The sequence below is a fragment of the Mucilaginibacter sp. P1_D10 genome (assembly GCF_056406215.1).
This window is the reverse complement of sequence record NZ_JBFUAP010000012.1, coordinates 173,015-228,429: the sequence shown is the minus strand read 5'-3', so window position 1 is coordinate 228,429 and position 55,415 is coordinate 173,015. Positions and strand designations below refer to the sequence as shown.

Sequence of the window (55,415 nt, the reverse complement as noted above, 5' to 3'; positions counted from 1 at the left end):
CTGTTATGCCGCCAGGTGTATTGCAGAGTAGCTACGTTGGGAATAGATAAGCGCTGAAAGCATCTAAGTGCGAAACTAGCCACAAGATGAGWCTTCCATTGAGGATCGTAGCAGACTACTACGTTGATAGGTTACAGGTATAAAGGTGGCGACATCAAAGCCGAGTAATACTAATCATCCGAAGCTTTCTCATAGCAGGTAATTAAGGGTGTTAGAGACACAAGACCGTAAGATACAAGAAGCAAGAGCAATTCTGCAACCCAATATCCGAGCCCTTGCCTCTAACACCTCAACACAAAGCTGTTGTTTTCTCTCGAAATTACTTCTTTCAATCATGTTTAAGATATGAGATGTTAGATATGAGATATGAGACCGAAAGGTTGCATACTCAAATACTAAGCTCCTATCTAAATTAAAATATTGATTTGTTCTATTGCAGCCATGAGTCTCAAATCTCATATCTCAATACTCAAATCTAAAAGCCTTCAGGTGCCTATATCGGCGGTGTCCACCTCTTCCCATTCCGAACAGAGAAGTTAAGCCCGCCAGAGCCGATGGTACTGCAGTAAAATGTGGGAGAGTAGGTCGGTGCCAAATCTTAATGCCAACCATGGCCTTAACAAGAACCCTTCGTAGAAATACGAGGGGTTTCTTCGTTTATAAGGCTTTTTTGCCCATGAACCATGGCCGATAGACCATCGCAATCGGCGCTCCTCCTTCCATCAACTATGGACTAATTCCATCTAAAATTTGCACATCTATAATCCCCATCTGAAATCTGCACATCTGAAATCTGCATATCTAACCTTTTCCGTCAACGCAGGGTCTCTCCATAGAGGACCCTGCGCACGTAGGACATTAACGCATGCAAATCAGTAATTACTACCCGTATATAGGCAGACAACGTTTACCATGCAAGCTGCAGCAGGGTCCTCTATCGAGAGACCGAAGACAGCAAAACGCTTCCCTTGCTTTAGCCGTTCGTCGTCCATCACAAAGCCTTTTATGATATACTCCCTAAGCGTCTTAGTTGCCCAGATACGGAACTGCGTAGCCTGAAAGCTGTTTACCCGGTAGCCAACAGCTATGATGGCATCCAGATTATAAAAATCAAGGTACCGGCTTACATCCCGCGTGCCTTCTTTTTGAACTACTCGAATTTTTCGAGTAGTTGCCGCTTCTTCTAGTTCGCCTGTTTTAAAAATCTCTTTTAGGTGATAAGTTATCGTGTTACTTTCAACGCCAAAAAGTTCTGCCAGGCGTTTTTGGGTTAGCCAAAAAGTTTCCTAATTAAAAAGCACTTCAATTTTAACATCGCCCCGTGGAGTGTTGTAAAATATAATATCATTGGATTGTGGCAGATCGCTCATTTTTAAAAATTTAAGGCGTAATCAAATTTACAGCTTCCGGCGCATTTTTTCTGCTAAAGCTCCTTTAATACTTACCACAGCAACTCTGCCATCCTCCCCCATGAACTATTTGCACATCTATAATCCCCATCTGAAATCTGCACACCTGAAATCTGCATATCTAATCTTCCCCGCTTGTGGTTGGGTGATGCTTTTAGATGGCGGGAAGGGTGGAAATTTAGCTGGATAGGTTTGGCGGCTACCTTACATACAGGCAGTATGGTGAAAACATCTACCACAGGCTAAAAGAAATATTATGGCAGTCACCGCTGATAGAAGCGGTGCCGGGCTTTGCCGGGCTACACTGCGTTTCGGCCGCCTTCTCCCACCACTCAATCCCTCGCGCAGGCGGCTTCCCCACTCAATCCCTATTGCGGAGGAAGGGGATAGGTAAAGCATTCGTTATGGAGTAAACCACCGAAAAGTAATTACAAAACCATACCTTTTTGATTTGGACTAATTTTCCCCGCTACCGCATAGCGTCCCCGCTTGTGGTTGGGTGATGCCTTTAGATGGCGGGAAGGATGGAAATTTAGCAGAATATGATTGGCGGCTACCTTACACATACAGGCAGTATGGTGAAAACATCTACCGCAGGCTAAAAGAAATATTATGGCAGTCCGCTGGTAGAAGCGGCCGGGCTTTGCCGGGCTACACTGCGTTTCGGCCGCCTTCTCCCCCCACTCAATCCCTCGCGCAGGCGGCTTCCCCTTTCAATCCCTACTGCGGATACAGAGCTAGCTAAAACATCCGTTATTTAACCAAACCGCTCACAGCAGCCCCGAAACCACACAATCTTCTATGGACTATCGACTAATCGCATCTTAAATCTGCACATCTGTAATCTGCATATCTACTCCCTTCCCCGCTACCGCATAGCGTCCTCGCTTGTGGCTGGGTGATGCTTTTAAATGGCGGGAAGGATGGAAATCTCACCGCATGTGAATGGCGGCTACCTTGCATGCGGGCCACGGGGACACTTGCGACAGGGGGGGGCAAACTGAGTTATAATGATTCAATGACCCCATGACTAATCTGAAGAAATTCATGTGCCTATATCGGCGGTGTCAACCTCTTCCCATTCCGAACAGAAAAGTTAAGCCCGCCAGAGCCGATGGTACTGCAGTAAAATGTGAGAGAGTAGGTCGGGGCCCAATCTTAATGCCTCGATGGCTTTAACAAGGACCCTTTCATCTAACGATAAAGGGGTTTCTTCGTTTATAGGGTTTTATCACCGCGTCTTTGCGAGATACGAAGCAGCCCTCGGTAGGCAGGTATACTTTACTTTCACTTTTCCCGTGTTAAATTGCTTACGGTGGCAGTGCGGTGATAATATCGACCGCAGGCTGAGCGATATTTGTAAAATTTGCATACAATACGTATCATTGCATGTGCTGTCAACCACCAAGTTAATCCAAGAATTAGAGCAAATTAGTCCAAATGGATTTCAAGTATCAGTTCGCACCGGGGTGTTAAATTCAACCAAGGCTATTTACTTCCATCAATCATTGATTTATTTATTCAATATGGAAGATGATTTTAAGTTTAAGTCTCAGTACGGTTACAAGATAGACGAGTTTTTAGAAGCGTATGTTAATCAGTACTGGGAAGTGGAGTGCATTATAAGTTAATCTGAAATTGTATCCTTTTATTTCTGATTATATCTTCCAGCTCCTGAATCGTCATTAGGGCAAAAGACGGTGATTTTTTATGAAGTGAAACAAAGCAAAAGCGAAATTTACCGCCTAATGCTTCTCCGAACTTAAACTCGTTTGCAGTAGCACCGAAAAAAAAGCCCTTTGGGTTGTCTGGCAAATATTTCTTAGTTGTTTTTAGTTCGATAAGAATAATGTTTTCCAGGTTAGCCACTATAAAATCGTCAGTAATCACTTTTCCAACGTATTCCGGGATATAAACCATATCAAAAGCCTGAAGAAATGTGTGGCTCATTTCTAAAGCATCAAGTAACTGCTTTTTAAGTGAGAGGTCTATTTTAAAAAATCCGGTATGATTTTCTACTAAAAAATTAATGCCCTCCTTTTCGGTGCGATTATTTGAAACGGTAATTACGAAAGAGTGAGCTCTGGACATCAGGCTTCTGATTTGGTTTCGTAATCAGAAAAAACATGAGCACCAGTCACAGAGGTTAAATCCAGTAGTTCTGAAATGGGCATTTGAAATACCTTTGCGAAAACTGCAATGTTAACGAGCGAGATATTTCTTTCCCCTCTTTCAACCATGCCTATATAGGTGCGGTGGAAACCAGTTAAATTTGCGAGAAGCTCTTGGCTAATATTTTTATTGGTACGTAAACCTTTAATGCGTTCCCCAAATTCTTTTAATAGAAATTCATTTACCACATAACAATACTATACATATTGTATGCGGCGATCAACATACAATGTGTATCATTTCGTGGTGCATTGTGATTTTGTTTTAGGAGTACCAGAAAATTTGTAGTATGGCCGATAACTGACAAGTAGGCGGGCGCCAATTACAACACACACTCAAAAACCCCAACAACTTTCAAATAAGCAACCTCATCCTCCGTTATAACAATATCCTGGTATTCTGAATTAAACGACAGTGGTTTTAAAGTTATCAATTGATGGCTCCATTGGTCATCAGTAACATTCTTTTTGCTGCTGTATTCTTTTACAGTGTAACTTGAACCAAAATCCGGGTCTTGAATATTGGAGTATTCTACCAGTACTATTTTGCCATTCCGGGAACCACCATTATCCTTTCTGAATAAACAAAGTGAACCGTTAGGTATTACTTTATTCATTGACTCACCAACTACGGTACATGCAAACAAATCTTTTGATGGTTTATATCGTGCCGGTATTTCAACCCAATCAAAATCTTCTGTGTTTTCTTCTATTATTTGCAATTCGCTAAAAGTGCCAGCCGCAGCTTTTAAATTTGCTACGGGAACGGAGTTCACATATGGTATTACATTTTCGTAGTCCAGATAACCAACACCTTTTATAATTTGATTTTTCTCAATGTGTTTGGCAAAGTATTCCCGTAAATTTTTATCGCAAACATAAACGTAAGTACCTTTAATAGCTCGAAGCATTACAGTCCTGTAGATATTTAAAATGTAGTCTTTTAGCTCGGCTGGGTCACTAATAGACTGCTTGCCGTTTACATCGAAATAGTTTTCTTTTAAAATTATAATTTCGTCGGTCGCTTTGTTATAGCTAATCTCGTTGCCGAAGATGATGCCAGCATAATTAAGATCATAACCTTGTGTAGTATGGATACATCCGACCTGGTCTATCGCATTCGCAGAGTTGATAAAATTCTTCGCTACATAATTCCATTGTAGTTTGAACCCATCTATTTCGATATCATAAATCGTCTTGTCGTTTTTGGAAGCCCATGGCCAGGAAAAGCCAGCTATCATTCGCGATAATCCACTTTCTTCATCTCGTAACTTTATTTCATTTACCATTGTCTCAACGGAGTCAAAGAGAATGAATTCGTACTCTTTAGACTGATACACTTTTTGGGTAGGTGGAATATTGACGTTTAAAAGATTGCTGATATAGTTTACATAACCATTTCCACCTTTTACTCTAAACTGTGATTTTAAAGACTCAATTTTAGTTGATGGCGAAAGTTTTAACTTATCAAAATCATCCTTTCTTGCATCCGACGGTTTAATAGATTGTCCTTCATCATAAAATAATATTGCTTTATCGGATTGTTTCGTTACCCAGTCTAATTCACTGCAATTTTTTTTATCGAAGTTCAATTTTTCGCACGCAACATCAAAAGCGCGAAAATAAGCACCTAAGTTTACTCTTCTTCTTAATCTGTGCGATTCATCGACAACTACAATATCGAACCGAGTATCCTTTAAATCTGCAGGACCAATCACCATGTTAGCGCTTAAGCCCTTTATGTTTTTGAATACGTTTTGTAAAGTTTCTCTAAAAGACGCCATCGGCACAACAAGCGCCATTTTGGGGTTTGGAAACTTATTCTTTAATTTAATAACAGCGTTAATGAACTGAGTTTCATCATCCCCAAACTCTTTGTAGTTAAAATCCTCATACTTCGAGTGGAGAAGTTTGAATAAAAAGATGGCGAGGATTGTTTTACCGGTTCCAGCGCCACCTTCAACAATAACATTTTTGAAGTTATCATTTAATAGGGCCATTATGATTGTCATTAAGCCCTCTTTTTGTTCACGGTTTAAGGTCTTATATGGTGAGTATTTAAATAAATCTGAGTTATTAATATGCTCAATCGAATGTTTGGTTATGCCTTCGGCCCTTAATTTATTCCAAACCGACTTGAAGATATCCCAGTAAACTTCTTTTTTTTGGTAATAATTGTGATTGGCTAAACCGATATTACCATTAAGTAGTTTGTATTGCCCGTCACCGGAAATATATTTGATAAGGTTTGATTCTATATCAAGCGTGGCAGACTTATTAAACTTTTCGCTACTAATTAAATGGACGGTAGAAAGCACACTCTTTGCATTGCTTTTTAAATGCGCGGCCATCCTTGCGTAGGTATCCGTAGTTTCACCAACATATGCCTCTTTAACAACACCATCACTAAGTATATATACGATTGGCCACAAATCTTTGGCGAAATGCGTGTGTTGGAAATCGTTAAATAAATTCGGACTGAAATCATACCTTTTTATTTCAAAGGAATTATTTAACATCATAGTTCGGTATATTTTTTTGCAGTACCCTTTGCTTTATCCACCGGGTACTTCTCGCCATTTTTGCGAATCTTATCGGTCATTATTTCTTTGAGATCAAGGCCATGTTTTTCTGCCAATAGCAGTACGTAACCAAAGACATCAGCCAATTCATCCTTCACTTTTTCGATGTTGGCATCTTCCGGCTTTTTCCAAAGGAACAACTCGTTTAGTTCCGCTGCTTCAATAGACAAAGCTAAAGCAAGGTCCTTTGCATTATGAAATTGCGCCCAATCGCGTTCATCTCTAAACTGAAGTAATAATTTTTGCAGATCTTGTATATCGCTCATAACCGTCGCTTAAGTTATTCGGAAAATTAAGAAAATAAACGGAGTTATTCTTTGTGAGTTTAACGGCGGTTCCGCTCAGGCACGAGAATAAGATATTGTTCTCGTGCCTTCTCCGTGGCTACTTTGCACATGAGATTGCCGCGCCGCTACCGCAAGCGTCTCCGGCTTGTGGTGCCGTATCTTTTTAAACGGCGGAATTAACGAATGTTCATTTGCAATACATAGTGGTCACCCAGCAACCGGGCCACAAGCCGGGAGGCTTGCGGCAGCGATGAACTTGGCATTGACTGCCTTGGCTGCCGTTCGGCCCTAAACCCGATTGGCCCCGACGCGTCGGGGCTTCTACCGGCGGCTTGTATCCCGATTGCATTGGGACACGCAGCAGCGGGGCAGAACCCTGCCGAAGAACCACAACAGAACCTTTTCTAAAAAAGAGTCAAGAATCAAGAGACAAGAATCAAGAGACAAGAAAGAAATGCATTGTGTTTGCCTGTGCTGTGGGGTACTGAAACAAGCCTTCGACAGGCTCAGGTTGCCATGGCGGCATAAAATCTGAAACCGGCATAACCCTCTTAAGCACCAATCAAAACCATAAAATCCGAAAAATCAAAACTCCGAAATCGAACATCCGAACTCCGAAATCGAACTACCTCACCACCCGGTACACTACCCAGTTATCGGTTTCGTACACCTTTTTGAAGATGATTTGCGGCAGGGTGCGCTTGATGCTTACCAGGTAACGGTTGTTGAGCTGGGTGTAGCCGGTTACCAGGTTCCTGGCGGTGGCTATCACAATGTAGTCGGCCGCTTTATCCGGCGATTCTACGCCGCTCAGGAAGTTGTCCTGGTAGGGCATGGTGAGGGTGCGTATCTTCTGGCGTTCTACAAAGGCCACAACGCCGTAGGCGGTGGCATCGTCCATCAGTATGTGCGCATCGTCGGGCAGGGAGTTGATGTAGCTGGCCACGTCCATATTGTCAGCCTGGGTTTTATCGTCGGTACGGTTGGTGAGTACGGCTAAAAAGTTGCGGTCCTCGGCAATGGGCGATGTTTTGAGGAAGTACCAGCCGGTGTACAGTTGCACGGCCACGGTAATGACCAGCAATATCCGGAAGGCCCGTTGGTTTTTCACCGTTTGCGATTTAAACATTACGCACAAAAAGGCCAGCACCACAAATATCATATAATACTCGTAGGCCAGGTAAACCTTATCGTACTTCAGGTGCAAAAACTCTATGAACGCAAAGGGGGTAAGCAGCGTAAGTACCTGGTAGGTGCTTTCCCTAAATAAGTAGAGCGCAATGAGTATCATGGGGCAAAACATCAGCACGCGGGCCGATAGTAGCAGGCTCACCTCGGGTATCTGGTAGTTGGTGTTGGTAGTTTGCTGGTCGAAGCTTAGCTTATCAATCAGTACGTTCCAGGTGGCGTAGGGGCTCTCGTTGAAGTAGTTAAGGTCGCTGGCGTGGGTAAGGTTAAGCAGCTTGTAGCAAAGCACGGCTACCAGCGGCAGGGCAAACAAAATGATGTACAGCGCAAAGGTTTTGTTTACCAGCTTGCGCCGCAATGATGGGCTGTTGAAGCTGAGGAACAGGCGGAAGATGCTCTCCTGCTCGCCCAGGTTAAGGCTGTGGATGGTAATAGCCAGCACCAGCGGCAAAAAGAACAGCGTAAGCCACACGAACTTATAATCGCAAAAGATGAGCGTAACCAGGCATATGCTGGCAATAGATACGTGGAAGGTGGTATTGCTGCGGTAAAACTTAAGCAGGTTAAGGAAGAACAAAAAGAAGAATATCAGCATCAGGTACCCCCCCTTGCCCGAACATGCCGTGTACAATATACCGGGGTGGAAAAGGAAAAGAGCCAGCAGTATGTACAGGTAAAAATCTTGCGTGTTGCGTTTGATAAGCGTGGCTGCTATTACGTAAAAAAGCAATGCCGTGCCAATGGCTGATGCCAGGGCGGGCGCCAGTGTATAGCTTATGGTAGTGAACGCAAAGGTTGCCATAAAGGGCAGCATGGGCGATGTAAGGCCCATTACCTTAAGGCGCACGCCCACGCCATCGAAAACGATGAGGGCTTTTTCGATATAGAACAACGACTCGTGGTTGTAGTACCCTAAATTATTGAGGTACACCGCCGCCACCAGGTAATAAATTACCAGTATGCAAGTAATGAACAGTAAGTAAACAGACCTGCTGATTCTCATTTAACAATATTTGTAGGGTTGCTGACTTTGCTTAGCCCGTGGTTGGTTTTTTCCCAGTAAAACGGGTTGGTAACCAGCTGGAACAAGCCCTTATATGCCGATATGCTGTGCATGAGCCAATAAATAGGGTTGGCTATGGCAAACAATATCAGTTCGTAATACCGCCTTTTAAATACCGCCATCATGTTGATGTATATCATGAGGATATTACCCACCATGAGGTTGAATATCGACATGAAGAGCACCCAATCCGGGAACAGGGTGCGGATGCTCGATAAATCGAATACAATGTAGCAGATAAAGAACGTGAGCAGCAGCGGGTACACCAAAAATATCACGGGCGTAGCACCGATGAAGAAGTTGAAGCCGAGGAAACCTTTCCAGCCTATTTTGCGCACCAGGGCGGCAGGGTTGCGCATGTGTACCAGGTAGGTTTGCATGTAGCCCTTTATCCAGCGGCTGCGCTGGCGTATCCAGTTGAAGGGTTCGTTGTTGGCTTCTTCGTAGGTGGTGGAGTTGATGATGGCTATCTTGTGGCCCTTTGCATAAGCGCGCACGCCCAAATCGGCATCCTCGGTTACATTGAAAGGGTCCCAGGCGCCAAGGTCTATCAGTTCCTGCAGTTTAAAGTGATTGCTGGTACCGCCGAGGGGGATGGGGATATCCAGGGTATCTAAACCGGGCAGCATGTAATCGAACCAGTAGGAATACTCCAGCGTAAACATACGGGTAAGGAAGTTCTCGTTACGGTTGAAGTAGTTGAGTGCGCTTTGTACGCAAATAAACTCCGAAGGCAACTTGCCAAACAGCGATACCACTTTCTTCAGCTGGTCGGTGTCGGGGATGTCCTCTGCATCGTAAATGGTAAGGTATTTGCCACGGGCAAAGTGCAGGCCGTAGTTGCAAGCCTTAGGCTTGGTTTTGGGCATGTGGAAAGGCACCACGATAACCTCGAAGATGGCGGGGAAATCGAGATTACGTACCGCGTTGAGGGTTTTATCGTCGTCTTCCTCTATCAGCAGCTTTACATCAAGCTTGTGGCGGGGATAATCTATCGCCTGCAGGTTCCAGATGAGTTTTTTTATCAGCTTATCTTCTTTATAAACGGGCAGCAGTATGGTGTAAATGGGGAGTTCGTCATCAATCACCAGCTTAAGCTCTTCTTTGGTAACCGCCTGGTGTAGCTCGAAACGTGAACCCACCAGGGCCAGGAACAGCTTGAATATGATTGCCACCAAAAAGAACGAACTGATGATAACGTTGAGGATGATGGACGTGTTTTTGAAACTGAGCACCAGGCCCACTGCAACAATACCTATGACAACGAAGGTAGACACCAGCTGTGCCGATGAAAAGGTTACCACGGCAGAGCTATCCGGGTCGCGCTTCATCAGTTCGAATACGGATGATTTAACGTATTTATCGCCGATGAGCTTATTGCTTAGCCAGGTGATATCAAGGTCTGATGCCACGATGATTTCGGGCTCCATATCGTAGGTAAACCTGATGAAATCTGCAAACAGCTCGTCATCGGGGTTGGCCATCAGGGTTATCACCTTCCCGTTTTCTACACGCAGGGGAAGGGCAAGGTGGTCGTTGGCGAAGCTAAGGTCTATTTTATCTAAAACAGCCTGGTCATACTCCATCTCTCTTATCTCGGCAAATTCATACCCATCCTCAAGCATCGAACGCTCGTAGTTTTTGCGCGATATGTAGCCGAAGGTTAGGGCTATCTTGATGAAGGATAGCCCCGTCTCCAAAGAATGCCTTTCGATTTTTTCACGATTATCGGCGGTTAAAAAGCCATGCTTAACCAATAATTCAGGAATCGACATAGTCATGAAAAAATTAATTCGTTAGGATATGAACATGCACCGGGTACATTAATCATTAAACAGCTCCTGTGATTTCTGAACTTTCGAACGGATGTACAGGAACGAAAGCAATATCAGCACTAATATACCCAGCAATATGTACAGGTTGTAGGTATCCCAGAAACGGGTAAGCGCACTCTTGGTATCAATATACTCCAGGTTATCACTGCTTTTGTTGATGTTGAACAGGTATTTGTTGTTGTTTACATCAGATATACAAACGTTACTGCTTAAGGTAGATAGCTGCTCTGTGATGGATTTGGAGGCCGATAAGAAAGCTTCTGCCAAATGCTTGCCTGTGGCAGTAAGCACCAGTGTAGCGTTGTTGTTGCGGCCATAGAATATCTGCGCCAAACCATTTGAGGTGGTATCAGATAGCTGGTACACAATGGTGTTGTTATCTGTATTATACAGGCGGAAATTCTTCTCAAAATTGATAGGCGCATCCGGGAACTCTTTGTACAAAGGGTCATCTTTGCTTAAAAGAGCGATAATGTTGTTCTTCCTAAGCTCTGATGGTTGTATGCCACCCGGGCCATTTGAGTAAACAAAATCGGGGAAGTTGTTTGCGTTGATGTTGTTGTTCAACTCGTAGATAATCTCGCCCATGGCACCGGCAGCATATTTAGCGTAATCTTTGCTTACCACAATTTTGGTAGTACCGCTGTTGAAGGCTTCGGGATATTGGTAGAAGCTGAGGTCGCTGGTGATGAAGGGGTTCTTCGACTCCAGGTACGATTTATCTACATCAACCTCGGCAAAGAAATTGGTAAAGCTGTTTTTGCAATTTCCGTTGTTAGGATAAAAACGGAACTCGGCCTCCAGCGTGTTGTATTTATGGTGCTGGTAACGGTTTATGGTTATGGTGGTATTCAACTTGCCCGATGCATCCAGCTTCTCGCTGCTCAGTAATAAACCGTTGAGGTATATGTTGAAGAAACCACGGTCGCCTGGGTTAAGGCTGCTGTAGTTACCTATTATACGTATCTCCACCTCTTTAGGAGTGAAACTAAAATCGGAGTTTTTGAAGTTGAACGCGCTTTTCAGCGAGCCAATGCCCGAAAGGAAGTCGCTAACGCCGCCTATTTGTTTAAGCGAAAGTTTAGAGCGGTTTTCATCTACGGTTTTGAAGAACTGGTTCTGGGCCTTGTTTATCAACAAGTAATCGCCGAAGGTAGAGTTGAGGATATTCATGTTACCCAAAGCGGTGATAGCTTTTTCATAACCTTGATCGTCGCCACCGGTAACGTATAATATTTCGGTAGGAACTACTTCCTGCGCAACCGATTTTACTGCGGTAAGCTGGCCCTTGTTCTCAACCATGCGCGTAATGGTATCTGTAACCGTGCTGATAGCTTTATGCAGGTAAAATAAGCCCTGGTTGTTTTGGGGCGTAACTTTTACCAGCGACCTATCGGTGCCGCTTAATGACGATAGCATACCCACTTTTATATAGTTGCGTATGGTATCGGGCAGTTTGCCTTCCTCATACACGCCAATGGTTTTCTGCTGCGTTTTCTTCATGCGCGAATACGCCCAGGCAACAGCCTTTAAATCGTGCAGCGTAGGGTTTGCCGGATAAACGATAGCTCTTTTGCCATCGAAGCAATTGCTGATATTGATGTTGTTGAAGAAGTTTTTATTGCTCTTTACTAACGACAAGTAGGAGTAGTTCTTAATTTTTAACCACATAGCGGGGTTATCCAAATCGCGGCACGGGTCGTCGGTAATTGTCAATAGCGTTTTAACCTGAATTTTGATGTAGTTATCCGGCGTTACATCGGCCTTGGTAAGGTTGATGGATATCTTCTGTATAGAATCCTTAGTTAACCGGGCGCTGTAAACCGGTTTTGGGCCGATGAATAAGTTTACGTATGATTTTTCCCTAATTAAAGCCTGCGAGGGCTCGAAATACACCACCAACTTGCTGCCATTTATCTCATACTCGGGCGTGATTTTGAAGTAGAAGGAAGTGGCTCCGCTCATACCGTAAACCGGCTCGTCGTCATCGTGGCCCATCGCCTTAAATGAAATAATGTGTTGCGCAAAGCAAGTTGTGCTCAACATTATAAAAGCCAAAAGGGTAAATAGTCTCTTCATTGTGGTTATATGTATTAGTTTATTACGTAAAATTCTACTCTGAAATAATTGCCGTTATCGTCACTGCGGTACATCATTTCGCCGCCAAGCTCCTTGGTCATCAGTTTGGCTATAGACAAGCCCAGGCCCAGGCGGCTCTCTATACTGGCCGATGCATCATTAAGCGTTTTAAGCTTGTTGAACATCATATCCAGCTCTTGCTGCCCAATGGCCACGCCCTCGTCTATGATCTCGAAAACGAATTTCTGGCGTTGCAGGCTGGTAACAATGCGTATGTTATTGTTTGTTTGCGAAAACTTTATAGCATTTGAGAGTAGGTTTTGGAACACCTGCCCTGCAAACACCCTATCCAGCTTCACATTAAGCGGCAATTTCAGTATGTTATCTACCAGGTGTATGTTCTTCATTTGGGCGGTTTCCTGCAAGCCTTTAAACACATGCATCACCTCGGCGTTGATGTCGAAAATCTCCATATTGAACTTAATCTCAGGCGATTCGATCTCCTTTACATCCATCAGTTTGTTTAGCATGTACTGCATCTTTTCGGCCGATTCGGAGATGTAATTGCTCATTTCCTTTTGGTCGGCACTTAGGCGGTAATCCTCGTCTTTGAGCAGGTTATTGCTCATCGTAATTTGGCTGATGAGGTTTTTTAGATCGTGCCCGGCAATGTTAATGAAGCTGTTCTTCTGGTCGTCCAGCTTACGCAGTTGTTCGTACTGGCGATCGATGATGTTGTTTTTCTCGTTAATGTCGCGGTTCTGGTCTTTTAGCTGATCGTTAGATTTCTCGATGAGTATCTGCGATCGCACCTCGCGCGCTAAAACCTTGTAGCGGGCGTTAGGTATAAGGCATGATATGAACGCGATGATGAAAAAGAAGATGCCGTTGTTGATTACAAGATCCAGCGCAAATTCGTTGAGCAGGTTATAGAATATAGCCAGCAGCAATAAGGCGATCAACGTTTGGATAATGGAGTTTACCGGCTCCCAAAAAACTTGCAGGTTAAAAAACAGCACGATAACCGAGTAGATAAGGAAGTAGATAAGCTCAACCTCCAGCCTTACCAGGTTACATAATATGGCCGATGTTACCGAGAGGAAAAAGAAACAGAGGTGCAGCAGCAGCCTGTAATTATACTTTTTGGTTTGGAAAAAATTGTACAGGCCCAGTATAATAAGTACGGTAATGATACGCACTATCAAAAATTGTAGCCAGATATTATTGGCATAGATAAAGTCTGCAATGCTAAAGATGGGATACAGGAAAATAATGGTCCAAATGATATTATTGGTTTGGTACCACGCTTTTTTTAAGATTTCCTTTTTATATTCTTCTTTCGATATTTGAACAAACATTATTTGTTAAATTATAATAAGTTTTTCTGACCAGTTAACGGTTGCAACATTAAACATAGGTGAAAAATACCACTCTTAGCTTAAATCTTTTAAAATTATCGCAAAGGGTGCTATTTATACCTTTAATTATAATTATGCAGTGCTTTAATGCAAAAAGCAAACCAGTTCCGTTAAACGAAAGGCAGATAGCATTCAAGCGTGCTAAAAGCCTTGATAACGGTGTGAGCATTTCATGGCTCGAACAATGGTGGAACAAGGATGTGTTAAGCGCAAATCCTCTAAAAAAGGCCGATTACGAACTGCTTAAAAAACTTAAAGTTTCCACCATACGCTTACCCGTAGCATTTGAACATTTCGAGACCGTGAAAATCCCTGTTGGGAAAGTATTTGCCCACATTGATGAAGTTTTGAAACAATGTAAGTTATACGATATGAAATTGATCATAGATTACCATTACGGTAAAATAAATGATAATAATTATATAACCGAAACCCAAAAGGTAATTAACCAGTGGTTATTATTAGCTAAAAGGTACAAAAAAGAGAGCCCCAATTTACTTTTTTTCGAGATTTACAACGAACCCGGCCCCATAAACCCCAAAGTGTGGAAAGATGCTGCCTACAACATCGTTACCGCCATACGCAAAGAGGATGCCAAACGTACGTTGATAGTAGGCGCCTCCAATTATAACAGCATTTACGAACTGAGCCGTATGGAAAGATTGGCCGATGAGAACATCATTTACACCTTCCACTTTTACGAGCCGTTTATGTTTACCCATCAGGGTGCCGATTGGGTGGGCGACCAGGTATCTACCACGGGTATCCCCTTCCCCTACGACCCCAAAACCTACCCACCCATGAACCCCGGCGTAATAGGTACCTGGGGCGAGAACAATTATTATCAGTACAGGATTGATGGCAACCAGCAATCGGTGCGGGATAAGTTGCAAATCGTAAAAAATTGGGGTAATAAGTATTACGTGCCCATCATTTGCGGCGAGTATGGCGTGTATCGCAAATACAGCGATGAAGGCAGCCGTTACCGGTACATCAAAACGGTGCGGCAATCTTTAAAAAAGTTAGATATTCCGGGTATCCATTGGGATTATAACAGTAATTTTTCGATATTTAACGGCCAGCCCTCTGTTACGAACCTATCAACCGGCATGATGGATGCCATTGATTATAAACAGGCAAAACAATAATGTAATTAATTGATTAACTTTGTAGGCTAATACTGTACTATGCACTTTTTTGAAGAAAAACGTAAGGAGGTTATGTCGCACATCGAGCCCCACATGCTGGAGAAGATGTTCGAGTTCCTTAAACCTGTAGATACCATCTGGCAACCATCAGACTTTTTGCCTGATGCATCGCGATCTACTTTTTTCAGCGAAATAAAAGAATTGCAGGAGAGTGCGAAAGGTTTATCTTATGATTTGATTGCTGTATTGGTTGGCGATACCATTACCGAGGAGGCGCTGCCTACCTACGAATCGTGGCTCACCATGGTTGAAGGTGTATCGCACAACGAAGAAGGCGGCTGGATGAAATGGACCCGTTATTGGACGGCCGAAGAAAACCGCCACGGCGATTTGCTAAATAAATACCTTTACCTAAGCGGGCGCGTAAATATGCGCATGATGGAGGTAAGCACCCAATGGCTTATTGCCGATGGTTTTGACATTGGTACCGGCCGCGATCCATACCGTAACTTTATTTATACCTCCTTTCAGGAGCTGGCTACCAATGTATCTCACCGCAGGGTGGCATCGGCAGCAAAAAAAGATGGCGATACACTACTCTCAAAAATGTGTGGTGTTATTGCAGGCGACGAAGCCCGCCATGCAAAAGCATACAAATATTTTATAGAAAAGATTTTTGAAGTAGACGCCAATGAGGCCATGCTGGCTTTTGAGGATATGATGCGCAAAAAAATTGTTATGCCTGCGCATTTCCTGCGCGAAGTTGGCTTAAAGGTTGGCCAAACCTTCGGCCACTTTACCGATGCTGCCGAGCGCCTGGGCATTTACACCGCTTTGGATTATGTAGATATTTTGAAAGAGCTGATAGAAGACTGGCACATAGAAAGTGTAACCGGGCTGGAAGCAAACGGCGAAAAAGCACGCGACTATATCATGAACCTGCCCGCCCGCTTATTACGCGTAGCCGAGCGCATGAAAAACCCCATGCTGGAGTACAAATTCAGCTGGATACACGGACAGTAGTTTTTAGGAATATATAAGAAGAAGCCTGCTGCAAAGCGGGCTTTTTTTGGTTTGCGGCAGGCTTAAAGAATTCGTGTAATTCGCGCTATTCGTGAAATTCGTGTTTATTACCCTTCTTGTACCAAATCTGTCCCCAAGCCCTCCGACAAATCATCGAATAGACTATTCAGGATTGACTCAAGTGTTATTGAGTTTACATCGTCCACGTAATGCTCATTACGGGTTATCCACAGTTCCTGTCCGTTCACTTCTATATTAAATAATACGCCTTCATATAAATCGGGCTGCGATATGGTGATGCCGCCTGGTGTTTTTTGGATGTTGAAGCTGATATCGCTTTGCCTTTGTTTTTGAAAAATAGGGTTCAGCCGTTCTTGCAGGTGATTGAAGAGCTCGCCGGAGTTTATGGCTTTATGCAGGGTGATGATTTTCATGGGCTTTGTATTTATATATTTACAATCGCCTGTTGTTATTGTTTACCCGGTGCTTTTATTTAAGCATGTAAAACAGCAGCTTTGCTATATCTGTTTCATCTAAAAACACCGAAAATGAAATACAAACTATTGGGCCGTTCGGGCCTTAAGGTATCTGAACTTTGCCTGGGCACTATGGGCTTCGGCACCGAAGCCGGCTGGGGGGCTGATGCCGCTACCAGTTTCGATATTATGGATGCTTACGCCAAAGAGGGCGGCAACTTTTTAGATACCGCCAATATTTACAAACTGGGCACCAGCGAAAAAATCATCGGCGATTACATTAGCCATCACGACCGCGATTACTTTGTGCTGGCTACCAAATACACCCTAAAGGATAACCTTAGCAACCCTAACGCTAGCGGCAACAACCGCAAGAACATGATGCGCAGCGTAGAGGACAGCCTTAAACGCTTGAAGACTGATTTTATAGATGTACTGTATCTGCATATTTGGGACGATATAACCCCCATTGATGAAGTGCTGCGCGGCATGGACGACCTGATAAAACAAGGTAAAATAACATACGCAGCAATCAGCGATACGCCCGCCTGGGTAGTAGCCAAAGGAAACACCCTTGCCGAACTGATGGGCTGGAGCCAATTCATCGCGCTACAGGTAGAGTATAGCCTGCTGGCCCGTACCGCCGAGCGCGAACTGATACCGATGGCCAAACACTTCGGCATGACGGTTACGCCATGGGCACCGCTTGCAGGCGGCGCACTAACCGGTAAATACTTAAAAGGCGATAAAGGCCGCATAAAACCCGAAAGCAATCGCCTTAACCAGCGCGCCGAAAAGATAACCCGCGTAGTGATGGAGATTGCCGAAGAACTCGGCGTATCTGAAAGCCACGTGGCCCTGCAATGGACCATGAGCAAAGGATTCCAATGTATCCCAATAGTAGGCGCAACCAAGGTAGACCAGCTAAAAGATAATCTAAAAACAGTAGATGTAAAGCTGAGCGTAGAGCAAATCAAAAAACTGGATGATGCCAGCAAGATAGAACTAGGCTTCCCCGGCGATTTCTTCAACGAAGATGCGGTGAAGATGAACACCTTCGGTGGATTTTATGATAGGGTGGAGAAGCGTTGATAGTATTGATCAACCAGTGGCGGTGTTTTTAATGCTCTATTGCGCGAGAATACAACTGCAAGGTGTTATTGTATTCCTCTGCAATGTGACCATCTATGTTTGTAAATTTCTCCTTGAAGTTCAACAGGAGCTGGGCTGCTTTTTTACTGCCCGATACAGCACTTATTAACAATTTATCTGCTAAATCCGAAAGTGTTTCGCTGTTCTCGTTTTTTGTGTTGGAGTATAATTTTATCACGCTTTTTATTTGTGATGCTGTGTAATGTGGTATGTTAGTGTTAAAAGCAATAGCACCAAGGGTTCCTCCGTTATAAAAATCTTCCCGATAAAAAACAACCTGTTTGTAACTCATATTCTTGCCGACCGGCAAATTAACAACATGCTGAACAGAAATAAAGTTGCCTTTAACTATCACACTACAAACTTCAGTTGCGCTCCAAAACTTAATGATTTTGTCGGTGCCACATTTAGATAACACAAATTCCGAGTAAAGTCGTGTGTTGTAAATAATGTCTTTTTCTCGGTATCCACATAATGCAATTTTAATTCCGTTGGCTAATTTAAAAACCGTGTCTGCTTGGCCAGTTGTGTATTGACTACGCGGACACCCGCATTGCGGTACCTTGTTTTGACCAAGTGCCTGAGCAATAACCAACATTGCGATTGATAATAAAAATGGGACTTTCATAAGGATAGATTTTACCTAAAGATAGTAAATCAAAGTAAACGATAACGCGTTGATATCGTCAATCAAAATAAGTAAATTTGTTTAAAGCAGTTAGGTTATGACAACAACAGCAATTAGGGAACGCTTATACGATTATATCAGAGATGCCGACGATAAAAAAGTGGAAGCGCTGTATGTGATATTAGAGGGGGAGATAGTGCAAGGGTATGATTGGTCGGAGGATGAAAGTTTTGTGGCCGAACTGGATGAGGAATATAAAAGATACGAGGACGGGATTGATAAGGGTGTAACCCTCGAAGAATTGGAAGTGTCGCTGGAGTTAAACAGAAAACAACGTGCCGGGAAGTGAGTTATAATTTTCGGGTACTCCAGAGAGCCCAACGAGAAATAAGAGAAAGCAGCGATTGGTACGAGGAGCAACGGCTTGGGTTGGGGTTGAGGTTCGAAAATGCTGTTTTGGCTAAAATTCGGACGATTAGTAGCCACCCGTTACACTATCCTTTAAAAGGGAAGCTTCGCGAGACAATTGTACGCGATTTCCCATTCCTGATTTTATATCGGATAGATGATTCCAATCGAACAATTGTCATAATGTCCGTTTTTCACATGAGCAGGCATCCTAACAAGAAATAATGAATCGGCATAAATCTATATTGTGTTTGCTAATCTGCTTTCTCAGCATCACAACCACCCAAGCCCAAACCCGCAACCTCAACATAGTGTTCATCGGCAATAGCATTACCTACGGTGCAGGCCTTGATAGTCCTGCTACGCAGGCACCGCCGGTTGTGGCATCGGCATGGTTGCAAAAGCAGAAGGGGATTGGCGCAATAGCCTTTAGTAATCAGGGACATAGCGGCTACACCACACTCGATTTTTTGCCGGGCACGCCTGCTTTTATTGCCGTAGTCCAAGCTGCAAAAGCATTTGCCGGCCAGGATGCCCAACTCATTTTTTCCATAAAAATAGGCACCAACGACAGTGCCGTAAAAGGCACCCACGGTGCTCCGGTTTCCGTTGGCGATTACGGCATTAACTTAAAAACCATCACCGATACGCTGTTGAAGGAATTCCCGGCGGCAATTGTTATTTACCAGCACCCGGTTTGGTACAGCCCCAATACCCAAAATGGTGCCACTTACCTGCAGGAGGGTCTTACCCGCCTGCAGACTTATATGCCTGTAATAGATGCACTTGCCGCGAGATATCAATTAACCAACCCCGGCCATGTGTTTGTTGGCGATACCAAAGCTTTCGCCTATTTTAAGAAGAATTACCTAACGGACTTCCAGGCGGAGCCGGGCAGGCAGGGTACATTTTACCTGCATCCCAATAAAAAAGGGGCCATTGCTTTGGGCGAATTTTGGGGCAAAGCCATATACAAAGTGCTGAAAACCCTGCCAAAACACTGACGTTTTTTCCGTGTTTTTGCTCAAATGGCGAAAAAAAAGGGATGTTTTTCTTTTTTTTCCAACTATCCCAGGTAGGTTTTTACGCCGTTTGCGCAGTTTACCCCATCTATGGCTGCCGAGATAATTCCACCTGCATAACCGGCTCCTTCTCCGCAAGGGAATAGACCCGCAACCTGCGGGTGCTGGTAAGTTTCGCGGTCGCGGGGGACTTTTATGGGCGAGGAGGTGCGCGACTCTACGCCAACCAATATAGCCTCATTGGTATAGTAACCTTTCATCTTTCGCCCGAAGGCCGGAAGTGCTTTGCGCAGGCGGGCATGTATCCAATCGGGGAGTACTTCAAGTAGGTCTGTGCTTTTGCAGCCGGGCAGGTAAGAGTTTTCGGGCAGGTTGGCAGATACCCTTCGTTCCACAAAATCAACCATGCGCTGGGCAGGGGCAACCAGGTTACCGCCGCCGGCTTTAAAAGCCAGGTGCTCGGCCCGCTGCTGAAAATCCAGCATCCGGAATGGATCTGCCATGTTGCCTTTTACATCTTCCATGTTTATCTGTACCACCGTACCCGAATTAGCGAAGGGGTTGTTGCGCTTGCTGGGGCTCCAGCCGTTTACCACTATCTCATCGGCTGCGGTGGCGCAAGGGGCGATGATGCCGCCGGGGCACATACAGAACGAAAATACCCCCCGGTCGTCTACCTGTTCTACCAAATTGTAGTAAGAGGGGGGCAGGTAGGGGCCACGAACATCGCAGTGGTACTGGGCGCGGTCTATAATTTCCTGAGGATGCTCAATGCGAACGCCCAGTGCGAAGGGCTTGGCTTCTATCAGTATCCCCTGCGCATGCAGCATCCGGAATACATCATGTGCCGAGTGGCCGGTAGCCAGTATCACTGCATCGGAAAGCAGTTTCTCGCCATCGGGCAGTTGCACGCCCAGTATCTTGCCGAATTGCACCAGCAGGCCGGTAACTTTTGTATCGAACAGCACCTCGCCGCCGGCATTCAGGATGCTCTCGCGCATGGCGGTGATGATCTGCGGTAGTTTATTGGTGCCTATGTGGGGGCGGGCATCAACCAGGATATCCTCGGTAGCGCCATGGGCCACAAAGGTTTTCAACACGCCGGTAACATCGCCGCGCTTGGTGCTGCGCGTGTATAGTTTCCCGTCGGAATACGTACCCGCGCCGCCCTCGCCAAAGCAATAGTTCGATTCAGGGTTCACCAGGCCCTGTTTGTTAATATTGGCCAAATCGCGGCGGCGTTGCTTTACGTCCTTGCCGCGCTCCACTATAATGGGTTTTAAGCCTTGTTCTATACACTGCAGGGCCGCAAACAAACCAGCCGGACCAGCACCTACGATGATAACCTGCCGGGCATCCTTTACGTTTTTATACTGATGGTCGTAATGTTCGGGTAATTGGGGTTCGTCTATATAAACGGCAACCTGCATGCGGTACAATACCTTGCGGCCGCGGGCGTCTATAGAGCGTTTCAGGATTTTTACACCCTGTATCCTTTGCTGGGGTATGTTGATAGCCGCCGAAGCAAGCGCCGTCAATACAGCCTCATCTTCGTGCTGCCCGGGAGGGCAAACAATTTCTGTTTCTTTTATCATGATGCAATGCCGGGTTTTTATCCCGGATGCGACAAAGGTACATATTTGCTTATTTGCCCGGCGATTATTTAACCGCAAAGGGCGCAAAGATTTGCTTGTTGGCGAGCGCAAAGGACGCAAAGATTTTAATTGGAGGGCTGCATTTATCGTTAAAATTTACAACTCATCACCAAAAAAAACTTTGTGATCTTTGCGTTTTTTTCTTCGCGTTTAAATAGCCACATAGCTGCGTTTTTTCACCCCTCCCCACCCCGTTAAAACACCCTAAATAACCAAATTAAGCAGCTTATTGTAGCGCAATTACGTCGGGTATCGTATGGCTTCATACTTAGTGTATAGCGCACACAAATCAATACGTACGCTAAAGAACGCTAACTGTACGGAAGCGGACGGTAAAAAATCGCTTTAAAAATTAATCAGCTGAAAATCAATCAATTAAAAAAATGGTTGAATTTTGGCATATACCAAATCACTACAATATCACCATGACACCGAACACCGACACAAAGTTGAGCGCCCTATGGGAAGGATGCCTACAGAACGACAGGAAACAACAAGAACAGTTGTACAAGATGCTGGCCCCAAAAATGCTTGCCGTGTGCATGCGCTACGCCAAAGATAAAGACGAAGCGCAGGATATACTGCAGGAAGGCTTTATCAAAATGTTCAAGAACATGCGCAACTACCGTGGCGACGGCAGCCTGGAAGGATGGATACGCCGTATAATGGTACACAGCGCTATCTCTCGCTACCGCAAGGCAAAAACCATGGTTTTGGTTGATGATTTTGCCGAGCAGAACATACCGGTAAGCAGCAGCTACAACGCCAACGGACTGGAAGCACAGGAACTGATGAAGATGGTACAGGCCTTGCCAAAAACCTACCGCTCGGTTTTTAACATGTATGCCATTGAGGGTTATTCGCACCAGGAAATAGGCAGCAGCCTTGGCATGAGCGAACTGTTATCGCGCACTACCCTGCACCGCGCACGTGCTATCCTGAAAGAGAAGCTAAACAGCCTGGCCTCCCGCGAACGCCACTGCCTGGCAGGATAAGCCACGCCGCCGACCCTCGATATGATAGAGGGAAACGGATACTTGATGTACTGATTTATTGATTACCTGGCATGCCCGCCGGCTTAATCAATAAATCGATGATCAGCGGCAAATCCCCCAACGCCCTGATAGGGTAATACTCCCCCATATTATCGCAACAGCTTAATTATCGCCCGGCTATATTACGGCGCATATTGCTTTATTGCCCGCTTTGTGCCTACATTTATACTAATGTTTTAAATCATCGGGATAAAAGCAATGAAATTCATCCGCAGCGGTGTGCACCTGCCTGTAAAAAGCCTTGCCGAAACCATCGCATGGTACCGTGATATATTGGGCTTTCACGACGACTGGCAATTTGGCGATACAGATGGCGGCATCCGGCGCGACGATATGCGCCTGCTCTTTGCGCAGGACCCTGCTTTTGTGGCCGACATCAACAACGATAATCATCGCCTACCACTGATGTGGTTCGTAAAGGATATCGACGGAATTTATACGGAGTTCAGGCAGAAAGGTATACCGTTGGCCGATGAGCTGCGAACACATCCTTACGGCCTGCGCGAGTTTGCCTTTATAGATATAAACGGCTACTATATACGCGTTGCCGAGGCTGTGGCTTGAGTGGGGAAATAACCACAGACGTCATCCCGAACTTGTTTCGGGACCCCACACGGCAGGTGGTCGGCGCGCATGGCGGATAAGCAAATGGCTGCTTTTATGATGGGGTGTTGAAATAAATTCAACATGACGATTTTATAAAATAACATCAACGCATGTTTTTAAGCTAAACAGTATGATGAAACGGAACCTGATTTTTGTTTGCTTTATAGGGCTGTTATCCTGCTCGAATAAGTCGGCCAAAAATAACGCGGCACCGGGCAACCTCACTTTGCCCGGTAAAGGCTCCGCCTACGTATGGACGAAACTGTTGGATAGTGCCGGCTGGAAAAAGAGCTATAATTTCCAGATGTTCTGCATCCGCGATACTTTGTGGGTAATCCATCCCGATGGCAATTGGTACAGTGCCGATGGTACCAGGTGGCGCAAGTCGGCCCTACCCAACGCCATTGGTAATCACGCTTTTTTGGATTATGTGCCGTTTAAGGGCGCAATTTATGGCTTGGGCCATTTTGTGGGGAATATCGAGCATTTTACGCTGAAGACAGCCATATACCGAAGTGCCGATTTTAAGCATTGGGAAACACTGGCAACAGCAAGCAATCTGCCGCCCCGATTTTTTTACCGGCCCTTTGTGTTTGCCGGCAAAATATGGATAAGCGGCGGGCAAGATGCACAGCATACCTATGCCGATATGTGGAACTCGGCAGATGGCGTACATTGGGTAAAGGTTAAGGATAACCTGCCTTATGGTAAGCGCATCAACAGCCTGGTGCTGCAATTTAATGGCAGACTGTACTTGCTGGACAACGATGTATGGAGTTCTGCCGATGGGTTAAACTGGCAGCAGGTAACGCCATATATTTTGAAAGGCCAGGAGATATTTGGCTATGCACCGGTAGTTTTTGATGATAAGATATGGCTATTGGGTTGTAACCGCAACGGGCGCTTTTCAAGCCAGGTGCTTTATAGCGCCGACGGCAAAAGCTGGCATACGCAGGCTGCCCCTTGGTCGCCGCGCGGTGCAATGGCTGCTGCGGTTTATAAGCAGAAGATATATATTACCGGCGGTAAATATGGCGGCACACCCGATGCGCCGGACTTTAGATACAGCAATGATGTTTGGGCGATGAGCAAGCAATGAATAGGTAGATTTATCGGGCAATAAAGCGCCGAATTATATGAATATAAAAAACCTCCGCAATGCAGTCCTTCGGCAATTATTTGCTTTAACGCGACCATCGAAGGCTGCTAATACCAGGCTGTTGCGCGAGCGCGGGGAAAGGGTTGAGCAGTTCGTGCTTCGTGATGCGGTGCCCGAAGATATCCCTGCTTTAGCGGAATTACACGCCATTGCCTGGGCGCAAACTTATCCAATGGTGAAAAATCCGCCCACTGCCGCCCTCCGCGCCTGGCAATGGGCAGAACAATTTAAACAGATGGATGGCACTTGGTTTTGCCTGGTGCTGCAAGGCCCCACAGGCGGCTTGGTAGGTTTTTTAAAAGGCATGAGATACGCCCACGCCAACATGCCTGCTTATGATGGCGAGTTGAATAAGACATACCTTTTGAAAGAATACCAGCGGCTGGGCTTCGGCAAGAAGATGCTTTGCGTTTGTGCCGATAGGTTCATGGCTATCGGCATCAATAATATGCTGCTGTTTGCCGCCCCCGAAAACCCCACCTGCTGGTTTTACGAAGCCATGGGTGGGCAAAGGCTGTATGCAGCCAACGGCGATTTCGACGGCGGATACGGCTGGCCCGATTTGCGGGCGCTGGCTACGATATGTAAAGATTAATAACAGCTGCCTATGGGGTTCGAAAATGTTGCGGCGATGCCCGCGTGGCGAGTTGCGATTTCTAAGAAGCTGTTAAAAATGGTTTAGTTTTTCGTAGAGACGCAATATTTTGCGTCTCCCGCCACACAAAACGGATTGGCAGGATGGGATTTGCATAACGGAGACGCAAAATATTGCGTCTCTACGGTAGATTCCGCCCCGGGGATCATCCTCGGTTAAAACGAATTATATTTTAGACAGCTTCTAAGATTAAAACATTCAACCTATGAACAAATTTATCACCGCCATCAAAAACCTCGATTTATCCGCAGTTGAAAAACTACTGGACTACGAACCTAAATGGCTTACCTGGGCCGAGGACGATGGCAAGAACGCCTTGCATTACCTGTGCGCCGCAGTGATAGCAAAACATCCGGATAAGGAAGCGGACAGTCTGCGCATATTGCAGTTATTGTTAAACAGCGGAATGGATATCGATGCGGTGCACCGCATTAAGGATGGGGATTGCGGCTTTTTCCCGGCCCGGCCGCTTTGGTATGCCTATACGCGCGGCCGTAACAAAACCCTTTATACCTGGCTGTTGATGAATGGTGCCAACCCGCATAATTGCATGTTTGCCATAGTGTGGTATGATGATGCCGAAGCCTCCGCCCTGTTTAAAAGCCATGGAGCCGATATAGACGATAGCAGCATAGGCGAAACGCCATTGCTGGCGGCGTTCAACTGGAAAAGGTTTGCCCTGGCCGAATGGCTGCTGGCCAATGGCGCCAACCCCAACGCTGCCGACAAGCAGGGCAACACCGCCCTGCACCATGCCGTAAAAAAGAAATATCCTTTGCCCCAAATAGAGTTGCTGCTGCGCTACGGCGCAAACCCCAACCTACCAAATCAAGTCGGAGTCACCCCAATGATGCTTGCCGAACGCCAACGGCCCCAGGCTTTATTGTCTGTTTTGATGAATAATAGCCCATCATAGGGCAGATTTCATAAAACATTACGATGGAAAGTGAAAATTGCCGCATTTCTTTTCTACCCATGAGACATTCCCCCGGAACGGCTTCTTTTCTTCATCCCTTCGGGTAATGTCATTATTAAAGCAACCTTGTCACCCTGTAAGGGTGAAAGCTTTGTAGCAAACCAGCCATCCAAACATAGAGTGCCGTAGGTACTCAACAAAATGGAGTTCAACACCTAACGGCGTTGCCTTGTTTTTGCTATGTTTTTCTACAAAGCTTTAACCTCTACGAGGTTACTAATATTTAAATAATGACATTGCCTTTCGGGATGTTTCATGGGTAGAAAGTACCGAAAAACCTTCTTACGTTCCAGCGGAACGTCTTATGAATTGTACGTCTGTCAAGTCATAGACGATCGCTTTTTGATGAAGGCGTATCATAATATAAACTTAACACCACGGTTAAACTAAGCCCGTAGCTTTATTATCATAAAATTAAGGCTATTATGGAAGCGGGATACACTACAATCGACCTGGTGATGCTGGCGATAGCAGCATTCGTAATTTGGGTGGCCATGCGCACGCCCAAAGATAAAAGCGCTTTAAACGAAGTAAGGCAACGCGCTAAAATGAGGCGTAAAGGCCGCCGTAGCGCGCCGGTGCCATTCTGAACAGGAGGGGATTATATGATGAACGAGTGGGGCATTGTTGCACCTGCCTATACCGGGCCGAGGGTACGCGTAGCCTTTTTTGCCGAGATATTGACCGAAGGGCTGGATGGTGCCATACGCACCATGTACCAGCTGATTGACCGTATAGACGATAAGCGGTTCGAGTTCCTGTTTATATACGGCGAAGGGCCGGAGAGCATTAAGGGCCATCAGAGCATGAGCGTGCCGCATGTATCCTTGTTCGTAAACCAGGGCTACTCATTAGCCTTGCCGGTATTAGCTGAAAGCCGCATGAAGCACGCGCTGCGCAAATTTGCGCCCGATGTGGTGCACATTGCCACGCCATCGTTACTGGGCAACTTCGGGTTAAACTACGCACGGCAATACGGCTTGCCGGTAATGACGATCTACCACACGCATTTCATCTCCTATATAGATTACTATTTCAAACACCTGCCGTTTTTAATAAACAGCACCCGGCAGCTGGTAGTTGCCCGGCACAAGCTGTTTTATAACCAATGCGATAAGATATATGTGCCATCGGAAAGCATGAAGGCGGAACTTGCCGAAATGGGCGTACATGCCAACCGGATGGAGATATGGAAACGCGGCATGGATGCGGGCCTTTTCTCTCCCCAAAAGAGGAATAAAAGCGCACTGCGCGAACTTACCGGTAACGACAACCCGACTATATTATTTGCCAGCCGCCTGGTATGGGAAAAGAACCTCGAAACGCTTTTTGAGGTGTACGATGGTATGCAAAGCCAGAACCCCGCAGTAAATTTCGTAATTGCCGGCGATGGCAGCGCATTAAAAGCATGCAAAACCCGTATGCCCAACGCCGTTTTTACCGGTAAGGTGGGCCATAGCCAACTCTCCGTTTTATATGCCTCGGCAGATATCTTCCTGTTCCCTTCTGTATCAGAAACGTATGGTAATGTGGTGCTCGAGGCCATGGCATCGGGCTTGCCCTGCGTAATAGCGGATGGGGGAGGATCTGCCGATTTTATAGACCAAGGTATCAATGGCTTTAAATGTAAGCCTTACGATGCTGCCGATTACATAGAAAAGATTACCCTAACCCTTGCCAATCCCGCACTTGCCGAGCAGTTTGTGGCGAAAGGCCTGGAATATAGCGGCCGCCTTAACTGGGGCGACCTTGCGGCCGATTACTTTGACTGCCTGCGGGAGTTGGCATTGAACCCGTTAGCTGAAGCGGAACTGGAAGTTGCCGGGTAACACACGGCGCCAGCTTACCAATGTTTAATTAACATTAAGCTTTGGTTAACAAATTTAGTTTTGTTGATTGCGGGCTGTAAGATGCTGAACTTTGATTGTTACCCGTGTATCAACAATCCGAATGTTAAAAGCGTTTTCGAAGTTCCTGTTCCTGGCAATAACGTTGTTCATAAACGTGCTGCCTGCTGCTGTTGCGCTTTATGGCTACCGGGCAAGCCACCCCAGGCATTTAATTGCCAAACAAACAGTGTCATCTCAATCCGTTGTGGATCATGGCATACATGATGCAAGTTGGGAATTCATCAAAAAGAAGCACCTTTCCTCGCCGCCGGTTCATTTAAAACTGCGGCCCATATTTGCGATTTTCCTGGTGTTCGGCTTGTTTTTTTGTGCCCGCCAGTATCCGCTTAAAGATTTTTATTCGCGCTTCCTCTCCCGGAAAGCGCCCTTGCCCGTTTCGCAGAAATACCTTCGGCTGCAAACCCTGCTTATTTGATTTCCTTGCCGGCTGTTAAGCCCATCCATTAATAATTAACGCAATCGGCAATTTGCCCGTCGGCCTGTTTTTCGCAGGCGCCCGGGCCTCAACTTTTTATTATGAATTTCGGAGAAGACTTAAGCCTGCAGTTGATGCTGGCCAATAAATCCTATCATCAATATTTATTTACCGTTTTAAAAGAGATAGACGTTTATCAGCATTATCAAATAATACTGCTGCTGAGCCGCCAGGGCGGCCGTAGCACACAAAAGTTTATTTGTGATACGCTGTTGATAGAAAAATCGAACATGGTGGCCATTATTGCGGCCCTGGAAGAGAAAGGCTACGTAACCAAAACCGTAAACCATAAAGACCGCCGGGGCAAACTGCTATCGCTTACCGCAAAGGCGCAGGATACTGTAGGGGTAATGAACAACCTGTTCAGCGTATTTGAAGAGCAAATGGCCGAGGACCTCACCTGGCAGGAAATGTACAATTGCATAAGGGTGCTAAATAAGGTAAACGGCAAGCTTAACGATATGATGGTAGCGGGTAATTAAGCAGCAAGGTGTGTTCGGTTTAGTGCCCGTTTGTGCATATGCGGGCGCTAATTTAACATTGGCGCGGCGGCCTTAAGTATAAATGGTTATAATATTGAACCATTGGTAACCATAAGCATGATAACATATAATGGTTTGATAATGGCCAAAAATCGCCGGGGAAAGATGTGTGGGATAGCTTTGCATCAAAATATTAATGGTGAAAAAAGTTATACATTTCCTTGGTTTAATACTTGTATTTGCATGTGCAGGTTTAACCGCCAATGCCCAGAATACAGGTAAAATAGTTGGTAAGATAATAGATCAGAAAAACAGTGAAACCCTCATAGGCGCAACGGTGAGCATAGAGGGTACTACCAAAGGTGTTGCTACAGATGTAGAGGGCCGGTACTCGCTAAACGGCATAGCGCCGGGCCGGTACACTATATTGGTGCGGTATATAGGCTACCAAACAAAATCGATATCTGATATAGAGGTTAAAGCCAATGCTGCAACCCCGCTTGATGTTGCCCTGGCGCCATCGGTAAGCACGGCGCTAAACGAGGTTGTTATTAAAGCAACCTACCGCCAGGAGTCGGTAACGGCGCTGTATGCTTTGCAAAAGAACAGCGTTTCTATCTCAGACGGTATATCGTCAGAAGTTATACGCCGCTCGCCAGACAGGAACACCGCCGACGTTTTAAAACGCGTAAGCGGTGCCACCGTACAGGATAATAAATTTGTGGTTATCCGTGGTTTGAGCGATAGGTACAACTCTGCTTTGCTTGATGGTGCCGCCTTACCAAGCACCGAGCCTAACAGGAAGGCATTCTCGTTCGATATCGTACCATCAAACCTGGTAGAGAACCTTACCATTACTAAAACAGCCACGCCAGATCAGCCAAGCGATTTTGCAGGTGGCCTTATCCATATCTCCACCAAAGATTTGCCAGACCAGAATTTCGTTTCGTTCGGCATAGGCGGTGGTTATAACACCGCTTCTACCTTTAAAGATTTCCTGAGCGGCCCGCGTAACGCAACCGATTATTTCGGTTTCGATAACGGCGACAGGCAATTGGCTAATGGTTTTTCCTCGTATAACAGCATTGTTAACGGTTTAACTACAGATCGTAACATCCGTTTGTTAAGAAGCCTGCCATCCGACTATAATATTTACAAAAACACCGCCCTGCCAACTCAAAATTACCAGTTTACTATTGGTAAGGTGAAAGACCTGAAAAGCGGCAACCGCTTTGGTGCTATATTGGCCTTAACGTACCGTAACACGCAAACTATCGGCAACGATATAAAACGCGATTACTACGATAATCATTATAACGATGATATCTACAAATTCTCTACCAACATTGGGGCATTGCTAAACGTTGGTTACACCTACGGTAAGAATAAAATAACCTTTAAAAACGTTTACAACAGGATTTTCGACGACCAGTTCCTGTACCGTACAGGTAGCAATACCGGCTCGGGTGTCGACCTGAAATACTACGCTTTCGATCTTTTGCAGAAAGCCTTGCTGAAATCAACTATAGAAGGTAACCACCCCTTAGGCGACAAGGGCGCAAAAATTAACTGGGAGGCAAGCTACGCAAATGTACTTAACGACCAGCCCGGCCAGCGTAAAACCAGTTACTCGCGCAATATTGGCAGCGGCAACCCTTTTCAGGCAAACGTTTCTGGCTTAGGCAAAGAAAATGCTACCCTGTTTGCTAAACTGAACGAAGACTCTTACAACGGTGCGTTAAACTACTCGCTCCCGGTTAAAATGTTTAAGCAAAAAGGCACTTTTAAAGCCGGCTTTAGTTCTTTGTACCGTGACAGGGAATATGACGCACGCTTTTTGGGTGCCGTGATACGGGATAACGACCCCACTACAGCCGATGCCATCAAACAAAGACCGTTGAGCACTTTGTTTGGAAGAGATTTGATAAATGCCAACGTCTACCGCCTGGATGAAATTGATGGCCGCCCGGATTCGTACCTGGCCAACTCCATGACCAACGCCGGTTACGCTATGCTGGATAATAAGCTGAGCAGCAAGTTAAGGTTGGTATGGGGAGCCCGTGTAGAACAATTTAATGTTGAAGTTACACCGAAGTTTTTAGCTAACGCATCAGATGCAGTTAAGCAGGATTATGTTGACGTGTTGCCATCAGCTAACTTAACTTATAGCCTTACGGAAAAAATAAACCTTCGTGCATCTTACTCGCGTACCCTGGCCCGCCCCGAGTTTAGGGAGCTTGCCACATCAAGTTATTACGATTATGAGTTGCTTGCTTTCCAACAAGGTAACCCGCTGCTGAAAAAATCAAGTATCAATAACTTTGATCTACGTTTTGAGCTTTACCCTTCTGCAGGGCAAATTATCTCGGTATCGGGTTTCTATAAAAAGTTCACCCATGCTATTGAGGCCTATAACGATGATGCAGCCTCAACCCGTAAGATTACTTACTTCAACTCTGATAAAGCCAATGTTTATGGTGCCGAGTTGGAGATCCGTAAGACACTCGATTTTATAAACACAAGCAATTTCTTTAAAAACACATCGGCCTACGCAAACGTATCGGTTATCAAATCTACAGCGATTAACCCTACCGATGGCCGACTGAACTTTTTAGAAACAGAACGCCCTTTGGTTGGCCAGGCACCGTATGTGATCAACGCCGGTTTGCAGCACACCTTCCTGGATAATAAGATGAGCTTTAATGCACTTTATAACCGGGTTGGCCGCAGGCTGTCGGTAGCCGCAGGTGCCCAGTACCAAAGCGTTTGGGAAGCACCAAGGGATGTGGTTGACGCACAATTGAGCATAAAGGTTTTAAAGAGCAAAGGCGAAATCAAATTCAACGCCGGCGACATCTTCAATCAACGGGCAACCTTCTACTACGACTTTAACAAGAACAAAAAATACGATACCGGCGATGGCCCGCAAAGCAGCTACAAACCAGGTAGTAACTATTCGTTCGCGTTCAATTACACCTTTTAAAGATTAAATCAATTTTAAGTATCTCTATAAACAAAAACAGAAATGAAAAAAGTATTCTTCTTAGCAGCCTTAAGCTTAAGCATAGCCTTTACAAGCTGCTCCAAAAAAACAGTAGATGACGAACCGATAGTAACCCCGCCGGTAACATCTAATGTTGTTACCGTAACCGGCGATATTACTGCCGCTACTACCTGGAAAGCAGATAAAATTTACCTGTTAAAAGGCAACGTATTCGTTACCGGTAACGCTGTCCTGACAATAGAGGCAGGCACCCTGATTAAAGGCGATAAAGCAACTAAAGGCGCTTTAATCATCACCCGTGGCTCTAAAATAGAGGCCGTTGGTACAGTTGATAAACCGATTGTATTTACCTCTAATGTTGCTGCCGGCGGCCGTTCGCAAGGCGACTGGGGTGGTATTATCCTTTTGGGTAATGCACCTAACAACGCAGGTGCTTCGGTATCTATAGAAGGTATATCTGATGCAACCGATAAAGGTAAATACGGTGGCACTAATGCTGCTGATAACTCCGGTACTTTAAAATATGTACGTATAGAATATGCCGGTATACCCTTGGGCCCCGATAACGAGATCAACGGCCTTACTTTTGGTAGTGTTGGTTCTGGTACCACTATCGATTACGTTGAGGTTTACCGTTCCGGCGACGATGCTTTCGAGTGGTTTGGCGGTACTGTAAATGCAAAACATTTATTAGCCATAGATTCATGGGATGATGATTTCGATACAGATTTCGGTTTCTCCGGTAAAATACAATTTGGTTTGGCTCAGCGTTTAGCGGCCACTGCAGACGTATCCGGTTCAAACGGTTTCGAATCTGATAACAACGGCGCCGGTGCAAACATTACCCCGCAAACTTCTGCAGTTTTCTCTAACATGACTATCTTAGGCCCTAAAGAAACTGCAGCTTTTACAGCAATCAATGCTAACTTTCAGCATGGTGCGCAAATCCGTCGTAACTCATCTATCAGCATCTTAAACTCAGTTATCACTGGTTATACCGAAGGTGTATTTTACGATGATGCAGCCGGTACTGCCCCTGCAAACGCATCAGGTAACTTAGTGGCCGGTACTTCGGTATTTGCTAACAACCTAATTGCCGGCAGCAACGGCAAAGGCAACCAAATCAAAGCCTCTAATGTTACTGCTCTAGGTGTTGTTACCCCATTGCTTACTGCTGTTAACACTTTCTCACCTGACCTGTACGCTGCTGGTATCTATACCGATGCTTACAAATTTGCTGCTGATATTGCTCCTGCTGTAAGAGCTGGTGTTCCTAACTTTATACAGATTGCTGCTTCTCCTGCTTTAACAGGCGCTGCTTTCACTAACGCTAAAGTTACTGACGCTTTCTTTGAGCAAGTTACATTCAAAGGTGCTTTCGGTACTACCGACTGGACAACCGGCTGGGCTCATTTCAGCCCGCAAACGTTGCCTTACGAAACCCCGGGCGCTGTAAAATAATAACCTGAAATTAAAAAAGCTGCCCCGCGGATAACCATGGGGCGGCTTTTTTTAATGTTGCCTAACACGTCTATCTACCCAATGAGTTTATTGCATGCACATTTCAGCGAAATAGATACCCAGATATCGGCTTTTGCCCGGGCCATTGCTTTGCCTATACGGGTTTTTATACTGCGTATGATAGCCGAGAACGGCAATTGCCTTACCAAGCAAGCCGTTTATGCAAGCAGCTTTAATGCAAAAACCATCAACAAACACATACAGGAATTGCGAGGGTTGGGGATAATAAAGGTACGGAACGTGCGCTCTGAAGCAACCTACTGTATAGATGAGAAGTTGTTTGAGCAGATGTCGGTAAACTTTAGCCAGTTTTTTGATAATAATATACCCTTGCCGCAGATGCCGGCCAGCATATCGGCAGCCGCCGAAGAAGTGCTGCAAACCAGGCCCGATTTGAGTCACTACCCGCATTTTGGGGCGTACATTAAAGAACACCGGCTGGAACTGAACCTCTCCCAGGCCACACTGGCCGAAAAGATAGCCATAGACCGCGCGCAGCTGAGCCGCATAGAATGCGGTAAAAAGATACTGAATGCATTGCAACTACCGCTGKTGGCCAAGGCCCTGTACCTAAGCCTGGAAGATACAAAACACGCTTTTGCACAATTGCAGCCTGCTGCGTAATTGTTGCCTAACAATTGCATAACACTTTCAGGTGTATTTTGCAGCAATAACGCCCATTTAACATCGGGTTAACACGGATGTGACGTTTTGGATTACACAGTGTGTTAAATGTTAATTCATCCTTAACATTGGGGTAACATTATAGCCGAATCTTTGTGATGTTTAAATAACACACATGAAAAAGCTATACTTTTTATTGATTACACTACTTTTTGCCCTTGCGGCAAACGCACAAATAACCACCGCAGTGGTTAGCGGAAAGGTTGTAGACCAGAAAGGCGCATCGATGCCGGGCGTTTCCATCTCATTGGTAAACACCAGCACCGGCACCCACTATGGTTCGCAAACCAATGGCGATGGCCGTTACACTATTGCCAACGTAAACGCAGGCGGCCCCTACACTATAACTGCCACATTTATAGGTTACAAAAAAGACGAGCGCTCAGATATTACCCTGCAATTGGGTGGCGTCAGCTTCAACTTTTTACTGGTAGACGAAACCACCTCGCTTAAAGAGGTTAAGGTTGTAGCAAACGGCGGCGCTAGCAAAACAGGCGCTTCTACCCGTATCAGCCAGAGCCAGATCCGCAATATGCCAACCATCAACCGCAGCCTGCAGGATCTTACCCGCACTACGCCGCAAAGCAACAACAACTCATTTCAGGGTACCAACTATCGCTACAACAACGTAACGCTTGATGGTGCTATCAACAACGATGCTATCGGTTTCAGCCCGTCATTGGGTGGCCAGTCGAATGCATCGGGCCAGGTTGGTAGCAGCACCCGTACCAGCCCGGTATCGTTAGATGCGATACAGGATATACAGGTACTGGTTGCACCGTACGATATAAAAATTGGTAACGTATTGGGTGGTAGCATAAACGCCGTAACACGTAGCGGTACAAATGATGTTACCGGTTCAATTTACGGTTATGGCCGCGGCGCGTTCCTGGTAGGCCCAAACAATACTAAAACTGCATCAGGTGGCGACGGATCCAGCTTGCCATCATCTTTCCACGATTATCAAACTGGTATCCGTTTGGGTTTCCCGTTGATCAAGAATAAATTGTTCTTCTTCACCAACGAAGAAATTGCCCGCCGCCAGGATCCGGTTATTGCCGGTGCCGGTACTGCAGGTTCTGCAAAAGTACTTACCTTAACCGATGCGCAGAATATTACTGCCAAGATGCAGAGCTACGGTTTCGATCCGGGTACTTATAACAATACCTCTATCTATTCAAGATCTAACAAATACTTCAACAGGATTGACTGGAACATCAACGACAAAAACCAGTTGACGCTGCGTAATAACACTATCAGCTCTACCGCAACCAACTTAGAGCGCGATCAGCAAAACTTCCGTTTCGGCGGTATCGATTACGTATCGCACAACAACTCTACATCAACCGTTGCCGAGTTGAAATCAAGGTTCAGCAACACGTTGAGCAATAGCCTGGTTATTGGTTACTCTAACGTGCACGATTTTCGCGACCCAACGTCTAATCCGGCTTTGCCGCAGATAGAAATAACCGGTAACACGCCTGGTACTACCATTTTCCTGGGTACCGACCGCGAAGCAGCAATATTTGATATGCGCCAAAAAACCACCGAGTTTACTGATAACCTTACCTTATCTGCAGGCAAACACACCTGGACATTTGGTACCCACAACGAGTTCTACAACATCACTTACGATTTCGTAAACGCCTGGAACGGCCGTATAGCTTACAGCAGCGTTGCCAACTTTTTGGCCAACAACCCATCGCGTACACGTGCCAACTACAACTACGTAAACAACACCCGCGATTATATCCTGGCTAACCCATCGGCGCAGTTTAAAGTAAACCTGCTTAGCTTTTACGGCCAGGACGAGATACAGCTTACCGATAACTTCAAACTGACTGCTGGCGTGCGTTTTGATTATGCAGGCGTACCCAACAAGCAGCCACTTAGCACCAAAACAACAGGTGCGCCGGTTGATGCTAACTACGGTAATACCTTTACCTACACCAAACCGGCCAACATCACCAATAAATACCTGAACAACGTAGAGATAAACCCACGCGTATCGTTCAACTACGATATCAATGGCGATCAAACTGCCATATTGCGCGGTGGTTCGGGCTTCTTTACCGGCCGTGTACCGTTTGCATGGTTTGGTTATGCATTCTACAACAATGGCGATACTTACGGTGCTTATGATAAAAAACCAAGCGCAACTGCGCCTATCACCCCGGGTACAAACCCTGTACAGGCGCCAAACAACGGTGGTTTAGGGTATGTAAACCAACAAATACCTGTGGTAAATACATCTGCAACCGGCCCAACTCAGGTAGACTTGATAGACAACAACTTCAAGATGCCACAGGTATGGAGGAGCAACTTAGCGTATGACTATACCACTGCCGATAAATGGAAATTTACGGTAGAAGGTATCTACACCAAAGTAATCCACGACTTAAAGTTCCAGCAGGTAAACACTACCGATCAGGTAACTTACTATCCGTATGACACAAATAAAGAACAGCCTATCTTCATTAACAAAGGCGTCAACACATCATATACCAACGCTTACCTGTTATCAAACACCAACCAGGGTTACCGCTACAGCTTAACTGCACAGGTGGCAAAAACTTTCCCTTGGGGTCTGAATGCGTCGGTAGCTTATACTTACGGCCACTCCAGGGATATCACCAACGGTATCCGTAACTCAATGGAAAGTAACTGGCAGTTGAACCAGGCGCTTAATCCAAACAGCCCAGGGTTAGCCAACTCCAATTTCGATATCCGTAACCGTATCGTGTCAACCGTTAACTATATGGTTAACTGGGGTGGCAACACCAACTACACAGCTAACTTTAGCTTCTTCCTGAGCGCACAATCGGGTAACCCGTACTCTTACGGCTTCCTGCCAAGCTCTATAGATGGTACAGGTCAGCAGGTTAGCTTAGCCTACATACCAAAGGTTGGCGAAACCGTAAACTTCTTTAGCGATGTTGTAGGCGGCGCAACCGCAGCACAGCAGGCAGCAGCATTTGATGCTTTCATTGATAAAGATAAATACTTGTCTACCCGCCGTGGCCAGTTCACCCAGCGTAATGCAGCCTTTACGCCATGGAACAACAACTTAGATTTCCGTTTCTCGCAAGACTTTAAGTTCGGCAGCGGCAAACGTAAGCAAGTAATTACTTTCACTTACGATATCGTAAACTTAACCAACCTGCTTAATAAGCACTGGGGCCAGTACTACTTCTCGGCTAACACCTTCAACTCAACATCGAGTATAGGGTTAACCGCAAAAACTACCCCTGCGTTTGCTAATGCACCTACAACGTATCCTAAATACACCTTTAGCGATCCGGGCGTGCCTTACTCTGTTGACCTGTTCGCTTCTCGCTGGCAGATGCAGTTTGGCTTGCGTTACGCTTTCTAAACTCAAACAAAACTTAACGATAACCCGATGCCTGGCTTTATGCCGGGCATTGGTGTTTTATAGGGGAGGGCATTGAGCGAAAACCAATTATTTAAAGAGAAATGAACAAGATATCCTGAAACAAACATTATATATTTGAGGAATAAACCTGTCTTTTATTGGTCCGTATTATATTTGCCATGCCATTGCTAAACCTTATGAGCATCCGATTACCCTTACTGTTGTTATTATTTCTGATAGCCACCACTGCTGGTGCCCAGCAATGCGATAGCGTGTTTTTAGGAACTAAAACACTATATACGCAACCCAAAAACATAACAGTAAAAATACCCGATGGCTATAAGGCCGTATTTGTAAATTATGTAGGCAGGCACGGTGCCAGGCACTTGACTAAGGCACCTTCATCGGCTTATATTTATAAGCTGATTGCAAAGGCCGATAGCGTAAAAGCACTGACCATTTTGGGGCAGCAGCTAAAAAAAATGGTGCTTGCGCTGGATAAAGTTGAAAAGGGGGGCACCAAATCGATCTCGGCAGAGGGCGTAAACGAACTGATGGGCATAGCATCGCGCCTGTACCAAAACAACGCCACGGTGTTTGCCGATAAGCCCAGGGTTACCGTAACCGTTACCAAAGAAATACGCACCCGCCAAAGTGCAGATGCTTTTTTGAAAGGGCTGCAGCCATTGCTTAAAAACCAAACCATCATAGAGCAGGGCATCAACGATACCACCCTCCGCTTTTACGACCTCTCGCCCGCCTATCTCGATTTTGAGAAGAACGGCAGCTGGATAAAGATTGTAGACGATTTAAGGAACTACCTCAGCATTCCTGAACTGAATGCCCGCGTTACCGCCCGCTTTTTTAATGCAGATTTCACAAAATCGATAAGCGCGGCTAACCAAAGCCAGTTCGTGAACGATTTGTTCGGCTTTGCTACCATCGTTTATTCGTTACGGCAGGAGATAAAACAAGCAGGCTTTACCGATCAGGACCTAAACTTCCAAAGCTTTTTCACCTGCGATGAATTGGCTACGCTGAGCCGTATTGATGTTGCCGGGGACTTTTTCACCAAAGGCCCCGGTGCCGATGTTAACGGCATACAAGTAAAAATTGCCGCGCCTTTGCTCGCCGATTTCCTAAAAACCACCAACGATGTTGTTGGCGGTAAAAAGATAAATGCCAACCTGCGTTTCTCGCATGCGGAAACTATTTCGCCTTTTGCCGCGCTGCTTGGCCTGAACCGCTCGGATAAGGTAGGTACCTATATCCAGCTCATCAATAAAAACTGGGAATCGGCGAAGGTGATACCGCTGAGTGCCAATGTGCAATGGATAGTATATAAAAACAATACCGGCGGTTACCTGCTGCGCTGCCTGCTCAACGAAAAGGATGCCGCCATAGCGGGCCTAAAGCCTGTTTATCCAAACTTTTACGCCTGGCCCGAGGTGAAAAAGTATTACCTCGATAAGTTGAAACGCCTGGGCGCACCCCTATCGGGCAGTATGCTTAATTATTTGAAAAAGGTAAAGTAGTTTTAAACTATTCAAGCTAAAATACAGGTCCGTGTTCTTTGTGTTTCTCCCTTTGCGCACTTTATGTTAAAATTTTAATCCTACAATGCACAAATAACATTAGCGTGGTGTTTTGAGTGAACACGAATTTTCTCGAATTGAATCGAATTTCACTAATTTTTAGCTTCAGTATAAAGTATTGATTGGTGTTAATTTTCTTTAATTCGTGAAATTAGTGTTCACTCAATTGTTGTCGTTTAAATTTTCCGAAGTCGCAAACACACTGCCTGCAAAATCTTCGTTTGTTGTTCAATAAGTGGTTTGTTTTTGATACAGCCTCTGTTTACCGGTAAATAAATTGCAATAATAGTATTAACCCCAAAGCTTAATTTTTAATTAAATTGGTCTGCCCAATTATTTACCTTGTTCTTGCTAGTGCTGCATAGTGCAACTGAAGGGCATAAAACGCTATTATTTTGAACACAACCCAACGCCGTGCCTGCCTGCTTGCTTTTTTGGCGCTTTTTATAGCGGCGGGCCTGCGTGCACAAAATAACGAGTTTCAGTTTTCGCGGCTGGATATTGCCGGCGGCCTATCGCACAACCAGGTAAACAGCATCTTAAAGGATAGCAAAGGCTTTATGTGGTTCGGCACGCCATCGGGCTTAAACAAATACGATGGCTATAAATTCAAGGTATTTAAGCACAGTGCCAGCGATACGGCCAGCATCAGCGACGATTACATAGCAACTATATCCGAAGGGCCCGGCAATAAACTGCTGGTAGAAACCCGAAACAGCTACGATATTTACGATCCGGTTACCGAAAAGTTCGGCCACGATATCAATAGCTACCTCCTCTCCGTCAACGTGCCCACGCAAAACTTTGCCGGCATACGTAAAGACCGCCTTGGGAATTATTGGTTCCTCAATTCGGTTTTAGGCGTTTACAAGTATAACCCCCGTAATAAAACCACCACACGCATTTGCAATCGCTACGGCGACGATAAAACGCTATACGATAATGCTGTGGCCGACCTGGCTACCGACTCTAAGGGCAACATTTGGCTGGTGTACAACAAAGGCATTCTGGAACGGATAGATCCCGTTACCTATAAGGTGAATTATCGCAAGGCATTTAACGCGCCGCCTCTTGCGTTAAATACCAGTTACAAAATATTTATAGATGGGCAGGACGATATATGGACCTACGTACCCACTTACACCTATGGCGTATATTACCTCAAAAGCACGCTCGATGTTTTTAAGCGCCTGGATAAAAGCAACACCAAGGGCGGGCTGAATACCAATGTGGTATCCAGCGTGGTGCAGGATAATAAGGGGCGTATTTGGATAGCTACCGACCACGGCGGCATCAACATATTGGACAAGCGCGATTTCAGCATAAAATACCTGTTGAATCGTGAAGACGATATTAAAACCGTGGCCCAGAACAGCATCATACTACTATATAAGGATAACGCAGGCATTATCTGGGTAGGCACCTATAAGCGCGGCCTCAGCTACTACAACGAAAGTATCCTCAAATTCCCATTATACACGCACCACCTTTCAGACCCCGCCAGTCTCAGCTTTAGCGACGTAAACAAATTCATCGAGGATAAGTATGGCAACCTGTGGCTGGGCACCAACGGCGGCGGCATGATGTACTTTAACCGTAAAGACGGCAGCTTTAAAAAGTACATGCACGATGCTGCCAACCCCAACAGCCTCGCCAACAATGTTATCGTGAGCATGTATCTCGATCATGAGCAAAAGCTATGGATAGGTACCTATTTTGGCGGCCTGGATTGTTTCGACGGGAAAAACTTTAAGCATTACCGGCATAACGATGCCGACCCCAGCAGCATATCCGAAGACAGGATATGGTCGATACTGGAGGATGACGAGAACAACCTGTGGGTGGGCACGCTTTCGGGCGGCTTGAACATGCTCGATCGCAAGACTGGTAAGTTCTCTCATTATGTTTATAAGCTGGGGGTAGATAATTCCCTGCACTCCAATTACATCTCGGCCCTGCTGCAAGATCGGCACCGGAACCTGTGGGTGGTAACTTCGTTCGGGGTAGATGTGCTTAACCATAAAACCAAACAGTTTTCGCACTACATCCGAAACGATAAGGACCCTAACAGTCTCGTCAACAACAACACCAACAACATTATGGAGGATAGCAGCGGGCTGATATGGATAAGCACGCGCGAGGGCCTCAGCATACTGAACCCGGCTACGGGCAATTTCACCAACCTTAACCACGCAAGCGGGCTGCCCGATAATACCACTATAGATATCCGCGAGGATGATAACCACAATGTATGGGTAAGCACGCCTAACGGGCTATCCAATATCATCATAGATAGGAAAGCTTCGCCGCTGAAGTTCCGCTTCGTTAATTACAATGAGAAAGACGGGCTGCAGGGTAGGGAGTTTCAGCCTTATTCATCGTACAAAACCCGCAGTGGCGAGCTGATATTCGGCGGTAGCAATGGGTTCAATATCTTCAGGCCGTCGGCCTTGCATACCAGCAAGCACATCCCCGATCTGGTTTTTACCGATTTGCAGGTGTTCAACAAAAGCGTATCGGTGGGCGAGAAGATATATGGCAAGGTTATCCTCCCGAAGTCCATCTCGGAGGTAGACGGCATCGAACTCAAATACAACGAAAATGTGTTTTCCATCGAGTTTGCTGCCCTCAATTATTTCGACCCGGATAAAGTGAAGTTCGAGTACATGATGCAGGGTTTCGATGGTAACTGGATAACGGCAGACAATATCAGTCGCAAAGCTCCCTACACTAATCTGGATGCCGGCGACTACACCTTTAAGGTGCGCGCATCTAATCCCGGATTTTGGAACAGTAAGGAGATAAGCCTGCACGTAAAGATATTGCCGCCTTTCTGGAAAACTACATATGCTTATGTCCTGTATGTGCTGCTATTCGTAGGGGGCTTGCTTTATATCCGCCGCGAGGGTATCCGGAAACTGCGCACGCAGTTTTTGCTGGAGAAGGAACGCGAAGAAACCCAGCGCCTGCACGAGCTTGATTTGATGAAGATAAAATTCTTTACCAACGTAAGCCACGAGTTCCGTACGCCGCTTTCGCTGATTATGGCGCCTGTTGATAAGATTGTGAAGCAGGTTAAAGACCCCGACGTGAAGAACCAGCTTTTGCTGGTGAACCGAAACGCCAAACGCCTGCTTAACCTGGTGAACCAACTGCTCGATTTCCGGAAGATGGAATACCAGGAATTAAAACTGCACAAGACCGGCGGCGACATCATCGCCTTTATCCGAGAGCTTTCGCACTCCTTTACCGATGTGGCCGAGCAAAAAGGCATCCGCTTCGTGTTCGATACCGAGGTGGAGGAATTCTACACCAGTTTCGATCATGATAAAATAGAGCGCATCCTTTTTAACCTGTTGTCCAACGCCTATAAGTTTACGCATGCGGGCGGGCAGGTAAGCGTGCTGCTCAACCTGCGCAGCAACCCAATTGAGCAGGGCACCGAGCTGGAGATAAAGATAATAGATACCGGTATAGGCATACAAAAGGATAAGATGGAGCGGATATTCGAGCCGTTCTTTCAGAACGATATCCCCGGCAGCATGCTTAACCAGGGCAGTGGGATTGGCCTATCCATCACCAAAGAATTTGTGCGCCTGCACGAGGGCGAGATATTGGTGGAGAGCGAGTTTAACCAGGGCAGCTGCTTTACCGTGCTGTTGCCGCTGCAGCAACTGGATAAGAAATTATTTGCCGATGGACCCGTGCTGCTACCGCATGCCGGCGACGATGCCATTTATTTATCCGATAAAAAGCAAGGCCGCCTGCGCGATACCGGCGACGGCAAAAAACCTACCGTGCTGCTGGTAGAGGATAACGACGATTTTAGATTCTACATTAAGGATAACCTGAAGGATTCCTTTAATATCATTGAAGCAGAGAACGGCAAAAAAGGTTGGCAGAAAACCCTGGCCCAGCATCCCAACCTGGTGGTAAGCGATATCACCATGCCCGAAATGAACGGCATAGATTTGTGCCTGAAGATAAAGAGCGACAAGCGCACCACGCATATCCCCGTTATTTTATTGACCGCCATAGCCGGCGAAGAACAGCAGATAAAAGGGCTGGGCACCGGCGCCAGCGACTACATGACCAAGCCTTTCAACTTCGAGATACTGGCATCCAAAATAAAGAACATCCTGAGCCAGCAGGAGAACATGCGAAAAACCTACCAAAAGCGCGTAGATGCCAGTCCGACAGAAATGGCAGTAGATTCGCCCGACGAGCTGTTCATCAAAAAAGTGCTGGTGCTGATAGATGCCAATATAGCCAACCCCAATTTTTCGGTAGAGGAGCTGAGCAGCGAAATGTTCGTGAGCCGCTATACCCTCTACAAAAAAATCCTACAGATGACGGGCAAAACACCCAACGAACTGGTGCGCCAGATGCGCCTCAAGCGCGCCGCGCAACTGCTGGAAACCGGGCACCTTACCATCTCCCAGATATGCCACAAAGTGGGCTTCAAAAGCCAGAAGTACTTCGTTAAAACTTTCAAGGCTGAATTCAACACGATCCCCTCGCGGTATGTAGAAAGCTTTAACGAGGCGTAGGAGGCGTAAAATGTTCAAATGGTATGGGGATAGCGGTGCACTTAATCATTACTCTTTTTATCTTAGCTTAAGTAAAGAAGAATAATGCCTAAATCAGCACCCATAGGAGAATACATCGTTACAGAGGAAGAATTGAAAAGCTGCGCGGAATTGGGGCTTTGTAGTTTATTCTCCCGGCGTAAAATCCTCATTAATCGATTTTCTAAAATCCAATTTCCCGGGTTTGGAGTTATTGAAATTTGTGACCCAAATCGACAATCTGCTCAAACCGATGTCGGGCAAAGCATTGAATAAAATCATCGGCTTCAAAGATTCACATCCGTTTGAATTGGTCATTCAATATTATTCCGAAGACCATCAAGATCCCATTAATGGTTTGGCATTGTCGAGGACATTAATTAAAGACATTAACGGTAAGACCGCGGTGCATGATTTTTTTAGGATCCCAAGGGATTTCAGGAATCTCGGTCATGGAAAAACGATGTTGAATTATGGTTTGCAACAATATTTAAACATCGGCGTTGACATCATTAAAGTGCGTGCTGCGCTTGCCGACGGTGGATTTGTTTGGGCAAGGGCTCATTTTGTTGCGATCAAGAAAACGGAAGTGAGCCTTATCTTAGCCTCAGCAAAGTTGACATTGGGTGCAAACGAATTCAAAAAGGTAAAGGAGGTGTATGATAGTTACTACACGGCAGAGCCTGATGGAAGAGCATTCCCCATAAATAAATGGAGCCTGATCCCATCAATGAAAGCGGTTTTAAAAAAGAGCGACTGGCATGGCGAAATTGATTTGAACAATCAGGAACTTTTGACTAAATTTAAAAATTATGTTGCTGGACAGAAATAAATATTCAGAATCAGGCTATATCGGCGAAGAACTCATTGGCGATGCTGCGCATGAATTAGAACAAAGGTGTATGGCCGTGCAGCAGAGCGTAAAGGATAATGATTTTCCCTACGAGGACGCATTAGACGCTTATCAAGTAACCGATGAGCAGTATAAATCTTTTATAGGGGAAGCTTTGAACAGGAATATTTTTATAAGCCTTTCAGGGACTACGTTACCCGTAAATAAAAATGCCTACTTCGAGGTTTATGAAAGGATGCTACTGAGCTACTTTTCTCACCCTTCCACAAAGCTCGTAAACAAACTAAAAAAGTTATTGCAAGAAGCTAAGGAGATAGCTTAATTCCTTGTGTTTAATTTAAGCCTGCCCATTTGCAATTAGGGAATAAAATCTCCGCTCTACGCAATCTTGATTGCCACATATCCCATAAACTTTTTTCATTAGCCTAATACTTTCACATAGATTGGCTTAATTACGTTGCCGCTTTACAGCTGTGAATGACGGTTTTCTTAAAATCGGGAATATTGCCGCTTCATCCAAAATATAATCCTCAAAGTACCATTCCGCTAATACTATTATGGCAATTTACAAAGTGCCAACAACGCAATAAGGGTGCTCATTTGTAACCGTTTCGCGTAAAACACACGCAATTAATATATTAATCATTTGATTTTCAATTGATTAAACAGGGTTGACATTTGTGCCCCCATTTATCCACAACGGGGCTGATTTTACCATATAATTTTAACCCCAGTATAATCAATGTTGTTAGCCGCCCTTTGGTACCGGCAATATTGCATAAACCAAAAGAACCATTTTTTTTAATTTTTTATGGAAACGCGTTGCTGATTGCTCATGGGCTATCAGATGCTGCCACGCCTGCGAACCCCTCATAAGGGGTCAATGCTGCGGCCCATAAACTGTATATGTAAAACCAATAAATCGAATATAAATCCAACACAAACCAACAAATCATTATGAGGAAAATTCTACGAATAGCATTGCTGTTTGCCTCCTTTTTCATTTGTGCCCGCAGTATGGCGCAAACCGGGGGCACAGTGGTCAAGGGGACGGTTTCTGACGAAAAAGGCATCACCCTGCCCGGTGTTACCGTAACCGTTAAAGACACCAAGGTAAACGCCATTACCGATATTAACGGTAATTACTCCATTACCGTACCGGCGGGCGGTCGCATACTAACGTTCAGTTTCATTGGTATGCAAACGCAGGAAGCGGCTATAGAAACGCGCACACAAATCAACATTACGCTAAAATCGGCAACCACAGCGCTTACCGATGTAAACGTGGTAGCCATTGGTTACGGCAGCCAGCGCAGGCAAGACATCAACGGTGCCATATCATCGTTAAAGGCATCAGATATTGCCAATGTGCCCCAAGCCAGCGTAGACCAGCTGCTACAGGGCCGCGTAGCGGGCGTTACAGTATCGCAAAACTCGGGTGCGCCGGGCAGCCAAACCTCGGTTCACATCAGGGGGGTATCTTCCCTGTCGGGCAGCAACGAGCCATTGTACGTAATTGATGGGGTAGCTATCTCCGGCGATGCCAACAACCGCAGCACCAGCGGCCGCTCGCCCGCACTGGGCAATAACGACGAAACGGCCGTAAGCCCTCTTTCGTTATTGAACCCTAATGATATCGAAAGCATTGATGTTTTGAAGGATGCATCGGCAACGGCCATCTACGGTTCGCGCGCATCAAACGGCGTTATCATCATCACCACCAAACGTGGTAAAAACGGCTCGGCACGCGTTGGGTACGATGGCTACTACGGCTTTCAGCAGCAAGGTAAATTCCTCAGAATGATGAACCTGCCCGAATACGCCAGATTACAAAACGCACTGGCCGATAATGTGCAGGTAACCCGTCGTGCAGATTTCGCCAGCCCCGAATTGCTTGGCCCAGGCACCAACTGGCAGGACGAGGTGTTCCGCACCGCGCCCATGCAGAGCCACCAGCTTTCGGTATCGGGCGGTAAAGACGGCACCGATTATTATATATCCAGCGGCCTTTACGATCAGCAGGGTACTATCATCAACAGCAAATTCAAACGCTACTCGCTGCGCTCAAACGTAAATACACAGGTAAAAGAGTGGTTGAAATTCGGCGCAGTATTGGGCGGCACCCGCAACGAGGAAAACCGCGGGCTTAGCGATAACGGCGGTATCATTTACACCGCATTGCTTAGCGCGCCTGATATTGCCGTGCGCAACCCCGACGGCACTTTCGCAGGCGCCATAAGCACCGGCCCCCAGGCCAACGGCTACGGCGGCACGCCTAACGCTGTGGCGCAGGCATCGTTACTAACCAACAACCTGGTACGCAGCAACGTAAACGGCGCGGTGTATGCAGAGCTATTGCTTATCCCCGGGCTTAAAGTACGCTCTGAGGTAAACGGCGGCTTCGATTGGGCAAAGGCTTTGCAGTTTAACCCAACCTTTAAGTATGGCGATTACGAAAACAAAACCGCCAACCTTACCGAGTATTGGAGCAACTCGCACTACTGGACCTGGAACGAGGTGGCATCGTACAACCACACTTTCGGCACCAAGCATGCTTTGTATGCCACCTTGGGTTATGAGCTTAACTACTCGCAATGGAACGGCATCACCGGCTACGCCCAAAACTTCTTCAGCAACGATTTGAAAACCCTAAACCTGGGCGATGCAAAATCGGCCCGCGTAGATGAGTACAAGGGCAGCCAGGCTTTGCAGTCGGTTATATCACGTATCAACTATACGTACAACAACAAGTACAGCTTAACCGCTACTTTCCGTTCAGATAGGTCTTCAAAATTTGCGCCGGGCAAACAAACCGGCTACTTCCCATCGGCGGCAGCATCTTGGCGCTTGTCGGAAGAGTCGTTCATGGCGGGCATCAAAAAGTATGCTGATAACATTAAGCTACGCGTAGGCTACGGCCAGGTGGGTAACCAAAACGTACCCAATTACCTGTATGGCTCGGCGCTTAAGCCAACCGTTACCGGCTTTGGTACAGGCTTTCTTTTGGACAAGAACTCCAGCCCTAACCTTACCTGGGAAACCGCTATCCAAACAGATTTTGGTGCAGATTTCAGCCTGTTCGGCAACCGTATAGATGCTACATTCGATTTCTTCAACCGCACCTCAGAGAAATTCCTGTTCCAGGCAGCCTTGCCTGCGTTCCTGGTGGGCGAGGGCGCTTCGGGTTCATACCTGGGCGGTGTTAACCCGCCATACCTTAACGGCGGTAAGCTGAGTAATAAAGGTTTCGAGTTCAGTATCAACAGCCGCAACATTACCGGCAAAGATTTCAAATGGAGCACCACCCTGATATTCTCGCACTACAAAAACAAAGTGTTATCGCTGGCAAACGGCACGCCGTTCATCTCGGGTAACATTACCAACGGTTTCCTTACCCGCGGCGTTACCCGCACCGAGGTTGGCCACTCTATCGGCGAGTTTTATGGCTACGTAACCGATGGCCTGTTTACTAAAGAAGATCAGTTGCTTAACGCCAAGCCGCAATTCGGCAACCCTATCTCAAAAGCAGGCACCTGGTTTGGCGATATCCGCTACAAAGATCTGAACAACGATGGCGTGATAGACAATAAGGACCAAACCTACATTGGCAACCCTAACCCTACCTTTACATACGGTATCACCAACAACTTATCGTACAAATCGGTAGACCTGTCTATCTTCCTTAATGGCTCATATGGTGCAAAAATCCTGAATGCGCTTAACTACACCATCTCGGGCTTATCTGGCTTGTACACCAACCAATTGGCTTCGGCAGCTAATTACTGGACGCCTACCAACTACACCTCTACTATCCCGGCGCCACGCGGCGGTTTAGATAACCCTAACCTGTTCACATCAGACAGGTTTATCGAAAGTGGTTCGTTCCTGCGCATCCAGAATGTTATCCTGGGTTGGAACGTTCCTTCGAAGTGGATACGTAAGGCTAAGTTCACCAGGCTAAGGGTATATGCCAGCGGTCAAAACCTGTACACCTTTACCAAGTACAAAGGCCTCGACCCTGAAATTGGCTCGATGAACCAGAACGTGTTCTTAACGAACATCGATTTTGGCCGCTACCCATCTGCACGTACCGTAACATTTGGTGTAAACGCTGAATTTTAATCAATATGAAAATCATGAAAAAATATAGTAAATATATAATCGGCGCGTTCGTAATGAGCATCGTTACCACGACCAGCTGTAAGAAAGAATTTTTTAACAGGCCTCCCGAGGATGCCATCACCATAGATAACTTTTACCAAACCAATGATCAGGTTGTTGCCAGTACCAACGCGCTGTACAACTCGCCATGGTTCAACTGGGTGGCCAAATCGGGCTGGGCTATAACCGAGCTTACCTCGGGTAACGGCCGTACCTATTCTGATGACGTTATCAGTTTGTTCACGTTCTCGTTAACCAATATCAACCCGCGTATTGCCGATGCCTGGAACTCCTTGTTTACGGTAGTTGCACAGTCGAACGCGTTGATCAACAACCTACCCAAAAAGGTGTCACCATCGGTAGATAAGGCCATAGTGAACAACGCCCTTGGCGAGGCGCACCTGATGCGCGCGCTGGCTTACTTCCACATTGTAAGGATATGGGGTAATGTGCCTATCGTCGAAAACAGCGAGGATTTCATCGAGAACTTCCAGGTGAATACCAACCCGGTAGCGGATGTGTACAAATTCATCATCAACGATTTGAAGTTTGCTGAAGCTAACCTTACGGTTAAGGTAAGGGCAGGCGCTACCATTGCCCAGGGCCACGTATCAAGTGGTTCGGCATCGGCACTGCTGGCGAAGGTGTACCTGTACATGGAAGATTACGCCAACGCACGCCTCGAAGCCGAAAAGGTTATCAACAGCGGCGAGTTTAAATTATACCGCGGCAACATCACCAATGACCAGATTGCGCTTTACGGCTACACCAACATGGTTGATGGCAAAGGCTATAACGATTTGTTCAAAACAGAGAACAATAACAACGAGGAATCGGTAATTGCACTGCAATGGGCAGGTGGCGCATCATACGGCCATGGTAACCCGCAGCAGGCATCATTGGCTATGGCAGGCGTAACCGGTACCGGCGACGGTTACTCGGTATTAGGCCCCACCATCGATCTGCAGAGAGCCTACGAACCCGGCGACGTTCGCTTCCACGCCACCATTATGAAAGCGGGCGATAAATACCCCGAGATAAACCAGGCCGCCGGCGGTTTCGTAGTGCCGGATAACGTAAACTCGCAGGGCACGCGCGCAGCCATTAAAAAGTACGTAGTAGGTACCCCTGCCGATAACGGCGGTATTGGCGCGGCGCAATCTGCAGCCAACTGTACTTACCTTATGCGCTATTCTGAAGTGCTGCTGATAGCCGCCGAATCTATCCTGGGTGCCTCGACCACCACCAGCGACCCGGCCGCATTGAAATATTACAACATGATACGCAACAGGGCAGGCCTCACAGCGGTTACATCGTTCAGCAAGACCGATATCCTGCACGAGCGCCGTATAGAGTTCGCCATTGAGAACGACTACTGGTTCGACCTGGGCCGTATGGACGGATGGCAGGGCATACTTACCGTAAAGCACCCTAAGGCTTTAGCGGTAATTGCCAACCAGGAACGCGGTACGTACAGTAACGATACGCCACCTGTGGTGTACAGCGACAAAAAAACGGCTAAGGACGAGTTCTTCAACTTCCCGATACCGCAGATAGAAACCGCTACCGACCCCAAATTGCTGGAGCCACCTGTACCTTATGTATTTAAATAATCAAAGAATTATTACAACATCATGAAAAAGATATTCAAACAACCCAAAAGCTTGTACCTGGCGCTGGCAGTAGTGCTAATGTTGGGTATAAACGCCTGTAAAAAGGACAACAACAATTACGGCAAGGGCAGCCCCGAGATTACCAAGGTGCGCACCCTCACCAAGAACGACAGTGTGATTATTGATCACCAGATAGATTTGAACACCACGCTAACCTACCCCGAGGTAAGACCGCTCCCGTTCGATTCTACCACCAACTCGGGCAAGGTGTACACGCTTTACGCCATCATCGGCAAAAACCTGGCAACCACCAAGCATATCTACATTAACGATGCGGAGGTGTACTTTAACATTGCGCTGGCTACTGATCAGTCTATCATCTTCAGCATACCTACAACGGTACCGTTTAGTAATGCAAGTACCACTAATAAACTGAAATTGGTTACCAGTTTCGGGCAGATAGAGTATGATTTCGTGATCGAGCAGCCGTTCCCGTCCATCACTTCGGTTGATAAAATGGCGGGCAATACTGATGACCTGATTACCATAAAAGGTACCACGTTCGATGGCTTATCGGCGGTTAAATTCGGTACCATACCGGGTACCATCGTTTCCAGCACGTCTACCCAGGCGGTAGTAAAAGTACCGGCAGGCGTAGTGGGCGGCAGTATATTATCTATTACCACATCGGCTACTTTGGGTGGCGGTACTACATCTGGCCCGCAATCTTCCAACGGTATTAATCTTAGCATCCCCGGCAATAACAGCGAGGCATTCGGTGTATATCCGTTCGGTTTTACCGAGGCGGTGTATGAAGACAGCTTCGAGAACGGCTGGTTCCAATACGGCTGGAGCAACTCACCAAGTGATAACAGTACCGACCATGTTCTACGCGGCACTAAAGCAATTAAAGTGCAATATGCAGGCGGTTACGATGGCTATGTAATCGGCGCATCGGGCAATATCGAAGCTAAAAGCTTCAAGATGTCTATCTACGGCGGCAAAGGCAGCGATAACAAGGTAATACACATCGCGCTCGATTACAACTTCGGCAACCCGGTAGCTATCGTATTGAAAGAAGGCGTTTGGACCAACTACAACATCCCGATGACGGCCTTTGTGCCTAAAGGCGGCACGGCTCCAAAAACCATAAACTCCATCGTTTTCCAGGAGTTTAGCGGTGTGGCCACCCTTTGGTATATAGATGATGTGGGTATAATAAGGTAATATATTTTTATTTAAGCAATACAGCACCCGGCCGGCTCTGGCTGGCCGGGGATGTATTTTTTTGACCCAAAACCCCTTAAGGCATGAAGATCAACACCCTGTTATGCGCTGCATTGTTGCTGCTGCTTGCCGGTAAAGCATCGGCACAAAAAAACCTGGTTGCCAACCCCGGTTTTGAAGATGAACTGAACGACTGGAACAACGGTAATGCGGCCAAGGTTACCCCATGGGATTACAAGGGCGGCAAAAATAGCTGTGCCATCATCGTAACCAATGCCACCGGCTGGGTGGGGATAGACCAAACCATACGCCTGCCCAAGAATACCCTGGGCGTGGAAATAGCTGCCTGGGTAAAAACTAACAACGTGGTACCGGGCAAGGATGCATGGATGGGCGCAATTTACAACCTGGAGTTTTTAGACCGCGCCGATAAAAAGGTGGGCGAAGGTGTAAACGTTGCGCACCTTACCGGTGATAACGACTGGCAACTGGCCACAAAACAGGTAAAAGTGCCCGCAGGGGCAGTAAGCTTTAGGGTGATGGTGGCTATGAGTTATGCATCGGGCACCATGCTGGTAGATGATGTTACGGTAAAAGTGTTGAATGCAGAGGCGGTGGCAAAGCTGTAAATGCGCAGCGTGAGAGCGAAACAAATATGATGACAGGCAATAACGTAATGCACGAAATAACGCCGCTTACCCCGGGCGATTGTTTTACGATAGCGCACAGGGTGAAAAGCAAGTTCGATTTCCCGCTGCATTACCACGATGAATACGAACTAAATCTGATTATAAATGCCAAAGGCGCGAAGCGGGTTTTAGGCGGCAATATTGAGGTGATTGATGAGGTAGAACTGGTGCTGGTAGGCCCCAACCTTTACCACGCCTGGTTTACGCATCAAAGCACAAGCGAAAACATTATCGAAGTAACCATACAGTTCCATAAGGATTTGTTCGACGATAAATTTTTGCGGCGCAACCAGATGAGCTTTATAAAGGCCATGCTGGAGCGATCGCAGCGGGGCATATCCTTTTCGCCGGAAACAATTTTGGCCATTAAAGACAGGATACTCTCCCTGGATAAAAAAAGCGGCTTCGACTCGGTGCTGGAGCTATTATCTATTATGCACGGCTTATCCATATCGCGCAATATGCGCACCTTGTCGGATATTGCCTTCAACAACGAAAAATTTAACTACAACAGCCGCCGCATAGAGAAGGTGTACGAATACCTCAATACCAATTACACCAAATCGGTAACGTTGGCCGAGGTAGCCAAAATAGCCAACATGCCCGAGGCCTCCTTCAGCCGCTTTATTAAAAAGCGCACCGGCAAAACGTTTATCGATAGTCTGAACGAGATACGCCTTGGCCACGCCTCGCGGATGTTGATAGATAGTACCACCACGGTGGCCGAGATAGCCTACAAATGTGGGTTCAATAATATCTCCAACTTTAACCGCATATTTAAACGGAAGAAACTTTGCATCCCCAAAGAATTTAGGGAAACCTATACAGGGAACAGGATATTTATTTAGATGTGCAGATTTCAAATTCCAGATGTGCAGATGAAAGGAAGGATGTGCAGATTTCAGATTTCAAATGTGCAGCCTCACCTAAGTCCTCTCCAAAGGAGAGGGGTTGGGGTGAGGCCACTAAGCAGAAGAACCTCTACCACAAATAACAATATAAAAGATTGATGAAAAAATTTACCAGATATAGTGCGGTAACGATGATAGCGCTGGGCACTTTGCAAGCCTGCAAAAAAGATAACAAGCCCGTTACCCCGGTTGATACCGGCGGCAACACGGGTGTTATCCTCCCCCAAACCGATCCGGCACTGGCCGCTACCCAAGGCTTCTTTTTGGACGGCTGGCAACCCAAAACCATCGCCGCGCCAACCCTTACCAAAGCCGTAACCCAACCCGCTGCCGGCAGCATAACCGCAACCATAGATTATAGCACGGTGGTGAGCAAGGTATCAAAATACCTGTTCGGCAATAATACGAACCCTTATATGGGCCAGTTTGTTACCGAGCCGGTGCTGATGGGCAACCTTACGGCTTTATCGCCCAATATCCTGCGTTTCCCGGGCGGCAGCATATCTGATGTTTACTTCTGGGATGGCGTAACCCCTGCCGATGCCCCGGCGCAATTGGTAGATAATGCCGGCACGGCCTCAGCTGCCGGGTACTGGTACGGCAACAAAACCGATAGCTGGACTTTTTCGCTGGATAACTACTACAAGGTGCTTCAGCAAACCAATAGTACCGGCATCATCACCGTAAACTATGGCTACGCCCGTTACGGCACAGGTTCCAAACCCGTCGAAGCCGCAGCACATGTGGCTGCGCAGTGGGTCCGCTACGATAAAGGCCGCACCAAATACTGGGAGATAGGCAACGAGAATTTCGGCACCTGGGAAGCGGGCAACCGCATCAATACTGCTAATAATAAAGACGGGCAGCCGCAAATGCTGAACGGTGTATTGTACGGCAATCATTTTAAGATTTATGCCGATTCGATGCGTAAGGCTGCTGCCGAAGTAGGTAACACCGATATCAAGATAGGCATCGTGCTGACCGATGCCGACGAGAAGAATAACACATCCGCCATCATCCAAAAATGGAATGCCGATGCGCTTTCGCAGGTAGGCAACTCGCCCGATTTTTACGTAGTGCATAACTATTATACCGATTATAATACTAACGCCAGTCCCGAGGTTATTTTGGCTACCCCCTACGTGGTTACCCCCGCCATGGCCAACTGGATAAAAACATCAGCCACAAATGCGGGCGTTACGCAAAAGCCCATCGCGCTTGATGAGTGGAACATCTTCTCGGTCGGTTCTAAGCAAATGGTATCAAATGTAGCAGGCGTGCACGCCGTAATGGTACTGGCCGAAACCATCAAAAACCAGTTCGGCATGGCTTGTCGCTGGGATTTGGCCAACGGTTGGGATAGTGGTAACGACCACGGCCTTTTCAACATAGGCGACGAGCCGGGCGTTGCTAAATGGAACCCAAGGCCGGCCTTTTACTACATGTACTTCTTCCAAAAATACTTTGGCGACCGCATGGTAAGCTCTACGGTTACCGGCAGCAGCGATATCCTGAGCTATGCCTCGTCGTTCACATCGGGGCAGGCGGGCACCATACTGGTAAACAAAGGCAGTACCGACAAAGTGGTGGCTGTAAACCTGAAGAACTTTGCCAAAGGCAGTAAATATTACTATTACACCCTCAACGGAGGTACAGATAATGGCTCGTTTTCGCAAAAGGTTTATGTGAACAGCAGCGGCCCTGCGGGCTCATCGGGCGGCCCTTCAAATTATAATTCAATCGCTGCAAATACTGCTGATATTGCAGGAGGGATAACGGTAAGCGTACCCGCCCGTGGCGCTGTATTCATGGTTATCGAGAGCAAATAAAACAATGAGGATAAAACGAATTGCAGCATGTAGCCTGGCTATGGCAGGCATCTTAACATTAGGCTTCAAAGCATCGGCACAGGTTGATGGCGCTGCGCCGGTTGCGCAAACCAAAGCGGCAGCAGGTACAAGCAATCTGGCACCAACCCCACCCATGGGATGGAACACCTGGAACACTTTCCAAACCAAGATAGACGAGCCCCTGCTGAAAGGCATGGTTGATGCCTATGTATCATCGGGCATGAAGGATGCCGGGTACCGGTACTTCGTGCTGGATGATGGCTGGATGACCATGGAGCGCGACGCGAACGGCAATTTGGTTGCCGACCCAAAGAAATTCCCGAACGGGATGAAAGCATTTGCAGATTACGTGCATGCACAGGGCCTCAAATTCGGCATATATAATTGCGCAGGCAACAAAACCTGTGCGGGCTACCCCGGCAGCCGCGGGCACGAATACCAGGACGCGCGGCTGTATGCATCATGGGGTGTTGATTTTTTAAAGTACGACTGGTGCAATACCGA

The 55,415-nt window shown here is 46.3% G+C and carries 43 protein-coding genes and 3 rRNA genes (1 of these 46 cut by a window edge); 34 read left to right on the top strand and 12 right to left on the bottom strand.

Going from position 1 to position 55,415, the window contains the following annotated elements:
• A 23S ribosomal RNA gene (locus tag AC1DYT_RS19700) occupies positions 1–194 on the top strand; the annotation flags it as partial.
• A 291-nt stretch (positions 195–485) separates the two neighbouring features.
• Positions 486–597, top strand: a 5S ribosomal RNA gene (gene rrf / locus AC1DYT_RS19695).
• Positions 598–872: 275 nt separating this feature from the next.
• Here rrf (AC1DYT_RS19695) and rhuM read toward each other — a convergent pair.
• Complete coding sequence (gene rhuM, locus AC1DYT_RS19690; RefSeq protein WP_477471236.1) at positions 873–1,205, bottom strand: RhuM family protein; 333 nt, start codon at positions 1,203–1,205, stop codon at positions 873–875.
• Between the two features lie 1,249 nt (positions 1,206–2,454).
• On the opposite strand from rhuM, the gene rrf (AC1DYT_RS19685) reads away from it, so the two are divergent.
• Positions 2,455–2,566 (top strand): 5S ribosomal RNA (gene rrf, locus AC1DYT_RS19685).
• A 463-nt stretch (positions 2,567–3,029) separates the two neighbouring features.
• Here rrf (AC1DYT_RS19685) and AC1DYT_RS19680 read toward each other — a convergent pair.
• The 8 genes from AC1DYT_RS19680 to AC1DYT_RS19645 form a co-directional block, all read right to left on the bottom strand.
• On the bottom strand, positions 3,030–3,500 hold the full coding sequence (locus AC1DYT_RS19680) for a hypothetical protein (RefSeq protein ID WP_477471235.1): 471 nt from the start codon (positions 3,498–3,500) through the stop codon (positions 3,030–3,032).
• The gene (locus AC1DYT_RS19675) at positions 3,500–3,769 is read right to left on the bottom strand and encodes a helix-turn-helix domain-containing protein (RefSeq protein ID WP_477471234.1); all 270 of its coding nucleotides are present in this window, start codon (positions 3,767–3,769) and stop codon (positions 3,500–3,502) included. Before AC1DYT_RS19675 ends, AC1DYT_RS19680 begins: the two co-directional genes overlap by 1 nt.
• A 134-nt stretch (positions 3,770–3,903) precedes the next feature.
• Positions 3,904–6,102, bottom strand: a complete 2,199-nt coding sequence (locus tag AC1DYT_RS19670) for a DNA/RNA helicase domain-containing protein (RefSeq protein WP_477471233.1) — start codon at positions 6,100–6,102, stop codon at positions 3,904–3,906.
• A complete protein-coding gene (locus AC1DYT_RS19665) occupies positions 6,099–6,428 on the bottom strand; it encodes a nucleotide pyrophosphohydrolase (RefSeq protein ID WP_477471232.1) in 330 nt (109 codons plus the stop codon). The genes AC1DYT_RS19670 and AC1DYT_RS19665 overlap by 4 nt, the downstream gene beginning before the upstream one ends.
• 646 nt (positions 6,429–7,074) lie before the next feature.
• Positions 7,075–8,640 carry a hypothetical protein gene (locus AC1DYT_RS19660; protein WP_477471231.1) on the bottom strand — a complete coding sequence of 522 codons (1,566 nt, stop codon included), beginning with the start codon at positions 8,638–8,640 and terminating at the stop codon, positions 7,075–7,077.
• On the bottom strand, positions 8,637–10,475 hold the full coding sequence (locus AC1DYT_RS19655) for a glycosyltransferase (protein ID WP_477471230.1): 1,839 nt from the start codon (positions 10,473–10,475) through the stop codon (positions 8,637–8,639). Before AC1DYT_RS19655 ends, AC1DYT_RS19660 begins: the two co-directional genes overlap by 4 nt.
• 48 nt (positions 10,476–10,523) lie before the next feature.
• Entirely contained in the window at positions 10,524–12,614 is a 2,091-nt protein-coding gene (locus AC1DYT_RS19650) for a cellulose biosynthesis cyclic di-GMP-binding regulatory protein BcsB (RefSeq protein ID WP_477471229.1), read from the bottom strand.
• Positions 12,615–12,628: 14 nt separating this feature from the next.
• Complete coding sequence (locus tag AC1DYT_RS19645) at positions 12,629–13,972, bottom strand: sensor histidine kinase (RefSeq protein WP_477471228.1); 1,344 nt, start codon at positions 13,970–13,972, stop codon at positions 12,629–12,631.
• 134 nt (positions 13,973–14,106) lie between these two features.
• On the opposite strand from AC1DYT_RS19645, the gene AC1DYT_RS19640 reads away from it, so the two are divergent.
• Both AC1DYT_RS19640 and AC1DYT_RS19635 read left to right on the top strand, forming a co-directional pair.
• Positions 14,107–15,180: a glycoside hydrolase family 5 protein gene (locus AC1DYT_RS19640; protein ID WP_477471227.1), complete on the top strand. Its 1,074-nt coding sequence runs from the start codon at positions 14,107–14,109 to the stop codon at positions 15,178–15,180.
• A gap of 39 nt (positions 15,181–15,219) precedes the next feature.
• Entirely contained in the window at positions 15,220–16,203 is a 984-nt protein-coding gene (locus AC1DYT_RS19635) for an acyl-ACP desaturase (RefSeq protein WP_477458034.1), read from the top strand.
• Between the two features lie 107 nt (positions 16,204–16,310).
• On the opposite strand, the gene AC1DYT_RS19630 is transcribed toward AC1DYT_RS19635, so the two are convergent.
• On the bottom strand, positions 16,311–16,637 hold the full coding sequence (locus tag AC1DYT_RS19630; protein WP_477471226.1) for a hypothetical protein: 327 nt from the start codon (positions 16,635–16,637) through the stop codon (positions 16,311–16,313).
• 114 nt (positions 16,638–16,751) lie between these two features.
• Here AC1DYT_RS19630 and AC1DYT_RS19625 point away from each other — a divergent pair, with 114 nt between their 5' ends.
• Positions 16,752–17,771: an aldo/keto reductase gene (locus AC1DYT_RS19625; protein ID WP_477471225.1), complete on the top strand. Its 1,020-nt coding sequence runs from the start codon at positions 16,752–16,754 to the stop codon at positions 17,769–17,771.
• 28 nt (positions 17,772–17,799) lie between these two features.
• Here the strand turns inward: AC1DYT_RS19625 and AC1DYT_RS19620 are convergent, their stop codons facing one another.
• The gene (locus AC1DYT_RS19620) at positions 17,800–18,459 is read right to left on the bottom strand and encodes a hypothetical protein (protein ID WP_477471224.1); all 660 of its coding nucleotides are present in this window, start codon (positions 18,457–18,459) and stop codon (positions 17,800–17,802) included.
• 97 nt (positions 18,460–18,556) lie between these two features.
• Here AC1DYT_RS19620 and AC1DYT_RS19615 point away from each other — a divergent pair, with 97 nt between their 5' ends.
• The 3 genes from AC1DYT_RS19615 to AC1DYT_RS19605 are packed head-to-tail and all read left to right on the top strand — an operon-like array spanning position 18,557 to position 19,871.
• Complete coding sequence (locus AC1DYT_RS19615) at positions 18,557–18,808, top strand: hypothetical protein (RefSeq protein ID WP_477471223.1); 252 nt, start codon at positions 18,557–18,559, stop codon at positions 18,806–18,808.
• Entirely contained in the window at positions 18,805–19,092 is a 288-nt protein-coding gene (locus AC1DYT_RS19610; RefSeq protein ID WP_477471222.1) for a type II toxin-antitoxin system RelE/ParE family toxin, read from the top strand. Before AC1DYT_RS19615 ends, AC1DYT_RS19610 begins: the two co-directional genes overlap by 4 nt.
• Positions 19,092–19,871 carry a GDSL-type esterase/lipase family protein gene (locus tag AC1DYT_RS19605; protein WP_477471221.1) on the top strand — a complete coding sequence of 260 codons (780 nt, stop codon included), beginning with the start codon at positions 19,092–19,094 and terminating at the stop codon, positions 19,869–19,871. The genes AC1DYT_RS19610 and AC1DYT_RS19605 overlap by 1 nt, the downstream gene beginning before the upstream one ends.
• 62 nt (positions 19,872–19,933) lie before the next feature.
• On the opposite strand, the gene AC1DYT_RS19600 is transcribed toward AC1DYT_RS19605, so the two are convergent.
• On the bottom strand, positions 19,934–21,484 hold the full coding sequence (locus AC1DYT_RS19600; RefSeq protein ID WP_477471220.1) for an NAD(P)/FAD-dependent oxidoreductase: 1,551 nt from the start codon (positions 21,482–21,484) through the stop codon (positions 19,934–19,936).
• Between the two features lie 485 nt (positions 21,485–21,969).
• Between AC1DYT_RS19600 and AC1DYT_RS19595 the strand changes: the two genes are divergently transcribed.
• The 25 genes from AC1DYT_RS19595 to AC1DYT_RS19475 all read left to right on the top strand — a co-directional run.
• Positions 21,970–22,539, top strand: a complete 570-nt coding sequence (locus AC1DYT_RS19595) for an RNA polymerase sigma factor (protein ID WP_477471219.1) — start codon at positions 21,970–21,972, stop codon at positions 22,537–22,539.
• A 258-nt stretch (positions 22,540–22,797) separates the two neighbouring features.
• Positions 22,798–23,163, top strand: coding sequence for a VOC family protein (locus AC1DYT_RS19590; protein WP_477471218.1), 366 nt, complete (start codon positions 22,798–22,800; stop codon positions 23,161–23,163).
• Between the two features lie 172 nt (positions 23,164–23,335).
• Complete coding sequence (locus AC1DYT_RS19585; protein ID WP_477471217.1) at positions 23,336–24,304, top strand: DUF6242 domain-containing protein; 969 nt, start codon at positions 23,336–23,338, stop codon at positions 24,302–24,304.
• Positions 24,305–24,341: 37 nt separating this feature from the next.
• Positions 24,342–24,959, top strand: coding sequence for an N-acetyltransferase family protein (locus AC1DYT_RS19580; protein ID WP_477471216.1), 618 nt, complete (start codon positions 24,342–24,344; stop codon positions 24,957–24,959).
• A gap of 265 nt (positions 24,960–25,224) precedes the next feature.
• Complete coding sequence (locus AC1DYT_RS19575; RefSeq protein ID WP_477471215.1) at positions 25,225–25,935, top strand: ankyrin repeat domain-containing protein; 711 nt, start codon at positions 25,225–25,227, stop codon at positions 25,933–25,935.
• A 485-nt stretch (positions 25,936–26,420) separates the two neighbouring features.
• On the top strand, positions 26,421–26,585 hold the full coding sequence (locus tag AC1DYT_RS19570; protein WP_477471214.1) for a hypothetical protein: 165 nt from the start codon (positions 26,421–26,423) through the stop codon (positions 26,583–26,585).
• Between the two features lie 15 nt (positions 26,586–26,600).
• Positions 26,601–27,824: a glycosyltransferase family 4 protein gene (locus AC1DYT_RS19565; RefSeq protein WP_477471213.1), complete on the top strand. Its 1,224-nt coding sequence runs from the start codon at positions 26,601–26,603 to the stop codon at positions 27,822–27,824.
• A gap of 121 nt (positions 27,825–27,945) precedes the next feature.
• The gene (locus tag AC1DYT_RS19560; RefSeq protein ID WP_477471212.1) at positions 27,946–28,320 is read left to right on the top strand and encodes a hypothetical protein; all 375 of its coding nucleotides are present in this window, start codon (positions 27,946–27,948) and stop codon (positions 28,318–28,320) included.
• A 101-nt stretch (positions 28,321–28,421) separates the two neighbouring features.
• Entirely contained in the window at positions 28,422–28,862 is a 441-nt protein-coding gene (locus AC1DYT_RS19555) for a MarR family winged helix-turn-helix transcriptional regulator (RefSeq protein ID WP_477471211.1), read from the top strand.
• Positions 28,863–29,058: 196 nt separating this feature from the next.
• Positions 29,059–31,845 (top strand): TonB-dependent receptor, encoded by a 2,787-nt coding sequence (locus AC1DYT_RS19550; RefSeq protein ID WP_477471210.1) that lies wholly within the window; start codon positions 29,059–29,061, stop codon positions 31,843–31,845.
• 42 nt (positions 31,846–31,887) lie between these two features.
• On the top strand, positions 31,888–33,327 hold the full coding sequence (locus AC1DYT_RS19545) for a hypothetical protein (protein WP_477471209.1): 1,440 nt from the start codon (positions 31,888–31,890) through the stop codon (positions 33,325–33,327).
• Positions 33,328–33,408: 81 nt separating this feature from the next.
• Entirely contained in the window at positions 33,409–34,011 is a 603-nt protein-coding gene (locus AC1DYT_RS19540; protein WP_477471208.1) for a helix-turn-helix domain-containing protein, read from the top strand.
• A 175-nt stretch (positions 34,012–34,186) separates the two neighbouring features.
• A complete protein-coding gene (locus AC1DYT_RS19535; RefSeq protein WP_477471207.1) occupies positions 34,187–37,444 on the top strand; it encodes a TonB-dependent receptor in 3,258 nt (1,085 codons plus the stop codon).
• Positions 37,445–37,641: 197 nt separating this feature from the next.
• On the top strand, positions 37,642–38,979 hold the full coding sequence (locus tag AC1DYT_RS19530; protein ID WP_477471206.1) for a histidine-type phosphatase: 1,338 nt from the start codon (positions 37,642–37,644) through the stop codon (positions 38,977–38,979).
• Positions 38,980–39,434: 455 nt separating this feature from the next.
• The gene (locus tag AC1DYT_RS19525; RefSeq protein ID WP_477471205.1) at positions 39,435–43,589 is read left to right on the top strand and encodes a two-component regulator propeller domain-containing protein; all 4,155 of its coding nucleotides are present in this window, start codon (positions 39,435–39,437) and stop codon (positions 43,587–43,589) included.
• An 84-nt stretch (positions 43,590–43,673) separates the two neighbouring features.
• Entirely contained in the window at positions 43,674–43,883 is a 210-nt protein-coding gene (locus AC1DYT_RS19520; RefSeq protein WP_477471204.1) for a hypothetical protein, read from the top strand.
• On the top strand, positions 43,861–44,439 hold the full coding sequence (locus tag AC1DYT_RS19515; protein WP_477471203.1) for a hypothetical protein: 579 nt from the start codon (positions 43,861–43,863) through the stop codon (positions 44,437–44,439). Before AC1DYT_RS19520 ends, AC1DYT_RS19515 begins: the two co-directional genes overlap by 23 nt.
• Positions 44,420–44,782, top strand: a complete 363-nt coding sequence (locus tag AC1DYT_RS19510) for a hypothetical protein (protein WP_477471202.1) — start codon at positions 44,420–44,422, stop codon at positions 44,780–44,782. Before AC1DYT_RS19515 ends, AC1DYT_RS19510 begins: the two co-directional genes overlap by 20 nt.
• A 635-nt stretch (positions 44,783–45,417) precedes the next feature.
• On the top strand, positions 45,418–48,582 hold the full coding sequence (locus AC1DYT_RS19505) for a SusC/RagA family TonB-linked outer membrane protein (RefSeq protein ID WP_477471201.1): 3,165 nt from the start codon (positions 45,418–45,420) through the stop codon (positions 48,580–48,582).
• Between the two features lie 14 nt (positions 48,583–48,596).
• Positions 48,597–50,234 carry a RagB/SusD family nutrient uptake outer membrane protein gene (locus AC1DYT_RS19500; protein ID WP_477471200.1) on the top strand — a complete coding sequence of 546 codons (1,638 nt, stop codon included), beginning with the start codon at positions 48,597–48,599 and terminating at the stop codon, positions 50,232–50,234.
• Positions 50,235–50,255: 21 nt separating this feature from the next.
• The gene (locus AC1DYT_RS19495) at positions 50,256–51,461 is read left to right on the top strand and encodes an IPT/TIG domain-containing protein (protein ID WP_477471199.1); all 1,206 of its coding nucleotides are present in this window, start codon (positions 50,256–50,258) and stop codon (positions 51,459–51,461) included.
• 83 nt (positions 51,462–51,544) lie between these two features.
• Positions 51,545–52,090, top strand: a complete 546-nt coding sequence (locus tag AC1DYT_RS19490) for a hypothetical protein (RefSeq protein ID WP_477471198.1) — start codon at positions 51,545–51,547, stop codon at positions 52,088–52,090.
• 26 nt (positions 52,091–52,116) lie between these two features.
• Positions 52,117–52,998 carry an AraC family transcriptional regulator gene (locus AC1DYT_RS19485; protein WP_477471197.1) on the top strand — a complete coding sequence of 294 codons (882 nt, stop codon included), beginning with the start codon at positions 52,117–52,119 and terminating at the stop codon, positions 52,996–52,998.
• Between the two features lie 161 nt (positions 52,999–53,159).
• On the top strand, positions 53,160–54,890 hold the full coding sequence (locus AC1DYT_RS19480; protein ID WP_477471196.1) for an alpha-L-arabinofuranosidase: 1,731 nt from the start codon (positions 53,160–53,162) through the stop codon (positions 54,888–54,890).
• 4 nt (positions 54,891–54,894) lie between these two features.
• On the top strand, positions 54,895–55,415 hold the 5' end (the start) of the coding sequence (locus AC1DYT_RS19475) for a glycoside hydrolase family 27 protein (RefSeq protein ID WP_477471195.1). 748 nt of this gene lie beyond the right edge of the window; the window shows 521 of its 1,269 coding nt (coding positions 1–521); the start codon lies at positions 54,895–54,897; its stop codon lies beyond the right edge, outside the window.

Excerpts from the sequence above, each read along its gene's own strand:
- AC1DYT_RS19680 (WP_477471235.1), bottom strand. The coding sequence starts at position 3,500 with ATGTCCAGAGCTCACTCTTTCGTAATTACCGTTTCAAATAATCGCACC.
- AC1DYT_RS19670 (WP_477471233.1), bottom strand. The coding sequence starts at position 6,102 with ATGATGTTAAATAATTCCTTTGAAATAAAAAGGTATGATTTCAGTCCG.
- AC1DYT_RS19665 (WP_477471232.1), bottom strand. The coding sequence starts at position 6,428 with ATGAGCGATATACAAGATCTGCAAAAATTATTACTTCAGTTTAGAGAT.
- AC1DYT_RS19660 (WP_477471231.1), bottom strand. The coding sequence starts at position 8,640 with ATGAGAATCAGCAGGTCTGTTTACTTACTGTTCATTACTTGCATACTG.
- AC1DYT_RS19655 (WP_477471230.1), bottom strand. The coding sequence starts at position 10,475 with ATGTCGATTCCTGAATTATTGGTTAAGCATGGCTTTTTAACCGCCGAT.
- AC1DYT_RS19650 (WP_477471229.1), bottom strand. The coding sequence starts at position 12,614 with ATGAAGAGACTATTTACCCTTTTGGCTTTTATAATGTTGAGCACAACT.
- AC1DYT_RS19645 (WP_477471228.1), bottom strand. The coding sequence starts at position 13,972 with ATGTTTGTTCAAATATCGAAAGAAGAATATAAAAAGGAAATCTTAAAA.
- AC1DYT_RS19640 (WP_477471227.1), top strand. The coding sequence starts at position 14,107 with ATGCAGTGCTTTAATGCAAAAAGCAAACCAGTTCCGTTAAACGAAAGG.
- AC1DYT_RS19635 (WP_477458034.1), top strand. The coding sequence starts at position 15,220 with ATGCACTTTTTTGAAGAAAAACGTAAGGAGGTTATGTCGCACATCGAG.
- AC1DYT_RS19630 (WP_477471226.1), bottom strand. The coding sequence starts at position 16,637 with ATGAAAATCATCACCCTGCATAAAGCCATAAACTCCGGCGAGCTCTTC.
- AC1DYT_RS19625 (WP_477471225.1), top strand. The coding sequence starts at position 16,752 with ATGAAATACAAACTATTGGGCCGTTCGGGCCTTAAGGTATCTGAACTT.
- AC1DYT_RS19620 (WP_477471224.1), bottom strand. The coding sequence starts at position 18,459 with ATGAAAGTCCCATTTTTATTATCAATCGCAATGTTGGTTATTGCTCAG.
- AC1DYT_RS19615 (WP_477471223.1), top strand. The coding sequence starts at position 18,557 with ATGACAACAACAGCAATTAGGGAACGCTTATACGATTATATCAGAGAT.
- AC1DYT_RS19605 (WP_477471221.1), top strand. The coding sequence starts at position 19,092 with ATGAATCGGCATAAATCTATATTGTGTTTGCTAATCTGCTTTCTCAGC.
- AC1DYT_RS19600 (WP_477471220.1), bottom strand. The coding sequence starts at position 21,484 with ATGATAAAAGAAACAGAAATTGTTTGCCCTCCCGGGCAGCACGAAGAT.
- AC1DYT_RS19595 (WP_477471219.1), top strand. The coding sequence starts at position 21,970 with ATGACACCGAACACCGACACAAAGTTGAGCGCCCTATGGGAAGGATGC.
- AC1DYT_RS19590 (WP_477471218.1), top strand. The coding sequence starts at position 22,798 with ATGAAATTCATCCGCAGCGGTGTGCACCTGCCTGTAAAAAGCCTTGCC.
- AC1DYT_RS19585 (WP_477471217.1), top strand. The coding sequence starts at position 23,336 with ATGATGAAACGGAACCTGATTTTTGTTTGCTTTATAGGGCTGTTATCC.
- AC1DYT_RS19580 (WP_477471216.1), top strand. The coding sequence starts at position 24,342 with ATGAATATAAAAAACCTCCGCAATGCAGTCCTTCGGCAATTATTTGCT.
- AC1DYT_RS19575 (WP_477471215.1), top strand. The coding sequence starts at position 25,225 with ATGAACAAATTTATCACCGCCATCAAAAACCTCGATTTATCCGCAGTT.
- AC1DYT_RS19570 (WP_477471214.1), top strand. The coding sequence starts at position 26,421 with ATGGAAGCGGGATACACTACAATCGACCTGGTGATGCTGGCGATAGCA.
- AC1DYT_RS19565 (WP_477471213.1), top strand. The coding sequence starts at position 26,601 with ATGATGAACGAGTGGGGCATTGTTGCACCTGCCTATACCGGGCCGAGG.
- AC1DYT_RS19560 (WP_477471212.1), top strand. The coding sequence starts at position 27,946 with ATGTTAAAAGCGTTTTCGAAGTTCCTGTTCCTGGCAATAACGTTGTTC.
- AC1DYT_RS19555 (WP_477471211.1), top strand. The coding sequence starts at position 28,422 with ATGAATTTCGGAGAAGACTTAAGCCTGCAGTTGATGCTGGCCAATAAA.
- AC1DYT_RS19550 (WP_477471210.1), top strand. The coding sequence starts at position 29,059 with ATGGTGAAAAAAGTTATACATTTCCTTGGTTTAATACTTGTATTTGCA.
- AC1DYT_RS19545 (WP_477471209.1), top strand. The coding sequence starts at position 31,888 with ATGAAAAAAGTATTCTTCTTAGCAGCCTTAAGCTTAAGCATAGCCTTT.
- AC1DYT_RS19535 (WP_477471207.1), top strand. The coding sequence starts at position 34,187 with ATGAAAAAGCTATACTTTTTATTGATTACACTACTTTTTGCCCTTGCG.
- AC1DYT_RS19530 (WP_477471206.1), top strand. The coding sequence starts at position 37,642 with ATGAGCATCCGATTACCCTTACTGTTGTTATTATTTCTGATAGCCACC.
- AC1DYT_RS19520 (WP_477471204.1), top strand. The coding sequence starts at position 43,674 with ATGCCTAAATCAGCACCCATAGGAGAATACATCGTTACAGAGGAAGAA.
- AC1DYT_RS19515 (WP_477471203.1), top strand. The coding sequence starts at position 43,861 with ATGTCGGGCAAAGCATTGAATAAAATCATCGGCTTCAAAGATTCACAT.
- AC1DYT_RS19510 (WP_477471202.1), top strand. The coding sequence starts at position 44,420 with ATGTTGCTGGACAGAAATAAATATTCAGAATCAGGCTATATCGGCGAA.
- AC1DYT_RS19505 (WP_477471201.1), top strand. The coding sequence starts at position 45,418 with ATGAGGAAAATTCTACGAATAGCATTGCTGTTTGCCTCCTTTTTCATT.
- AC1DYT_RS19500 (WP_477471200.1), top strand. The coding sequence starts at position 48,597 with ATGAAAAAATATAGTAAATATATAATCGGCGCGTTCGTAATGAGCATC.
- AC1DYT_RS19495 (WP_477471199.1), top strand. The coding sequence starts at position 50,256 with ATGAAAAAGATATTCAAACAACCCAAAAGCTTGTACCTGGCGCTGGCA.
- AC1DYT_RS19490 (WP_477471198.1), top strand. The coding sequence starts at position 51,545 with ATGAAGATCAACACCCTGTTATGCGCTGCATTGTTGCTGCTGCTTGCC.
- AC1DYT_RS19485 (WP_477471197.1), top strand. The coding sequence starts at position 52,117 with ATGATGACAGGCAATAACGTAATGCACGAAATAACGCCGCTTACCCCG.
- AC1DYT_RS19480 (WP_477471196.1), top strand. The coding sequence starts at position 53,160 with ATGAAAAAATTTACCAGATATAGTGCGGTAACGATGATAGCGCTGGGC.